Source organism: Massilia sp. IC2-476 (assembly GCF_020707295.1).
GTDB lineage: Bacteria > Pseudomonadota > Gammaproteobacteria > Burkholderiales > Burkholderiaceae_D > Telluria.
Map to the genome: position 1 here is coordinate 737,422 of NZ_JAJFER010000002.1, position 57,030 is coordinate 794,451.

Below are 57,030 nucleotides of genomic sequence, written 5' to 3' on the forward strand. Positions count from 1 at the left end.
ATGCCTTACCAGGATTACTTCATCTGGGGGGCGACGGCGGCCATGCTGCGCAACCTGTACCACTTCCTGCGGGCTTGAACTCGGTAGGGGTGATCTAGTCCAGTGGACTAGATCACGCTGTGCCGACCGCGCGTTCAGCCAGGCTGATAGCAGTCACAGTGCAAACCGGAGTTGGACGCGCGGTCGGCAAGCCGACCACCCGACCATTCCAGACTTCCCGATTTGATTCCGGCAGGCTTCTCCGCTATCGTAGCGGGCAGCACAGTATTGCCAGAACAAAAAAGGATTCCTGAATGACATTTTTCTCCATCCTCGTCGCGCTGATCATCGAGCAGCTCAAGCCGCTGCGCGCCGACAACCAGGTCTACGCTGGCATCAAGGGCTTCGCGATGCGCATCGAAGGCTGGTTCAACGCGGGCGAGCAGAAGAATGGCCGCATGGGCTGGATCCTGATGATGCTGGCGCTGATCCTGCCGACCTGGCTGGTGTACTGGGTCCTGATCCACTATAACTGGTTGCTGCTGGCCTTTGCCTGGAACGTCCTGATCGTCTACCTGACCCTGGGTTTCCGCCACTACAGCCACTATTTCACCTCGATCCAGCTGGCCCTGAACCAGGGCGACGAAGCCGGCGCGCGCCAGCTGCTGGCCGAATGGACCCGCAGCGATACGGTCGGCATGGACGCCACCGAGATCTGCCGCGTGGCCGTCGAAAAATCCCTGATCACCACCCACCGCAACGTATTCGGCGTATTCTTCTGGTTCCTGATGCCGCTCGGGCCTGCGGGCGCGGTGCTGTACCGCGTGTCCGAATACCTGGCGCGCGCCTGGAACGAACCCGACCACATGCGCAACGAGGCCTTCGGCCTGTTCGCCGCCAAGGCCTTCTACTGGATCGACTGGATTCCGGTGCGCCTGACGGCGGTGGCCTTTGCCGTGGTCGGCAACTTCGAGGACGCCATCTATGCCTGGCGTAATTTCGCCCGGCGCTGGGCCGACGAATCGAAGGGCATCATCCTGGCCGCGGGCGGCGGAGCGATGGGCGTGCGCCTGGGTACGCCCAACGAGAACGCGCCGCAGCTGCTGCCGGCGGACGCGGCCACGGTCGACCTGGGCGACAGCGAGGCCGAGGTGCTGCCGGGCGAGGAACCGAACCTGCGCGCGCTGCAGAGCACGGTGGGGCTGGTGTGGCGGGCGCTGATCCTGTGGATGATCCTGCTGCTCCTGCTGTCGAGCGTGGTGTGGCTTGGATGACGACGGCCCGGTCGAATTCGCGCGCCGGGTCTCGTCCGCCAGTCTTCTATAAGATATAATACTGAGCTGAGGTTGTTCATCCACGCAGTATTCTTGTTTCAGCAAGCAGCACTATGGCCGACTTACCCCAGACCACGGAGACGAAACTCAAGGACGAGTTTTTTATCCTGGGCATCACGAGCAACGGCAGGCAGTTCCGTCCCAGCGACTGGGCCGAGCGCCTGTGCGGGGTCATGTCGTGCTTCGCACCCGGCGTCGCCGGTCGTAACTCCCATCTGCAATTCTCCCCCTGGGTCCACCCGACCATGGTCAACGGCGTGAAAGCCGTGGTGGTCAGCCGCGAGCTGCAGAAGGTCGAGCCGCTGGCTTATCACTTCGTGCTGAACTTCGCCAAGGACAACGACCTGCAGGTGGCCGACGCCTGTTTCGTGCCGCCGCCGGACGCGAAGAAGCCGGCTGCATAAGACCTTTCGGATTCGGGAACTGGCGCTATGATGAAAGTCGTAGCGCCAGTTTTGTTTTGGGGTGGGGAGGACCACACCATGCACATCCGCGACATCTGTACCAGCGAAGCCGCCCACTGCACCCGTGACGAAACCGTGCAGGGCGCGGCCCTCATGATGCGCCGCCTGCACGTGGGCGACGTCATCGTCGTCGACCAGTTCGACGGCGCCAGGGTCCCGGTCGGCATCTTGACCGACCGCGACATCGTGGTCTCGGTCATCGCCCCCGGCCTCGACCCGGCCAGCCTGCAGGTTGGCGACATCATGACCGACGACCTGCTCACCGCGCGCGAGACCGACGATGTCTACGAGACCATCGAGCGCATGCGCCTGCGCGGCATCCGCCGCGTGCCCGTGATCGACAATAACGGCAGCCTGACCGGCATCGTCAGCGCCGACGACCTGCTCGAATTCCTGGCCGAAGAGATGGGAGAACTCTCCCGTATTAGCCCATATCAACAAGCGCACGAACGCCGCGCCCGCCAATAGCAGATCGCTCTGTTACCATCCTGCATTGTTCAAGAACATGCAGGACGGAATTGTCCTGCCAACATGACAGGACACCATGAACCGCATGACGATCAAGCGCGGCATCGCCGCGCCCCTGGTGGCGGGCAGCCTCTGCTTCGTGATGGCGGGCGCCGCCTGGGCCGCGCCGCAGCCGAAAAGCGCGCCCCTGCCCAAGGGCGTGAGCCTGGGCCCGTCGGCCGAGGGCATTACCGAATATCGCCTGGCCAACGGCCTGAAGGTGCTGCTGTTCCCGGACGCCTCGCGCCCGACCGTGACGGTGAACGTCACCTACCTGGTCGGCTCGCGCCACGAGAACTACGGCGAGACCGGCATGGCCCATTTGCTCGAGCACCTGCTGTTCAAGGGGACCAGAAAGAATCCGGACATCACCGGCCAGTTCGCGCGCCGCGGCATGGATTTCAACGGCACCACCTCGCTCGACCGCACCAACTACTACGAAGTGTTCCAGGCGTCCCCGGATAACCTGAACTGGGCGCTGCAGATGGAAGCGGACCGCATGGTGAACTCTCCGGTGGCGCAGAAGGACCTCGCTTCCGAGATGACCGTGGTGCGCAACGAGTTCGAGAGCGGCGAGAATTCGCCGGCCCAGGTGCTGTTCAAGCGCATGCAGAGCATCGCCTACGACTGGCACAGCTACGGCCGCTCGACCATCGGCAACCGCAGCGACATCGAGAACGTCAAGATCGCCAACCTGCAGGCCTTCTACCGCACTTATTACCAACCCGACAATGCGGTGCTGCTGGTGGCGGGCAAGTTCGAGCCGAATGCGACGCTTGCCACGATCAGCCGCCTGTTCGGCGCGATCCCGAAGCCGACCCGCACCCTGCCGCAGTTCTGGACCGTCGAGCCGACCCAGGACGGCGAGCGCAGCTTCGCCGTGCGGCGCCAGGGCGACATCCAGATCGTCGCGGCCGGCTACAAGATCCCGTCCGACCTGCAGGCCGATTCGGAATCCCTCGGCTTCGCCTCCGAGATCCTGGGCGACGCGCCCAACGGCCGCCTCCATAAGCTGCTGGTCGAAACCGGCAAGGCCAGCCAGGTCTTCAGCTTTGGCCAGACCGGCTACGCCCCCGGGCTGCAGTTCTACGGCGCCGTCGTGAAGAAGGGCGAGCCGATCGAGCCGGTGCGCGAAGCGCTGACCGAGGCGGTCGAGGGTCTGGCCAAGCAGCCGCCCACCGCCGAGGAGATGGAGCGCGTGCGCCGTTCCTGGCTCAACAGCCTGGAACGCAGCATCAACGACGCCCAGGGCTTCGGCGTCGCCCTGTCCGAGGCGATCGCGCTGGGCGACTGGCGCCTGTACTTCCTGGGCCGCGAGCGCATCAAGAACGTCAAGGCGGAGGAGGTGGCTGCCAGCGCCGGCCGCTACTTCGTGCGCAGTAACCGCGTCACCGGCAGCTTCCTGCCCGAGGACGCGCCGGTGCGCGCCGTGATCCCGGCCGCGCCGTCGGTCGAAACCGTCATGAAGGACTACAAGCCGTCCGCCTCCAGCCTGGTGTCGGAAGACTTCGACCCCAGCCAGGCCAACATCATGAAGCGCACCACGCTTACGACCGCAGGCGGCGTGAAGCTGGCGCTGCTCCCCAAGAAGAACCGGGGCGAGACCGTGACCGTGCGCCTGAGCCAGCACATGGGCGATGAGAAGAACCTGTTCGGCAAGAGCATGATCTCGGGGATGACCTCGGCGATGCTGATGCGCGGGACCAGCAAGTACAGCCGCGCCCAGCTGGCCGACGCATTCGACAAGCTCAAGATGACGGGCAGCCCGAACGGCTTCCAGACCACGCGCGAGAACCTGGTCGAGGCGCTCAAGCTGGCCGCCCACGTGCTGAGGGAACCGGCCTTCCCGGCGAGCGAATTCGAGCAGATGCGCAAGCAGATGCTGGTCGGCCTGGAAGCCAGCCGCGCCGAGCCGCAGGCGGTGGCGGCACGTGCGCTGTCGACCCACTTCAACCAGTATCCGCGCGGCGATATCCGCCATGCCAACACGCTGGAAGAGGACATCGAAGACGTGAAAGCGGTGCATTTGGAAGACCTGCCGGCCTTCCACCGCGAGTTCTACAATGCCAACCCGGCCGAGATGGCCATCGTCGGCGACTTCGATCCGAAGGAGGTCGTGCCGCTGGTCGACACGCTGTTCGGCAATTGGAAGGCGCCCGCCAACGTGGCGCCGGTGCTGCGCCGCCATGCCGAGGTCGCGCCCCTGGCGAAGACCCTGGACACGCCGGACAAGGAAAACGGCTTCTACATGGCGAACATGAACCTCGACCTCAACATCGAGGACGCGGACTATCCGGCGCTGATGCTCGCCAACTACATCTTCGGGGAGGGCGGCCTGAAGTCGCGCCTGATGGACCGCATCCGCCAGAAGGAAGGCCTGTCCTATGGCGGCGGCTCCGACCTGGCGGCGGGTGATCTCGACCGCGCCGGCGGCTTTTCGATCAGCGCCATCGCCGCGCCGCAGAATCTGCGCAAGCTGGACGCCGCCGTGCGCGACGAACTGGGGCGCGCGGTGAAGAGCGGCTTCACGGCGCAAGAGCTGGCGGACGCCAAGTCCGGCCTGATGCAGCAGCGCCAGCAGACCCGCGCCACCGACGCAGCCCTGGCCTCGGGCTGGACCGCCTACCTGTACCGCGGCCGTACGTTCGAGTGGTCGGCCGAGTTCGAGCGCAAGCTGATGGCAGTCACGCTGCCCCAACTGAATGCGGCCTTCCGCAAGGCGATCGATCCGGCCAAGCTGTCGGTCGTCATGGCGGGCGACCTGGGCAAGGCAGGAAAATAGCCGACTGCACCTAGAAGCAACAGTCTACGAACCGTTTGTGACAAGGGCCACGATGCTGCGTTAAAATGTTTCCCTTGGGAAGCATTAGTTGCGAAGCATCAGGAGCATCATGAAAGGCATATCAAAAGCGCAAGCCCCGAACGAGGCCCCGTTCGCCGGCAAGGTAGCCATTGTGACCGGCGCCGCCAGCGGCATCGGCCGCGCGACGGCGCTGGCATTCGGGCGCGCGGGCGCCCACGTGGTGGTGGCCGACACCGCCATCGACGGCGGCCATGCGACGGCGGCGATGATCGTCGAATCGGGCGGCAAGGCGCTGTTCGTGCGCAGCGACATCACCAAGTCGAACGAGGTCGAAGCGCTGGTCGAGAAGACCATCAACTACTACGGCCGCCTCGACATCGCGGTGAACAACGCCGCGATCGACGAAGAGTGCGCACCGCTGGCCGAGGGCGACGAAGAGCAGTTCGAACGCATCATGGGCGCCAACGTCAAGGGCGTGTGGCTGTGCATGAAGTACCAGCTGCGCCACATGCTCAAGCAGGGCAGCGGCGCGATCGTCAACGTGGCCTCGGTCTCGGGCCTGGTGGGGGCGCCGAACCGCGCCATCTACGCAGCCAGCAAGCACGCCGTGGTCGGCCTGACCCGCAGCGCCGCAGCCGAGTACGCGCGCGAAGGCATCCGCATCAACGCCCTGTGCCCGGCAGCCGTCAAGACGCCAATGCTGACGCGCGCGGTCGAGCGCGATCCGGCCAGCGAAAAGAAGCTCAAGGCTTCGCATCCGATGGGGCGCTTTGCCGAGACGGTGGAAGTGGCCAATGCGGCGCTGTGGCTGGCGTCGGAACAGGCGTCGTATGTGAATGGGCACGAGCTGGTCGTGGATGGCGGCTTTACCGCTGTCTGATCCTGCGTAGGGTGGGCGGCTTTGCCGCCCACGCGGTCAACGGACGCAGGAGCTTTCGCGACGATTCGAGCACCAACCATCACCGCGTGGGCGGGAGACCGTAATCTGGTCCACTGGACCAGATTACCCCTACGATGCGTTCAACTCCGCCACGAAGTCGTACATATCGCCCCTGAAGTAAGACCGGCAAAACTCCACCGCCCGCCCATCCCGGGCAAACCCCAGCCTTTCCACGCACAGCCCCGCATCGCCTTCGCGCGTCTGCAGCAGGCGCGCCTGTTCGCTATTCAACAGCAGCGCCGACAGCCGCTGCAGCGCCCGCACCGGGCGGTTGCCGGTCGAGCCCAGCGCCTCGTACATCGAATCGCCCACGGCATCGAGCGAGCCGAGGGCGAACGCGGCGATAGTGGCGTATTCGAGGCACATCGGCACCTCGTCGGCATAGCGGATGCGGTTGAAGCGGTACACCGGCGTGCCGGGCGACAGGCGCAGGCGCAGCGCTTCCTCAGGCGTGACCAAGCCTTCCGAACGCTTGAGCCACTCGTTGCGGGGAACGCGGCCGCGCGCCCGCATGTCTTCGGAAAACGAAGTGAGCTTGGCGAAGTTCTTTTCGATGCGGGTGTTGATGAAGTTTCCCGCGCCGGCGCGGCGCACCAGCAGGCCTTCCTCGACCAAAGCATCGATCGCCTTTCTCACCGTGATGCGCGAGATCCCGAGTTCCTGGGCCAGCTGGCGCTCCGCCGGCAGGGCCGAGGCCGAACCCCAGGCGCCTTCGTCGATGGCGCGCCGCAGCGCGTGCTGCAGCTGCTGGTAGAGGGGTAGCTTGCCGCCGCCGGCGGCCGATTGCATCAGTTCCGAGAGTGCGTTCATGCGCGCATTTTACGCGCTACTTCGGACGCGGGTCCCGCAGCCGGTGCTGCGACACGGCCACGCGGCCGGCGCGGATCTCGCGCACCGCTTCGGCCACCGCGCGCGCCACGTTGCGCACCTCTTCCTGCACCGCCGTGTCGCGGTCGAAGGTGGCGTGGCTGTCGGCATATGATTCGTAGTAGCCGATGTAGCGGTCGAGCTGGGCGAAGCTGCCGGCGTCGACGAAGTCCATCCACGCGAACCAGTCGGCCAGCGAGCGGCGCGTGCCCTCGATGCCGGCGACGTCGCCGTGCACCACCAGGCCGTAGGCACGGCCGGCCAGGTGCTTGGGATAGTCCCAGCCCTGCAGTTCGAGGGCCTTGGCCTGTTCCGCCTTCTTGCCGTGGGTGGAGGAGGGGTCGGGGTTGCCGCCGTCGGCGCACACCAGGCGGTCGATCATGAGCTTGAGCACGGCGGGCGCCTGGTACCAGTAGACCGGCGTGACGATGATGACGCCGTGCGCCAGCACCCAGCGCTCGTAGATCTCGTTCATCCAGTCGTTGACCTGGCGCTCGGCATGGTTCGGGTAGCAGCTGCACGGCCAGTGGCACAGCGGCATGGCGGTCGAGACGCAGCCCTTGCAGGGGTGGATGTGGCGATCGTAGTCGGAATTGAGCAGGCTGAGGTCGAGCACGTCGACCTCGAAACCTTCAGCGGCCAGGATCTCGCGCGCCAGCTCCGTCATGCGCCAGCTCTTCGAGACCTCGCCAGGGCAGGTGCCGTCGTTGCGCGCCGAGCCGTTGATCAGGAGGATGCGGTTGCGCGAGTCCGGGTCTTTCTGGTGGCGCTCGGCCGCCAGCAGTCGCTCGTGCGCTTCCTTCCATTCGACCGACAGGTCGTAGCCCGGGTCGGCAAAGCCAGGGCCGGCCTTGACGGTGCGCGGCGCCTTGCGGCCCTCGTGGTAGGCCTCCCAGGCGACCTGCTCGATGGCCTCGAGCTCGCGTTCGAGCGGCTCGTAGGCGGGGTCCTGGAAGGCCTTGCGAAAGCGGAGGCGGAATTCGTTGCGCCCCAGCTTGGCTGGAGCCTGTCCTTTGCGTACTTCAGGTACCTGTGTCATGCCGCCTCCGTGAATTGCCGAAATTATCGAGCCGCCACGGCAGTGCCGATGTTCGCACGCGCACATAAATCCGAGAAAGTCTGGACAAAGCAGGGACGAAAAAAAACCGGACCAGGGTCCGGTTTTTTCGAAGTGCGCCAGCTTACTGGGCAGCGACCGCGTTGCCGCCCTGCTGCTGCAGCAGCAGGACCCAGTACTTGGCCAGGTCGGCCGCGCCGCCCTTGCCGTTGATGCCCTGGAAGGTCTGGATCGCTTCGGCCTTCTTGCCGGCGCGGGCTTGTGCCATGCCGAGGCGCAGCTTGGCTTCGTCCGGGGCTTTCAGGCCGCCCTTGGCGATACCCTGCTGGATGAAGCCGATGCCCTTGTCGGCCTGGCCCATGGTGGCGTAGGCCCAGCCCAGGTTGACGAGGCCGGCGCCGGTCTTGGCTTTCTGGGCGTTCGCTTCGCCGGCGGCGATGGTCTTGACGTCGTCCGCGGCCTGCTTGGTCGCCTTGGTGCGCAGGGCGTTGTGGGTCTTGGCATCGCTGCCCTTGCCCAGCACGCCGGCGGCAAAGCCGGCATCCAGCACGTCCTTGGCTTCGGCCGGGAAGCCGTCGCGCAGGGCCACTTCGGCCAGGTAGGTGTAGTGCTCAGGCGGCACCGCTTCCTTCTTCACGGCGGCCATTTCCAGGCGCAGCATGGTGGTGCCGTAGGTCGGCTCGTCGAAGCCCGGCTTGCGGGTCACGCCGCGGCTCAGCAGGTCCAGCCAGAAGTCGTCGGTCGGGTAGTACTGCACCAGGTTCTCGAGCGCGAACAGGTAGGTGGCGCTGTCCTTGGCCTTGTTGGCTTCCTGGCCCAGCAGGCGCAGGTCGTTCTCGGACGGCTTCTGGCCCGCCTGCTTGGCAGTGTTGATGTTGTTCATCAACATGTCCTTGGCGCCGGCGAAGTTGCCGCTGTTGACCTGTGCACGCGACAGCGCGCCGCGCACCTTGGCCGGGTCGCCGCCTTCCTTCTCGAAGCGGGTGTACCACTCGATCGCCTTGGGGTAGTTCTTCGAGTTGTAGTTGGCGTCGCCCAGGGCCTGGTAGTAGTTGAGCTGGTCGGCCTTTTCCAGGCGGCCCGAGTTCAGCACCGCTTCCATGGTCGGGATCGCGATGGCGTTGTTCTCGGTCGCCAGCGCCCACGACAGCTTCATGCGGTTGATGACGTAGTCTTCGTACGGAGTACGGTTCGGCATGGCTTCGGCCTGGGTGATGCGGGTCTGCACCTCGGTGTAGTTCTTCGCATCCATCAGGGCCTTGATGGCAGCCGGGTCGAGCAACTTGAACATGTCGGGACGGACGGTGTCCTTCGCCGCTGCCTGTGCGGCAGCAGCCGCATCGCTCTTCTGCTGTGCGTGGGCGCTGGACACCAGTGCCGGGGCGGAAACGCCGATCGCGGCGAGCATCAGGCAGAGGCGGGCAAGACGGAATTGGGCCATGGATAATCCTTCTATCAAGTCGATAATGTGAGTAATAAACTCTGGGACATGCATACTCGTCAATATAGCGAGAATGCTATCCCGGACAAAGTGTGCATTGTCCCATAAAAGTGCCATTTTCAGGCCCGGCAATTGTGACGTACCGTGCGCTACTTTGCGCGCGCCGTTACATAGCGTTACCTGATGTATTCGGGAAAGAAAAAGGGGGCATCGCCCCCTTTGTGTTTCAGCGCGCGGCGCGCTCGCCGAAGCCCGGCACCGGACAGTGGCCGGGGGCCTCGATCTCGCCCGCCAGCCAGGCGACCACCGCATCCACGGCCGGCGCCGCGAAGCCATAGGTCAGCAGGGCAGGGGCGTCGAAGTCGAGCGCCTGGTAGGGGTTCCACAGCGCCACGTGCAGGTCCGGACGCCAGTTGGCACGGGCATGCGGGCCATAGCGGCGGCGCGAGGTCGAGGCCAGGATCGTGAAGCAGCCGTCCTGCGGCAGCGCCTTCCAGTCGAAGCTCTCGGCATCGGCAAAGGTCACCAGGTCGACTTCGTACAGGCGGCCCAGCGCGGCTGCCACACTTGCCGCCGGCACGCCGGCTTCGGACACGCCGTCGCTCACCACGTCGGCGCGCGCCACCAGGCGAAGCTTGCTGCCCCTGGCCGGACGCTGCGGCTGGCCGAGCGCGGTGAGGCCCGCGCGCCAGGCACGCGCCATCAGGGCGCGGTCGTCGGGCTCGGCCAGATACGCCACCGGCCCTGCCGGGTGCGCGTCCGCCAGCTTTGCCAGGCGCGCCAGGCGCGCTTCGACCTCAGGCAGCGGCAGCACGCCGTCGCGAATCGCCTGGGCGATCGCGTGCACGGTCTCGACCTGGGTCTCGCGCGTACCGATCGCCATCACCATGTCGGCGCCTGCCACCAGGGCGTTCACCGCCGCTTCGCCGGCGCCGTAACGGTGCGCGATCGCGTGCATGTCCATGCCGTCGGTGATGATCACGCCCTCGTAGCCGAAGCGCTCGCGCAGGATGCCGGTCAGGATGGGGCGCGACATCGTGGCCGGGAATTGCGGATCCAGCGCCGGATACACGATGTGGGCGGTCATCACGGCCGAGGCCTTGGGAGCCGCGATGCGGAAGGGCGCGAATTCGAAGCGCTCCAGTTCCTCGAGCGGCTTGTCCACGGTCGGCAGGTCGCGGTGCGAATCGACGTGGGTGTCGCCGTGGCCCGGGAAGTGCTTGACGCAGCAGGCCACGCCTTCGCTTTCCGAACCTTCCATCCAGGCCATCGCGATGCCGGCCGCGGTCTCGGGATCGGCGCCGAAGGAGCGCTCGGCGATCACCGGGTTGTGCGGGTTGTTGTTCAGATCCAGCACCGGCGCGAAGTTCCAGTTGAAGCCGAGTGCGCGCACCGCGCGCGCCACCGCGGCGCCGACCTCGCGCGCGAGTAGCGGGTCATTGGCGGCGCCCAGTGCCATGCCGCTCGGCGGCGCCGGCACCCAGGTCGAGCGCACCACGGCGCCGCCTTCCTGGTCGAGGGCAATCAGGGCCTGCGGCCCCATCGCCTCGCGCAGGGCGCCGGTCAGGCGCGTCAGCTGGCTTGCGTCCACCATGTTCTGGCGGAACAGGCAGGCGCCGCGCACCGTGTACTGGCGCAGGAAGGCGTCGGTCTCGGCATCGAGTTCGGTGCCGAACAGCCGCACCATGATCAGCTGGCCGGCGAGAGCGAGGTAATCTGTCATCGTTTAATTCGTCTTGGTGACTTTGCTCAGGTGGCGCGGCTTGTCCGGATCGAGCCCGCGCGCTTCCGACAGGCACGCCGCCATCATGTAGAAGGCCTGGACCGCGGCGATCGGGTCGAGGTCCGGGGTGGCGGCGGTCGGCAGCAGCAGGTCGCGGCTGGCGACGTCCTCGGGGGCAGCCAGTAGCACGCGCGCGCCGCGGCCGCGCATTTCCTCGGCCAGCGCCACCAGGCCTGCCTGGGCCGGACCACGGGTTGCGAAGATCAGCAGCGGATAACCTTCCTCGATCAGCGCCATCGGGCCGTGCTTGATCTCGGCGCCCGAGAAGGCTTCGGCTTGCAGGGCCGAGGTTTCCTTGAACTTCAGCGCCGACTCCAGCGCCACCGGGAAGCTGATGCCGCGGCCGACCACCATGATGTTGCGGGCCGGGGCCAGCACCTCGAGCGCCGGCGACCAATCCACTTGCGCGGCCGCGCGCAGGGCGTCGGGCAGGGCGGCAATGCCGTCCTTCAGTTCCGGATCGTTCTGCCATTCGGCCACCAGGCGCGCGCCGGCGACCATGCTGGCGATGAAGCTCTTGGTGGCGGCCACGCTCTGCTCCTTGCCGGCGTGCAGGGGCATGGTCCATTCGGCGGCCTGCGCCAGCGGCGAAGCCGCGTCGTTCACCAGTGCGACAGTCGTGGCGCCGCCGTCGCGGAAGTACTTGATCGGCTCCACCACGTCCGGGCTCTGGCCCGACTGCGAGATCGACACCGCCAGGGTGTCACGCGTCACCAGGGGCGATTTATACAGCGTGATCAGGGACATCGGCAGCGAGGTCACGAGGCGCCCCATGCGCGCCATGATCAGGTAGGCCAGGTAATTCGAGGCGTGGTCGGAGCTGCCGCGCGCGACCGTCACCGCGCTGTGGAAGTTGGTCGAACGCAGGGCGCGGCCCAGGTCCGCGTAGCGTTCGGCATCCTGCGCCAGTTGCTGCGCCACGCAGTCCCCTGCGGACAGGGCTTCCTGGTACATGAGGGACGTTGGGGTGGGGGCGGTCACTGCGCTTCTCCTTCGATATAAACGGTTTTGATGTTCAGCTCGCGGTCGAGGACCACGAAGTCGGCGTGGCAGCCCGGCGCCAGGCGGCCGCGCTGGGTTTCGCCGAGGTAGTCGGCGGCATTCAGGGACACGCGGCGGCTGGCCTCCGCGAGGGGCAGGCCGATCTTGACCAGGTTGCGCAGTGCCTGGTCCATGGTGAGCGTGCTGCCGGCCAGGGTGCCGTCCGCCAGGCGCACGCCGCCCATGCATTTATGGACGGTCTGGCGTCCCAGCATGTATTCGCCGTCCGGCATGCCGGCGGCGGCGGTCGAATCGGTCACGCAGAACAGCTTCGGGATGCAGCGCAGCGCGGTCTTGATCGCACCCGGATGCACGTGCAGCAGGTCGGGAATGATCTCGGCGTATTCGGCGTGCGCCAGCGCGGCGCCGACCATGCCGGGATCGCGGTGGTGCAGGCCGGGCATGGCGTTGAACAGGTGGGTGAAGCCCGCCGCACCATGGTCGAGCGCCTGTACGCCGACTTCGTAGGAGCCGTTGGTATGGCCGATCTGCACGCGGATGCCGGCGTCGGCGATCGCGCGCACCAGCTCCATGTGGCCGTCGATCTCCGGCGCCACCGTGATCAGGCGCATCGGGGCCATCGCATGGAAGCGCATCACCTCGTCGAGCGTGGCTTCGCGTGCGAACGGCGGCTGGGCGCCCAGCTTGCCCGAGTTGATATACGGGCCTTCGAGGTGCACGCCCAGGATCCGCGCTTCGCCCTTGCCGCGCGCCTTGCATGCGGCGCCGATGGCGCCCAGGGCCCGGTCGATGTCGTCGACCGGCGCGGTCATGGTGGTGGCCAGCAGGGAGGTGGTGCCGTGCCTGGCGTGCAGGGCGGCGATCACGTGCGGCGCGTCGCCCCCTTCCATCATGTCGCGGCCCGCACCGCCGTGCACGTGCACGTCGATGAAGCCGGGCAGGATGTAGTCGTCGCCATTGGCCGACGGGTCCACTTCGTGGCCCTCGACGGATTCGATGAAGGCGCCGTGGCGCAGTTCGCCGTGGATCCAGCCGCCCGGAGTAAGAATGTTGCCCTTCATTGTGCTGCTCCTTCACGCATTTGTTCCAACCTGCGGGCGATCATGCGCAGCGCGCCGGCGGCGGAATCGCCTTGTGCGGACACGCAGCGCGCCAGCGTATCGGCCGGCAGCCAGGCGCGCAGGGCTTCGCCCAGGCCGCCGCACAGGGCCAGCGGCAGGGTGTGGCTGCGGTCGAGCGCGTCCGCAATGCTGGCCACTTCGCGGCCCGCGTGTTCGAGGATGGCGCGCGCCACCGGATCGGTGTCGCCATGCGCAACCACGAAGCGCGCCAGGCCGGCGTAGGCGGTCTGGTTGGCGCGCCCTAACCAGACCTGTACCGCATCGCGCGAGCCGCCGCAGAATGCGATGACTTCGCGTGCAAAGGCGCGGCCTTCGACGCGGCCGTCCAGCACCTGTTCGATATGGTTCAGTGCGCGCAGGCCCATCCAGGCGCCGCTCGCTTCGTCTCCGGCCGGGAAGCCCCAGCCGCCGACTTCCACCTTGGTGCCGTCTGCCAGCATCGCTTCGCCGACGCTGCCGGTGCCGATCGCGACGATGGCGCCGGGCTTGCCGCCGTGGGCGCCCATCAGGGTGGTGAAGCCGTCGGTGTCGAGGGCGAGGGCGGCATAGCCGGGATTGGTAGCGACGAACTGGGCCGCCCATTCCTTGTTGTGCACGCCCGCGAGGCCAAGGCCGATGGCGCAGGACTGCATGGGAATGGTGTCGATGCCGAGCGAGGCGAAGGCTTCGGCGACGACGCCGTTGATGGTGGTCCAAGCATTGTCGATGCCGCGAGACAGGGCCGAGGGGCCGCCGCTTGCCTGCGCGATTTCAGTGCCGTCGGGACGAGCCAGGCGCACGCGGGTACCGGTGCCGCCGCCGTCGACGCCGATGAGATAGTCGGTCATGGTGTGAATGTTGAGCCGGGAGGTCAGCGCACTATAGGCAGGCGCCGAGACGGTGTCAACAGGTATTTAACTGGTATGCAAATTTCCTGTGCGCGGCGCGCTGAAAATGCCTCCAAAATTTGCGTAAGTCTTTGAATTTGCAAATATTTTTATTGGTATGAAAACTGGTATTGTCGAGCGAGGGAAAAATGGCTGGTATTGCTTCTGGCAGAGGTGGCCTCCTTCTCCTTGTCATTGACGCTCCAGCGCATGGCGAAGTTATATTAATCTGTTCCGTTACAAGAAGATCGATGGAGAACCGTTGAAGACAATTATCCCGGCAATGCTCGCCGCAGCGCTACTCGCGACCCCTTGCCAGGCCGCGGCACAAGCGGCCGCCGATGCGAATCCAGGCGCACGCTGGTTGCGCGCGGCTGACGCCTCCCTGGCCCGCCAGGAAATCTACCCGGCCGTCCTCGGCGACAGGATCATCGTGGCAGGCGGCGTGCTCTCGCAGCAGCCCGGCTTCACCGACCACGTCGAAGCCTACGACGTGACAGCCGGCCGCTGGACCACGCTCGCCCCTCTGCCCGAAGGCCGCCATCACATCGCCCTGGCCGAGGCCGGCGGCAAGATCTATGGCATCGGCGGCTTCTCCGGCGCGATCCCCGACTGGCGCGCCCATGCGACGGTGTTCGTCTACGACCCGCGGGCAAACCGCTGGACCGCCGGTCCATCCTTGCCGCAGCCGCGGGCCGAAGGCGTGGTCGCGACGGTCAAGGGAAAGATTTATTTCATCGGCGGCCGGGTGCCGACCAGCCCGGACGCGGTGCACATCAATGCCCACGCGGATACCGCGAGAAGCGAGGCGCTGGACCTCGGTTCCGGCCGCTGGGAGCGCATCGCAGACGCCCCCACCGCGCGCAACAGCGCGGCCGCGGCCGTCATCGACGGCAGGATCTACGTGGTCGGTGGCCGCCAGATGGTGGAGCAGGCCGATGGCAGGCGGCGCCCGGTCAACCTGGCGACGCTGGAGGTCTACGATCCCGCCACCAATCGCTGGGAAACGAAGGCGCCGATGCCCCAGGCGCAGGGCGGCCTGGCCGCTGTCGCTGTCGACGGCAAGCTGATTGCGTTCGGCGGCGAGCAGTTCGTGCCAAGCACCAAGGTATTCGCGGAAGTCTGGGCCTACGATCCGAAGGCGGACCGCTGGTCGCCGCTGCCCGACATGCCGCTGCCACGCCACGGCCATGGCGCAGTGGTCGTCGGCAAGCGCATCTATGCGATCGGCGGCGGCGAAAAGGTGGGCGTCGGCGCCAGCCGGGTGCTGCAGGTACTCGAGCTCCCGGCCAACTAGCTTCTTACGGCGCGTTGTGGCGGCTGCCGTTGCGGTCGACCAGCAGCAGCGCTGCCTGGCGCTCGCCGCGCGAGGCCTTGCGGCGCTCATTCTCGCCATGGACATTGACCGCCGCGCTGGCCGGGCCGGTGACGGCGATGTCGGCGCGGCCGGCCGTCAGGCGGCGGCCGTCGAGTCCGCCGGAACCGCTGAGCCGCGCCTTGACCAGCTCGACGCTGCCGCCGATGTGGGCGGCGCCCGGGCCGGTGATCTTGAGCAGCAGGCGCTTGCCTTCGATGCGCGCGTCCAGGCCGCCGGAGCCATGCAGCTCGGCGTCCAGGGTGTCGGACACCTTGGCCAGCTCGATGCCGCCCGGGCCGCTGGCCTTGACGGCCGCCCGCCTGACTGTCAGGCCGCCGGCCTCCAGGTCGCCCGAACCGCTGATGTCGGCCGTCAGTTCGCCGATGCTGCCGTCCAGTTTGGCGCTGCCGGGGCCGCCCAGGCGGACGATGGCGCTGGCCGCCTGCAGGCCGCTGGCCTGCAGCTCGCCCGATCCTTCTACGACCGCGTCGAACTTCTTTATATTGCCGAACACGCAGGCGCTGCCCGGGCCCTGCTGGACCGTGGTCGCCGCCTCGACAGCCAGGCCGCAGGCTTCGAAGTCGCCCGATCCGCTGGCTTCAAGGCGCAGCTCGCGCGCGCTGCCCGCCAGTTTCATGCCGCCGGGGCCGCTCATGCGCGCAGTCAGGCGCGCCAGGCGCAGGCCGTCGGCTTCGAGGTCTCCGGGACCGCTGAGGGTGGCCGCCAGCTCGTTGCCGACGCCGGACAGGCGCACGTCGCCCGGCCCCGACATGTCGAGGTCGACATTGGCCGACTTCACGCGGTGCAGGTCGACGTCGCCGCTGCCGCTGGCGCGCAGCGTCAGCTCGCGTACCGCGCCGGACGCCTGCAGGTCGCCCGGGCCGTCGACGCTGAGGCTGAAGCGGTCGCCGGAGAGCTGCAGCAGTTCGACGTCGCCGCTGCCGTTCATCCTGAGGCTCTTGAGCTGGCCGGCGGTGATGCTGATCGTGGGCGTCTCGCGCTTGCCCCAGCTGAAGTGAAAACCGTTGCGCTGCACGGGGCGCACCACCAGGGTGTCGCCACGCACGGAGGTCTCGATCTCGTCGAGCTCCTTGCGCTCGCCCCGCAGTTCGAGCGCCTGGCGGCCCTGGGCGCGCACCACCACCTTGTACGGGCCCGACAGCTCGATGGCGCTGAAGGGCTGGACGCTGCGCTGCTGCGCCACCGGGGCGGCCGGCGACTCGGCACGGCTGGCCTGGGCGGCGAGGAAACCGGCCGAGATGGCGGCGGCAAGGAGGACGGGCTTGAGGACGGTTTTCATGTTCTTGTCGTCGATCGAAACAGGGGAGCCTGAACATTAAGGCAAGCCGCTGGCGGCCGCATGCGGAAACCGACGGACGTGCGAAATCGGGGACCAGAATGCATACCGAACGGATGAGCCGTGCCGTCGGCCTCGTCGTTCCCAGCGGAAGCCTGTTGGCATGGGCCGCCGTTTTGGCATAGGCTTTTTCGTCCCGACATTGACTCGCATCGGCACCTGATGAGTTACAACGCCCCGCCGCAGGCTGTGGCCGAGATCGACGACCTGGTTGTGACACACGAACTGGCCACCCGGCCGGCTCGCGCGCCCGATCATGCCGCCGAAAACCGGGCCCTCGCCGCGCTGGCGCAGGACCTGGCGCAGAAGCCGGACCGGATGCCCGAACGGCTGGAGGAAGTGCTGCGCGCGCTGTGCGGCGTCGAGGCATGCGGCGTCGGCCTGCCGGCGGAAGCGGACGGCGGCGTCGACTGGCACGCGGCGGGGGCGGACGGTGTCGTGCTGATGCGCCGGCCGGCACGCGTCTTCCCCTTCCTGGAGGGCGCCGCGCCGCCGGCTGAACTGCTGCTGGCCGCCTGCAGGGGCGAGGATGGCGCTATCTGCGCTATCTGGGTCGCCAGCCGCGGCGACGAACGCCGCCTCGACGCCGAAGATGCGCGCCTGCTGCGCAGCCTGGCGCCGTTTGCCGCCGCCGCCCAGCGCCTGGCGTGTTCGCATGGCCATGCGGGCCAGGCGCGGCGCGAGATGGAACGCGACTTTGTCCGCCGCACCGACGAATTGCAGGCCACCCAGGCGCGCCTGGCCGACGAGGCGGCCCAGCGCTTGGCCGCCGAGCGCGAGCTGCGCGAAAGCCATGCGATCCTGGAGGCGGCCATGCACACCGAAGCGGTCGGCCTGGCCTTCTATGCGCTCGACGGCAGCATCATCGACTGCAATAGCGCGCTCGAACGGATGAGCGGCTACGGTCGCGAGGAACTGCGCAGCGCGGTGCGCTGGAGCGATCTGGCCACGCCCGAGTTCACCGACACCACGCTGCGCGCGCTATCCGAACTGCGCAGTGGCGGCCGCACGGCCCCGTACATCAAGCAGCTCGCACGCAAGGACGGCAGCCGCTGGTGGGCCATGGTGGCGCCGACCTGCCTGCCCGGCGAAGGCGATGAGCGCAAGTGCATCGCCTTTGTCATCGACATCACCGAAACGCGCCGCGCCGAAGTGGCGCTGCAGGCCAGCGAAGAGCGCTTCCAGGCCCTGATGAAAGGCCTGGCCCAGGCCACCTGGGAAACCGATGCCGACGGCGCGGTGCGCACCGACTCGCCCGGCTGGCGCCGGATGACGGGCCAGAGCGTGGAAGAATCGGCGGGCCTGGGCTGGGTCAACGCGGTGCATCCCGACGATCGCCATTTCGTCATGCGCCATTGGCACGAAGCCGTGGCCCAGGGCTCGCCCGTCAACGCCGAATTCCGGGTGCGCCAGGCCGGCGGCGGCTGGCGCTGGACCAATGCGCGCGCCGCGCCGCTGCGCAATCCGGACGGCAGCATTGCGCGCTGGATCGGCATGAACATCGACGTCGATGCGCGCCGCCAGGCCGAGGCCGCCCTGCGCGAAAGCGACGGCCGCTTCCGGGTGCTGGCCGAAGCCTCGCCGGCGCTGATCTTCCAGCTCGACGAGCAGGGCCAGGTGAGCTACGCCAACCGGCGCAGCCTGGAGGTGGTCGGCATGCGCGCCGGGACCGGGCCGGCCGACGGCTGGGGCGCGCTGCTGCATCCGGACGACGGCCCGCGCTACATCGAGCGCGTGCGGACGGCGATCGCGGAACGCGCCCCCTTCCAGCAGCGGGTGCGGGCGCGCGCCGCAGACGGCGGCTGGCACTGGTTCGAAAGCCATGGCGCGCCCCTGTTCGGGGCCGGCAACGCCTACCGCGGCCATGTCGGCATCTCGATCGACGTCACCGAAGCGGTGCAGGCGGAAGAGGCGCTGCGCAACGCCGACCGCCGCAAGGACGAGTTCCTGGCGACCCTCGCGCACGAGCTGCGCAACCCGCTGGCGCCGATCAGCAACGCGGTGCACCTGCTGCGCCGCCCGGACGGGCGCCGCACCGCCGACCGCATGGTCGAGATGGTGGGGCGCCAGGTGCGCCAGATGGTGCGCCTGGTGGACGACCTGATGGACGTCTCGCGCATCACCCAGGGCAAGCTGGAGCTGCGCCGCGAACCGCTGTCGCTGGCCGAGATCCTGTCGATGGCCGTCGAGACCAGCATGCCGGCGATCGAGGCCGGGCGCCATGAGCTGACGGTGTCGCTGCCGGAAGAGACCCTGGTGCTGGAAGCGGACAAGGTCAGGCTGACCCAGGTCTTCGGCAACATGCTCAACAACGCCGCCAAGTACACCGACCGCGGTGGCCATATCTGGGCGAGCGCATGGCGCGAGGACGACCAGGTAGTGGTCTCGGTGCGCGATAGCGGCATCGGGATCCCGGCGGCCAAGCTGCCGCACGTGTTCGAAATGTTCTCGCAGGCCCACCGCGACAGCGTGCGCGGCCAGGCCGGGTTGGGCATCGGCCTGACCATGGTGCGCAGCCTGGTCGAGCTGCACGGCGGCAGCGTCGAAGCGCGCAGCGAAGGGCCGGGCAAGGGCAGCGAATTCCTCGTGCGCCTGCCACTGGCGCCAGTGGCGGCGCCCGTGGCCCACGACGGCCTTGATGAGGGTGCGGCGCCGCTCGAGGGCCGGCGCGTGCTGGTGGTCGACGACAACGGCGACGCGGCCGAGTCACTGGCCCTGCTGTTGCAGGCCGCCGGGGCCGAGGTGCGCACCGCGCGCGATGGGCCGGCCGGGCTGGAGGCGGTGCGCCAGATGACGCCGCATGCGGTGCTGCTCGACCTCGGCATGCCGGGCATGGACGGCTTCGAGGTGGCGCGCCGCCTGCGCGCCGATCCGGCCAATGCCGCGCTGGTGCTGGTGGCCCTCACCGGCTGGGGCCAGGCCGAGGACCGGCGCCGCACCCAGGCCAGCGGCTTCGATCATCATCTCACCAAGCCGGTGGATGTCGACCTGCTGCTGGATATCCTGGGGCGTATCCGGGCGTAGGGTGGGCGGGTTCCCCGCCCACGCGGTGACAGTTTGCTGCAAGATCATCCGGCACGATATTGGAGCCAGTAACGATCACCGCGTGGGCAGGAGACCTGCCCACCCTACAATGCTGCGCATATAGTGGCTGAACGCGCGGTCGGCAGAGCCGACCACCCTACAGTGCTATAGTTATTCCTCACCTGAGGAGCCTGCATGTCTTCGCTTACCGTCCGCCAGCTCGACGTCGACCTGTCGCGCGGCTTCGGCCGCCGCTGGCTGGGCGGCGATGCCTATCGCACCCAGCTGTTCAATGCGCTATCGATGACCTTCCCGATCGGGGAGCAGATGTTCATCGACAGCCTGCGCGCCATCCCCCAGGAGCAGCTCACCGATCCGCTCCTGCGCGCCGAGGTCAAGGATTTCATTGGCCAGGAAGCGACCCACCGCCACATGCACGTGCAGTACAACGCCGAGCTAGAACGGCAGGGCCTCTCCTTTGTCACCGGCGAGCGCCTCGCGCGCCGGATACGCCGCGTGACCGGTTTCAGCGTGCGCAGCCGGGTGGCGATCACCTGCGCGCTGGAGCACTACACTGCCATGCTGGCCGACGGCGTGCTGCGTCATCCCGAATGGATCGCGGATGCCGAGCCCCAGCTGCGCCGCCTGTGGGAGTGGCATGCGGTGGAGGAGCTGGAGCACAAGGCGGTGGCGTTTGACGCCTACCGCGCCGCCGGCGGCGGCTACTGGCGCCGGGTGCTGTGGTTCCTGCACGTGAGCCTGGTGTTCTGGTTCGATAACTTCGTGCAGACCGCCCACAACCTGCGGCGCGACGGCGCGCTGTGGAAGCTGTCGACCTGGGCGAGCGCCGCGCGCATGTGGTTCGGGCGGCGCGGGCTGGCCTGGCACATGGCCGGGCCCGTGCTGCACTATTTCTCGCCACGCTTCCATCCTTGGCAACATGACAATCGCAGCCTGGTCCAGATGTGGCTCGACCGCAACAGCAGCGCCTACCGGGCAGTGCGCACGACCACGCCTTGACCGCTGCCGGGCCTGCCGCGTGGCGGGGGAGGGGTGGGCGGTGTCATAATGCGGGCATGGAAGGAGAACTCCCGTGATTCGCTATATGGGCACCCGCAAGAACGACGAAGGGGCGGCCGTCTACGTCTTCATTGTCAACGGCATGCACAAGGAAGTGCGTGAGCATGCGCTCAAGCAGCATCCTGGCTGCTTCGAGGCCCTGCCGGCGTCGGTAAAGGCCAAGATCGCGGCCAACCGCGCCTGGCTGTCCAAGCTGTAAGCCGCCGTGCGAGCCCCCCGACTGGCGCTTGCCGCCGCGCTATTTACTTCTTCCCTGGCCGCCCAGGCCATGCCCTCGACCTTCGGCCAGGTGGTCGGCAATGCCTTGCTGTGCCGCAGCGCCCTCGACAACCGGTACTTCCACGACTACCTGACGACGTCCTTCGGCCCGGCCTACAAGCGCGAGGGCGGCGCGTGGTGGTTCAAGGTCGAAGCGACCCTGTGGGGCGCCGAGGTAAAGGAAGTGATGGTCAGCGACGATACCAGCGAGCTGGTCTTTATCGCCGCGCTCACCGACAGCACGCCGCAGGAGCTGGAGGGGGCGATCAAGGCTGCCTCCGGCACCGCCTTCCGGGCGGTCGACGCATCGCCCTTTCCTTTGCGTGTGTCAAATCCGGGCAGCACGATCGCTTACATGAATGACAAAAGCAAGATATATTGCGCGAAGTTCAAATCGCTGCCGGTCCGCTAGACGCGCCTGCATCACAGCATGTACAACCACTATTTCCACCTGAAGGGCGCGCCGTTTTCGATCGCCCCTGACCCGCGCTACCTGTTCATGAGCGAGCGCCACCGCGAGGCGCTGGCGCACCTGCTGTATGGCATCGGCAGCGGCGGCGGTTTCGTCCTGCTGACCGGCGAGATCGGGGCCGGAAAGACCACGGTGTGCCGCTGCTTCATCGAGCAGATCCCCGAGAACTGCCGCCTGGCCTATATCTTCAATCCGCGCCTGAGCGTGGAGGAACTGCTGCTGAGCGTGTGCGACGAGTTCCGCATCGAACTGCCGCCGGCCGGTACGGCCATCGGCCTCAAGGGTTACGTCGATGCGATCAATCGCTACCTGCTGGAATCGCACGCCCAAGGCCTGAACAACGTGTTGGTGATCGACGAGGCGCAGAACCTGTCGGCCGAGGTGCTGGAGCAGCTGCGCCTGCTGACCAACCTCGAGACCAGCGAACGCAAACTCCTGCAGATCATCCTGATCGGCCAGCCCGAACTGCGCAGCATGCTGGCGCGCCCCGAACTGGAGCAACTAGCCCAACGCGTGATCGCGCGCTACCACCTCGGACCGCTCTCGGAAGCGGAAACCGGCGCCTATGTCGCACACCGGCTGGCGGTGGCGGGAGCGGGCGGCACGCCGTTTCCGCCCGCGCTCACGCCCCTGATCCATGCGCTGACCCACGGCGTGCCGCGCCGGATCAACCTGCTGTGCGACCGCGCGCTGCTCGGCGCCTATGTCGAGAACAGCCCGCAGGTGACGCGCGCGATCCTCAGGAAAGCGGCAAGCGAAGTCTTCGCCGGCGAACCGGCGCCGCGCCGCCTCCGGATGCCGCTGGCGGGCGGTGTGCTGGCGCTGGCGGCGGTCAGCGCCGCGGCCTGGCAGGCGCTGCCATCAAAGGCGCCGGTGTCCGCGCCGCCGGCACTGGCAAGCAAGCCGGCCAGGGCGGCGCCGGCTTCGTCCACCGTGCCGCCGGTGCAGGCCGAGGAAACCAATGCGCTGCGCGAGCTGGCTGCGCTGTGGGGCCAGCCGCTGGCAGGGGACAAGCCCTGCGAAGCGGCGCTGCGCCTCGACCTGCGCTGCCACCAGGGCCGCGGCGGCCTGTACGAACTGCGCCTGCTGGACCGTCCGGCCGTGGTCACCCTGCACGACGGCCCGCGCACCGGCTACGCCGTGCTGTCCGCCATGGATGCCGACAGCGTCACCCTGAGCGCCGGCGCCCGGCGCGAGCGGATCGACCTGGCCACCTTCGTCGCCCGTTTCGGCGGCGAGTTCACCACCTTCTGGCGCATGCCGCGCAATTTCCGCGAGGAGCTGGCCGAGGGCGCGCGTGGGCCGGACGTCGATTGGCTGGCCGGGCGCCTGGCCCAGCTGAACAAGGCCCCGGTCCCGAAGGCCGATCGCCCGCTCGACGCCGATACGCGCGAACTGCTGCGGCGCTTCCAGGCGGCCCAGAACCTGAAGGCGGACGGCCTGGCCGGCCCGCGCACCTACATGCGCCTGAACCAGCTGTCCGGCGTGCCGGAACCGCGCCTGCTGGCGCACGCGACGGGAAAATAACGAATGTCGTACATCCTCGAAGCCCTCAAGAAGGCCCAGGCCGAACGCCAGCTCGGCAACGCCCCGACCATCCACGCGCCCGCGCCGAGCTATACGGCGCCGGTGACGCGCAGCAGCCGCAATCCGCTGATCGTCGGCCTTGTGGCCGGCACGCTGGTGGTGGCGCTGGGCGCGCTGTTCCTGCTGCGCCAGCCCGCTTCGGCGCCGGCGCCGGCTGCCGTCGTCGCGCAGGCGGCTTCTGCTCCTGCTCCCGTCCAGGCGCCGGCGCCGCTTGCTGCTCCACCGGCGCCGGCGCCGGCGCCGATGCCGGTGCCGGCTTCCGCCGCGCCCGCCAAGCCCGTGGAGGCGGTGAAACCGAAGCCAGCGCCGCCTCCCGTCAAGCCGGCGCCGCGCCCGGAGCCGGTCGAAGCCGTGCCCGAGGCGCCATCGCGTCCCGTGCTGGTGGCGGCCGCTCCCGCGCCGGAAGACAACGTCGGCACGCTGCAGTCCCTGCCGGACGCGGTGCAGCGCGAGATCCCGAAAGTGAGCTTCGGCGGCTATATCTATTCGCCGAACCCGGCCGAGCGCCTGCTGCTGGTCGACAAGATGCTGCGCCGCGAAGGCGAAGAAGTCGCGCCCGGGCTTGTACTCGAGCGCCTGCTGCCGAAGGCGGCGATCATGAATTTCCGTGGCTACCGCTACCGTGTCGGGTACTGAGCGCGGCCCGGGTCCCGTATTGGGCGTAGTGGGCTGGTCCGGCAGCGGCAAGACCTCGCTGCTGGAACACTTGATCCTGCGGCTGGCGGGGCAGGGGTTGCGGGTAAACGTCGTCAAGCACAGCCACCACGACGTCGAACTGGAACCGCCGCGCAAGGACAGCGCGCGCCTGCGCATGGCCGGCGCGGCCGAGGTGATGCTGGCCTCACCCTACCGCGTCGCCATCCTGCGCGAGCTGCGCGACGCGCCCGAACCTTCGCTGGCCGAGCACCTGGCGCGGCTCGCGCCGGCCGACCTGACCCTGGTTGAAGGCTACAAATGGGAGCGCCTGCCCAAGCTGGAAGTGTTCCGGCCCAGCCTGGGGCGGCCGGCGCTGTATCCCGACGATGCGGACATCGTGGCCGTGGCGTCGGATGGTCCGCGGCCTGCCGGGGCGGGTGGGCTGGACTGGTTGGACCTGAACGATCCGGACGGGGTGCTGGCGTGGTTGCAACACTGGATGCGCTGAAGGCCTAAAGTTCTGCTCCGGGGCGCCGTTAATGGTGGATACGCCTCAATGGGAGAACGACATGGATGTGTCCAGTATTGCCAAGCTGTCCACCAGCATCGCCGAAACCGGCAACCGCCAGGAAGTGAGCCTCGCCGTTTTCAAGAAGGCGCAGCAGATCCAGGAAGCGACCGCCACCCAGCTGCTCGAAGCGCTGCCGGCGGTGCAGTCCTCGAATCTGCCGTCGCATTTAGGCAATAAAATCAATACGACGGCTTAGGTCGGCGCTTCGACTGTTCGTGCAAGATTGGGTCCCGGCCTGCGCCGGGACGACGTGCTTGCGCTGACAACTAGCGGCTGAGTCGTCGTCCCGACGAAGGTCGGGACCCAAGTTCCTTTGATCCGCCACTAACCCCAGCAACACCCCACCTTGCATCTTTCCCTCACCTGATAAATACTGGCGCCTTTCCCCTGCCAGGAGTACCCGCATGACCCATCGCCACGCCCTGATCGCCGCTGCCCTTGCCAGCGTCTGCGCCCATGCCGCCGCCCAGGACCAGATGGGCACGCCGAAGGCCGACCAGGAAACCTGCTACGGTGTCGCCAAGGCCGGCCAGAACGACTGCGGCACCGCCACCCACGGCTGCGCCGGCGTCGCCAAGGTCGACAACGATCCGAACGAGTGGAAGTTCGTGGCCAAGGGCACCTGCACCAAGCTGGGCGGTTCGCTGGAAGCCGGCAAGGCTGGCAAGGCCGACGCCGACAAGACCGAAGCCAAGAAGTAATCCATGCATGTCCCCGGCGCGGCAGGGGTGGGGCTGCGTGCCCCGCACTACCGTGCCTTCCTCGAACAGCGTCCGCCGGTCGGCTTCATCGAAGTCCATAGCGAGAACTACCTCGCGCGCGCCGGCTGGGACTGGCACGTGCTCGGCACCCTGCGCCGCGACTATCCCGTCAGCCTGCACGGCGTCGGCCTGGGCCTGGGTTCCGCCCGCGGCTTTTCCGAGGCCCACCTGGAGCGCGTCCGCGCCCTGGTCGAGGCCGTCGATCCCTTCCTCGTTTCCGAACACCTGAGCTGGGGCGCGCTGGCCGACCGCCAGCTCAACGACCTGTTGCCGCTCGCGCTGGACGAGGCCGCGCTGGCGCTGCTGTGCGAGCGCGTCGACCGGGTACAGACACGCCTCAAGCGCCGCTTGCTGGTCGAAAACGTCTCGACCTACGTGCGCTTTCGCGCCGACACCATGAGCGAGGCCGAATTCCTGGCCGAGCTGGCGCGGCGCACCGGCTGCGGCATCCTGCTCGACGTGAACAACCTCTACGTCAACCAGCACAACCATGGCGAGGATGCGCGCGCCGCCATCGCCGCGCTGCCCGTGGGCAGCGTCGGCGAGATCCACCTCGCCGGCCACCTGCACACGCCCCTGGCCCTGGTCGACCACCACGGCGCCGCGGTGGCCGAGCCGGTCTGGGAGCTGTACCGCGCCGCGCTGCAGCGCCTCGGCCGGGTGCCGGCGCTGGTCGAATGGGATGCCGATCTGCCTGAGCTCGCCGTCCTGGTGGCGCAGGCGGCGCAGGCCGACGCCATCGCGCGCGATGCGCCGCCTGCCGCCGCGGCGCCTGCGGTCCGGGCTACGCCGCAGCCGGCGCCCGTGGACGACCGGCTCGCCACGCTCCAGCAGCGCTTCGGCGAAGCGCTGTTCGACCGCTGTCACGAAGCCGACCTGGAGCCCTTGCTGAGCGAGGGCAGGGTGGACCGGCTGGCGCTGTATCGCGGCAATCTGAGCGCAGGCTGGGAACGCGCCCTGGGCGAGGCCTATCCGGTGTTGCGCCAGCTGGTGGGAGAGGAATTCTTTGCCGGCCTGGCGCGCGTCTATGGGAAGGCGCTACCTTCGCAAGACCCGGACCTGGCCGGTTTCGGCGCCCGTTTCGCGGAATTTCTGGCCGGCTTTGCCCCGGCCGCCGCGTATCCCTACCTGCCGGACGTGGCCAGGGTCGAGTGGGCGGTGCACCGGGCCTATCTGGCGCCGGATGTGGTATCGCCCGGCGTCGAGGCGCTGGCTGGGCTGGCGCTGGACGCCGTCGAGGCCGCCCGTTTCACCCTGCACCCGTCCGTGGCGCTTGTACACAGCCGCTGGGCGGTCGCGGCGCTGTGGCAGGCGCACCAGCCGGGCGGTCCGGCGCTGCCGGCGCGCATGGACCAGCGCTGCGCCGCCCTGGTGGTCCGGTGCGGCTGGCAGGTACAGGTGGTGGAACTGACTGGTGCGGAAGCGGCCGCCCTGGAGTGCTTGGCGGCGGGCGCCAGCTTCGGTGAGGCGATCGATGCCTTGCTGGGCGCTACAGGGGAAGAGCGGGCGCCGGACATCGGCGCCATGCTGCAAGGCTGGTTCAGGCTGGGCGTGGTGGCCGGGATTGCGGCCTAAAGCCGGAAAGGCCGCTGGAACTCAGTGGAAAGCGCGCAGGATGCGGTCTTCGCCGGTGCGGTCGCAGAAGCGTTCGTTGGCGGCGCGGGTGGCGGCCATCATGCGCTCCAACTGGGCGTCTTCGAAACGCGCGAGCTCCTCGTTGGCCGCTTCCAGCGCCAGCGCCAGCTTGGCGCGCGCGTTCTGGTACAGGGCGCTGGTGTAGTGATCGGTGTTTTTCAGCAGCTCTTCCGCGTTCTCGATGACGAGACGCAGGTCGCCAATGAGCTGTTCCTGAGACTGGGCGCGGTTTGGGGTTTCCATGGCTCCACCTATGGCCGGTTGATATAAGTCGTGTCCTGATGACTTAAAATATAAACAAGGAAGCCCCGCTCTGTTTGTTAGGGCGCAAACATAAGCCCGCCGTTTTTTGCTCCCTTTTACTGAACGCGGATCTGCAGGTCGCCCACGCTGACCGTCTGTCCACTGCGGATTTTCGCGCTCTTGCGCAGTTCCTGCTTGCCGTCGACCGACACCACGCCGCTGGCGACCATGTTCTTGCCGGCGCCGCCGCTGTCGACCAGGCCGACCAGTTTCAGCAGCTGGTTGACCTCGACGAATTCTGATGTCAAATCGAAAACTATTTTTTGCATTCTATCCTCGGGGTGGTGGGTTTACTCGACTTGGTCCGGCCGGGTCATATCGATCGGCACGATCCACTGGTCGAACTGGTCGTCGGTGACGAAACCGGACTGCAGCGCGGCCTGGCGCAGGGTCAGGCCCTCGTGCGACGCGGTCTTGGCGATCTGGGCGGCGCGATCATACCCGATATGCGGGGCCAGTGCGGTCACCAGCATCAGCGATTTTTCCATCAGCTCGGCGATGCGCGCGTGGTTCGGCTCGATGCCCTGGGCGCAATGTTCGTCGAAGGAACGCATGCCGTCCGCCAGCAGGCGGGCGCTCTGCAGGAAGTTGTGCGCGATCATGGGCTTGAACACGTTCAGCTCGAAGTTGCCCTGCGAACCGCCGACCGTGATCGCCACGTCGTTGCCGAACACCTGGCAGCACAGCATCGTCAGCGCTTCGGCCTGGGTCGGATTGACCTTGCCCGGCATGATCGAGCTGCCCGGCTCGTTTTCCGGAATCGTGATCTCGCCCAGGCCCGAGCGCGGACCGGAGGCCATCCAGCGGATGTCGTTGGCGATCTTCATCAGGGCCGTGGCCAGGGTCTTCATGGCGCCATGGGCGGCGACCATGGCGTCGTGTCCGGCCAGGGCCATGAACTTGTTGGGGGCGCTCTTGAAGCTGAGGCCCGTGCGCGAGGCGAGTTCGGCCGCGATGCGCGGGGCGAAATCCGGGTGCGCGTTCAGGCCGGTGCCGACCGCGGTGCCGCCGGCCGCCAGCGCCAGCAGGCCGGGCAGGGTAGCGCGGATCGCGCTTTCGGCGAATTCCAGCTGGGCGACGTAGCCCGAGAACTCCTGGCCCAGCGTCAAGGGCGTCGCATCCTGCAGGTGGGTGCGGCCGATCTTGACGATGTCTTCGAAGTCGCGCGACTTGCGCAGCAGGGTCGCCCGCAGCTGGGCGAGGGCCGGCAGCAGGTTCTGCGCCACCGCGCCTGCGGCCGCCACGTGCATGGCGGTGGGGAAGATGTCGTTCGAGGACTGGCCCATGTTGACGTGGTCGTTGGGGTGCAGCAGGCGCTTCTCGCCGCGCTCGCCTTTCAAGAGTTCGGAACCGCGGTTGGCCAGCACCTCGTTCATGTTCATGTTGCTCTGGGTGCCGGACCCGGTCTGCCACACGGCCAGCGGGAATTCATGCGGATGGCGGCCTTCGAGCACTTCGTCTGCGGCGCGGATGATGGCCTCGGCCTTGTCCGCCGGCAGCTTGCCGAGCGAGCGGTTGACTGCGGCGGCGGCGCGCTTGACCTGGGCCAGGGCGGCGACCAGTTCCGGCGCCATGCGCTCGGTCGAGATGTGGAAATGGTGGAGCGAACGCTGGGTCTGGGCGCCCCAGAGGTGGTCGGCCGGCACCTCGATCGGGCCGAAGCTGTCCTTTTCAATCCTGTTTTCCATAGGGTGTCCTGTCGAATGAGGGCTGTTATTAAAGAGTTTAGCCGATTGTCCGTTAACTACGCTCTGGCTTCATTTTCTTGCTCCTATGGCTAGCCGCCTTCCACTGTTACTTATTTGCGCCTTGCTGGCCGGCGCCGTCCAGGCGGCCGAACTCGGCGAAGCGCGTGTCAGCTCCTTCATCGGCCAGCCGCTGGTGGCCGACATCGAGCTGACCATGCTGGAAGACGCCGCCACCCCGGTCCAGGTGCGCCTGGCGCATCCGAACGTCTACCGCGGCGCCAACATCGGCATGCCGGCCGTGCTGTCGACCTTGCGCATGTCGGTGATGCGGCGCGACGGGCGCCAGTTCCTGCATGTGACCTCGCTGGGGACGGTGGACACCGAACACCTGCACCTCTACCTGGAACTGGCCGACGGCTCGCAGCGCAGCGTGCGCCTGGCCACCCTGTGGCTGACGCCGGATCCGAATCCGGCGCCGCCGCCGGTACCGGTCCCGGTCGCGCCGCCGGTCGTCGCCAAGGCGGAGCCCGCGCCAAAACCGGCGCCAAAGCCAGCGCCAAAGCCAGCGCCTGTGCCGAAACCAGCGCCTGCGCCCAAGCCGGTCGCTGTAGCGCCCAAGCCGGCTGAAGTCGTGCCAGCGAAGCCTGCAGCGGCACCGGAAGGCGCCAGCTGCACCCCCGTCGTGCGGAAAGATGTCGACGCCTGCGTCATGCTGGGGGCGAAGAACGCCATGCTGCGCGAGCAGCTGGGCCAGCTGGAAGACAAGGTGAAGGTGCTGCAGGTGGCGGCGGGCGCCTCACCGGCGTCCGTTGTGCCGCCGGTCAAGGTGCACAAGCTGAAGAAGAAAAAGCCTGAGCCTGCGCCTGAGCCGGACACGTCCTGGCTGCCGCTGGCCGGCGCCGGCGCCGCCGTGCTGGCCCTGCTGGCCGTCCTGGCAATCGTCCTGCGCCGCCGCAAGGCGAAGGGGCGCGCGGTCGAGCCCCGGGTCGGCCTGGTGGCGCGCCTGAAGGCCCGCTTCAAGCGCAAGCCTGCGCCCAAAACAACGGTCGAGCCGACCCTGGAAGAGGGCGCGCACGAGTCGTCTACACAAGTCTGATAATTGCGCTATACTGGTTTCGTGGTCGCGAGATCACAAACGGCACAGAGACCTGGCGCAGCCACCACCGATAGCGTGGCGCGGAAAGCAGGTGACGCTGAAGAAGCGCCTGTGTCCGGAAGCGGTTTGTCTGCCAACTGCGGCAGCAAACGCCGGATGCAACCGGCAAGAGGCGACGCCAGGAGATACCTGGAGGTCGCTCTCCCCAATTTCGTAGCCGAGCCTTCCGCTCGGGTACATCGACAAAAGCGCCCGCGGGCGCTTTTTTCTTTTCCGGCTCCTGTTTCGCGGCGCGCCTTGTCATGTGGCGTGCATATCCGGCCTGCCGCCAGTCGGCCGGACAGGCTACAATCCCTATGCGGGACAGACCCGGGCCTACTATGAAAAATTGGATCAATCGTTTATTGAGCGGCGAGCAGGCGCAGACGGCGACGCCGCAAGCCGGTGCTGCCCAGCCCGGCGTGCAGGAGGGCGGGGCGGACAGCGGCCGCACCGACGCCCTGTATTACCGCTGGCTGGCCGGTCCGGCCGTGTTCGACGCGCCGGCCGACACCGAACGCCAGGTCCTTGAGCAGATAAGCGCGCTGGCGCAGAACCCCGCCGTGGCGGCGGAACTGGTGCCGCGCGTGCCCGAACTGATCCCCCGGCTGCTGCGCAGCCTGCGTGACGAAAGCGTGTCCACCGGCGAACTGGCCAGCCAGTTGGCCGAGGACGTGGTGCTGGTCGCGGAAGTGCTGCGCGAAGCGAACAGCGCCTACTACCGGCCTGCCACCCCCATCAAGACGCTGGACGCGGCCATTATGCTGATGGGCCAGAACGGCCTGCGCATGCTGCTGGCGCGGGTCGCCTTCCGTCCCGTCATCAAGCTGCACGAAGCCGGCTTCGCACGCCGCGCCGCGCCGCTTATATGGAACCATTCCGAGAAATGCGCCGTCGCGGCCAGCCTGATGGCGTCGGCCGTGGCGGCCGATATCTTCGAAGCCTGCCTGGCCGGGCTGATACAGGACGTGGGGCTGGTGGTCGCCTTCCGCCTGGCCGACCGGATCTGCCAGAACGGCAAGGTGCCGCGCTCGGAGGAATTCGGCATCGAACTGCTGGCGCGCAGCCGCGCGTTGTCGGCGGTGATTGCGGCGCACTGGGATTTCCCGCCAGCCGTGGGCGATGCGATCGTGGAAGCGGGAGAGGGGATTGGCTCGAGCCTGTCGCAGGCGCTGGCCCAGGGCGACCAGATCGCCAAGCTGCGGCTGCTGATCGACGCCGGCCTGATCGACGAGGACGATGCGCTGGTCAGCCAGGGCTTGAATGGCTACCAGCGGCGTTGCCTCGGGAAGCTGAGCAATCTGGACTCGTAGGGTGGGCGGGGTAATTCTGGGCAGTGCCCGGAATTACAAACGCCCACGCGGAAATGGGTGTGGTTGATTACGTCGCGACAGTGCTGGCGAACGCTGACCGCGTGGGGTGCTCTGGTCCGGTGGACCAGAGCACGAGCCGCCCACCCTACGGCAAACAAAAAAGGCACCCGCAGGTGCCTTCGATGCTCGATCCGTCCGGATCAGTGTGCGCACATCGCGCGGTCCAGCTGCCCCATCCACGGCTCGGTCACGTCACGAATCGCGCGGTCATTGGCCATCAGCTGCTTGAGCAGGTCGATCTTACGCTGGCGCATGCTGCCTTCCAGTGCCGGCACGCCGCCGATTGCCGCGCCTGCAGCCACCGACGCCTGCACGTTCAGCTTGTCGAAACCGGTCCAGTCGCCAGCCTCGGCGGCGCCCTTCATCTGACCGCTCAGGCCAGCGAGGTTTTCGTACATCGAGAGGACGTCGTTCGAGGTCATGTTAGCACCAAGGCAATTCACGCCGGCCGGATTGCCGGGTATCTAAGGCATTTACGGTCTGGGTTTTGGGAACTTTAGGGTTTTTCGAAAATATTTTTAAAAATTTTTCGGCTGCCACGAATGTTGTCAGTCATACATGTTCAATCCCTCCGGCGTGGTCCAGAATGCCCCCGCCATTCCCCGGTTTGCGCAGTCTGGCCCCGTTTTTTGCAGTCTGTCGCAATTCGCGCGCAGCGCATGCCCGGCTTTCATAGAGTGCATGCTGGGTTCTTGCGCCATGGAGCGCAACAGCCGCGCCAATAAAAACAGATTCGAGAGAGAGACTTTTATGAGAGACATGCCAGTCGCGCGTAGCGTCGCCGCGGCAGCGTTCGCGCTGACCGCCGCCACGGCGCAGGCCGAGGCGCCGTTTTCCTTCGCAGCCACGCCGGGCAAGCTGCCGAAGGACGTGATTCCGCTGCAGTACGCGGCCCACATCATGCCCGACGTCGCCGGCAATACCTTCCGCGGCACCCAGACGGTGGAGATCGAAGTCCTGAGCCCGACCTCGACCATCATGCTGAATGCCGACAACCTGCAGATCGACGAGGCCAGCCTGGGCGGCAAGGGCATCGGCAAGCTGAAACTCGAGCCCATCCTCGACAAGGAGCAGCAGACGCTGCGTTTCAAGCTGCCACAACCGCTGGCGCCCGGTAAATACGAACTGGCGCTGGCTTTCCGCGGCCAGATCAACCGCGAGGGACGCGGCCTGTTCTACGTGAACTACAAGGCCGGCAGCCAGGAAAAGAAACTGATCGCCACCACCATGGCGCCGACCGACGCGCGCCGCATGCTCCCGACCTGGGACGAGCCGGCCTTCCGCGCCCGCTTCAGGCTGACGGTGGACGTCCCTGGCAACTTCAAGGCCTATTCCACTACCCCGATCGAGAAACGCGAAGAGCTCGTCGGCGGCATGCAGCGCATCAGCTTCGGCAATACGCCGAAGATGCCGAGCTACCTGGTGGTGCTGGTGGCGGGCGAACTGGAGCGCCTCGCCAGCAAGCAGGACGGCATCGACATCGGCATCGTCACCACCGAAGGCAAGCTGGGCTCGGCCACCTTCCCGCTGGCCGCCACCCGCGACCTGCTGCGCTACTACAATAATTACTTCGGCATCCCGTACCCGCTGCCGAAACTCGACCAGATCGCCATTCCCGGCGGCTTCAACGGCGCGATGGAAAACTGGGGCGCGGTGGTCTACAACGAGCCGACCCTGCTCTACGACCCGAAGAAGAGCCCGGAAAAGGTCAAGAAGTTCACCTTCAACATCAACGCGCACGAAGTGGCGCACCAGTGGTTCGGCAACCTCGTCACCATGGCCTGGTGGGACAACCTCTGGCTCAACGAAGGCTTTGCTTCGTGGATGGCGGCCAAGGCCACTCACCACTTCCATCCCGAATGGCGGCCCTACCTGGAAGCCATGGCCGAGCGCGAATACGTGATGAACCTGGACGCGCGCAAGACCACCCACCCGATCCAGACCCGCATCGATACCGAAGAGCAGGCCGCCGCCGCGTTTGACGCGATCACCTACATGAAGGGCCAGGCCTTCCTGCGCATGCTGGAAGCCTATCTGGGCGAAGAACCCTTCCGCAAGGGCATGCGCGCCTACATGGCGAAGCACCAGTACTCCAATACCACTTCCGCCGACCTGTGGGCGGCGCTGGAAAAAGCGTCCGGCAAGCCGGTCGAGAAGCTCGCTTCGGACTGGACCCTGCAGCCGGGCTTCCCCTTGATCAAGGTCGAGCAGGCCTGCGAAGAGGGCAAGCGCAAGGTCACGCTGTCGCAGGAACAGTACCGTCTCGACGAGCCGCCGAAGCAGCAGCGCCTGTGGAACGTGCCGCTGCAGGTCGGCACCGTCAACGGCAAGGCCTGGTACACGCTGCTGTCCGGCCCCAGCACCACGATCACCCAGGCCGGCTGCGAGGGCGCGCTGGTGGTCGATCCGTACAGCGTCGGCTACTTCCGCGTCCAGTATGACCCGGCCAGCTTCCGCGCCCTGGCCGAGCAGGCGCCGCGCCTGCCGGACAGCACCCGCCTGAAGCTGCTCACCGATACCTGGAGCTTCGCTTCAAACGGACGCATGGGGCTGGACGGCTACCTGAAACTGGTCCGCAGCTACGGCGATGAGCCGCGCATGGCGGTCTGGGATTCGATCCTGTCGAACCTGCGCACCCTGGACTCGCTGGCGCGCGGCGAGCCTGAGCAGGCCCTGATCCGCCGCTTCCTGCTGGAGTTCATGCGCCCGAAAATGGACAAGCTGGGCTGGGACGAAAAGCCGGGTGAAACGGCCGAGGACAGCCAGCTGCGCGGCACGCTGGCCACCGCCCTGGCACGCGCGGGCGACCCGCGCGCGATCGAGGAGGGCAAGGCCCGCTTCGCGCGCTATTTGCAGGACCCATCCTCGGTGCCGCCGTCAATGATCGACTTCGTCACCGGCACCGCCGGCCGCTACGCCGACGCCGCCACCTACGAGGCCCTGGCCGCACGCGCCGCCAACGCCCCGACCAGCGAGGAGCGCAACCGCTTCGGCCGCGCGCTGACGGGCGTGCAGGACCCGGCGCTGGCGGCGCGCACCCTGGGCCTGCTGCTGTCGCCGCAAACCCCGCCCGACCTGACTCCCTACATCCTGGGCGGCGTCGCCAATGAGCACCTCGACCAGACCTGGAACTTCGCAGTCGCCAACCGCGAAGCGCTGCTGAACAACATGGAAGCGCTTGGGCGCAACAGCATGTTCGCCGGTATCGTCGCCTCGTCCGCCAACCCGGCGCATGCCGAGATGATGGAAGCCTATATGCGCAAGAACTTCGGCCCCGATGGCGTTGTCGAAGCCGAGCGCGTCGGCAATGGCGTGCGCATCCGCGCCGACCAGAAGGCCCGCCTGCTGCCGCAGGTGCGGGCAGCCCTGCAATAAAACAAAACCGATTCACGAGACACACCACAGAGAAGGGAATCTATGAAAACCAGCTGGACTCCGATCAAGACCGCCGTCACCCTGGCGCTGTGCGGCGCCGCGTTCGCCTTTGCCCCGCTGCACGCGGCCGAACAAGCCGCCGCCGGCACTGCCCAGACCAAGCCGGCCGCCGCCACCATGCTGCCGGGCGACGACTTCTATGCCTGGGCCAATGGCGAGTGGATGGCCAAGACCGAGATCCCGGCCGACCGCGGCGCCTGGGGTTCGATGTATGCGCTGGCCGAGGAGACCAATGCCCGCATCGTCAAGCTGATCGAGGAAGCCGGCAGCAGCAAGTCCGCCAATGCCGAGGCGCGCAAGGTGGCCGACTTCTACAAGGCTTACATGAACGAAGCGGCGATCGAGTCCGCCGGCCTGAACGCGCTCAAGCCGCGCCTGGCGAAGATCGAAGCAATCAAGGACCGCGCGGCCCTGTCGCGCGTGCTGGGCGAGTTCCTGCGCGCCGACGTCGACCCGCTCAATGCCACCAACTTCAACACCCCGAACCTGTTCGGTGTGTGGATCAACCAGGGCCTGACCGAGCCGTCGCGCAACGTGCCCTACATCCTCCAGGGCGGCATCGGCCTGCCTGACCGCGCCTACTACCTCGACAACAGCCCGAAGATGGCCGAGCTGCGCACCAAGTACCAGCAGTACATCGGCGCGATGCTCAAACTGGCCGGCTACGACAACGCCGAAGCGCGCGCGGCCAAGATCTTCGCCCTCGAGTCGGAACTGGCCCAGAGCCACGCCAGCCGCGAGGAATCCGCCGACATCCAGAAGGCCAACAACCCGTGGACCATGAAGGACTTCACGGCCAAGGCGCCCGGCATGGACTGGAACGCCTTCATGCAGGGTGCGCGCCTGTCCGGCCAGGACCGCTTCATTGCCTACCACCCGGGCGCCATCAAGGGCGCGGCCCAGCAGGTGGCAAGCACCGACCTCGCTACCTGGAAGGACTACCTGGCCTTCCACAGCATGAACCAGTTCGCCAGCACCCTGCCCAAGGCCTACGGCGACCTGCGCTTCGAGTTCTACGGCAAGGGCCTGACCGGCTCGCCGCAGCAGTCGGCGCGCTGGAAGCGTGCGCTGTCGGCCACCAATACCGCGATGGATGAAGCAGTGGGCAAGATGTACGTCGCGAAGTACTTCCCGGCGCAGGACAAGGCGCGCATCCTCAAAATGGTCGGCGACATCAAGACCGCTTTCGAACGCCGCATCGACAAGCTCGAATGGATGGCGCCGTCGACCCGCGCCCAGGCCAAGGAAAAGGTCCGCACCATGTACGTGGGCGTGGGCTATCCGGATGAGTGGAAGTCGTATGGCGCCCTGCAGGTCTCGCCGCTTGATGCGCTCGGCAACGTGCTGCGTGCGCAAGAGTTCAATTACACCCAGCAGCTCGCCAAGCTCAAGCAGAAGCCGAAGAAGACCGACTGGGCCATGCCGCCGCAGCTGGTCAACGCCGTCAACCTGCCGCTGCAGAACGCGCTGAACTTCCCGGCCGCGATCCTGCAGCCGCCGTTCTACGATCCGAAGGCCTCGGACGCGCACAACTATGGCGCGATCGGCTCGGTGATCGGGCACGAGATCAGCCACAGCTTCGACGACATGGGCGCCCAGTTCGACGCCCAGGGCCGCCTGCGCGACTGGTGGACCAAGGAAGACCTGGCGCACTTCAAGACCGCGTCGCAGAAGCTGGTGGAGCAGTACAACGCCTACAAGCCCTTCGATGACCTGGCTGTCAACGGCCAGCTGACGCTGAGCGAGAATCTGTCCGACCTGGCCGGCCTGGCCGCGGCCTACGACGCCTTCAAGTCCTCGCCGAACGGCAAGGGCACCGGCGTGGAGGCGGACCGCCAGTTCTACACCGGCTTCGCACAGAGCTGGCGCACCAAGATGCGCGAAGCCTCGATGCGCCGCGCCGTCCTGACCGACGGCCACGCCCCGGGCCAGTACCGCACCTACACCGTGCGCAATTTGGACTCCTGGTACAAGGCCTTCGATGTGCAGCCGGGGCAGAAGCTGTATCTGGCGCCGGAGCAGCGGGTTCGCGTTTGGTAATGGGGGCAACGGGCTAGGAGCCGCCAGACAAACCCGATCCTGCCCGTCCCCTTGAGACCGTCATCCCGGCGCAGGCCGGGATCCAATTTCCCATGCTCCGTCGAACAGCACGCTTTAGCTGCGATGCACGCAAACTTGGGCCCCGGCCTCCGCCGGGGCGACGTGCTCACGCAGCGGACTAACGGTGCCGCACACACTGCACCAATTCCGCCGATAATGCCGTCATGACCCCCGACGATATTTCCCGCCGCACGCTCGCGCACTACGAGCAAACCGCCGACGCCTTCTTCGCCGGCACCATCGACCATGACGTCTGCCAGAACATCGACGCCCTGCTCGGCGCCATCGAAGCACCCACCCCGCACACCATCCTCGACCTCGGCTGCGGCCCCGGCCGCGACCTGAAGAATTTTACGCAGCTCGGCCACAAGGCCATCGGCCTGGATGGCAGCAGCCGCTTCGTCGACATGGCGCGTGCCTACAGCGGCTGCGAGGTCTGGCACCAGGACTTCCTGCACCTTCAACTCCCGCCCGAGACCTTCGACGGCGTCTTCGCCAATGCGTCGCTGTTCCACATCCCAAGCGCCGAACTGCCCGGCGTGCTGGACAAGCTTTTCAACACCCTGAAACCCGGCGGCGTCCTGTTCAGTTCCAACCCGCGCGGCGACAACCGCGAAGGCTGGAATGGCCCGCGCTACGGCAGCTACCACGATTACGACGCCTGGGAACGCTACCTGACCACGGCAGGTTTTACCCCGGTGCATCATTACTACCGCCCAGCCGGCCTGCCGCGCGAGCAGCAGCCCTGGCTCGCCAGCGTCTGGCGCAAGCCCGTGTGTTAATCAGCGAACAGAGTTGCAGCTCTATCAGGCCTATGGTGGGACCTCGTTCCACGAACAGACGAGGTGACTGAAATGAACGACGATCAAATCAAGGGCAAGGCCAAGGACATCGGCGGCAAGATCCAGGAGAAGGTGGGCGAAGCTGTCGGCAACCGCCAGGCCCAGCGCGAAGGCGTGTCGAACCAGGCTGAAGGCAAGGTGCAGGAAAAGGTCGGCGACGTGAAGGACATCTTCAAGGGCAACAACTAATTGCTCTCGCCACAGCAAAAAGCCGCGCAGTGCGCGGCTTTTTTATTGCTAGGCGGCTAGCCCGAACTGGATGTGTGCGCGGGTCTGTCCCCGAGGACATCCTCGATGTAGAGCATCTTGACCAGCACCGACAGCCCGGCCGCCAGCGGCGTGGCGAGGGCCACCCCGGCAAAGCCGAACAGCGTGCCGAAGATTAGCTGCATCACGATCACCAGCGCCGGCGGCATGTCCACCGCCTTGGCCTCGATCAGCGGCTGCAGCAGGTAGCCCTCGACCAGCTGGATGCCGACGAACAGCAGCACGGTGTACAGCGCCAGGTCGGGGCTGATCGACAGCGCCAGCAGTACCGCAGGGATGCCTGCCATGATCGGACCCAGGTAGGGGATGAAGTCGAGCAGGCCGGCAATAATGCCGAGGATCAGCGCGAGCGGCACGCCGAGCAGGCTCAGGCCGATCGACGTGGCGACACCGACGATCAGCATCGATGCCCCCTTGCCGAGCAGCCAGCTGGCCAGGGTGTTGCCCAATTCCTGCTGCACTTCACGCGCGCGGCTGCGGCGTGGTTTCGGAATCAGGCGGATCACGCCGGTCGTGTAGGTGTGGGGACTGGCGGCAAAATAAATCCCGACGAACAGGATGATGACCACGTTGCCAAGCGCGCCGATCACGCCGCCAAAGAAGAGTCCAGCATTCGGCACCATATTGCCCATCTGCTTGACGACCTGCTCAGGCGGCGGCAGTTCCGCCACGATGCGTTTCATCAGCGGATGCTGCTCGACGCTCGTCTTCAGACGCTCGACGGCAGCCGGCACTTCCTTGGCAAGCTTGGTGGATTGTTCGGAGATCTGCGGCGCCATGGCCCAGCTGCCGAGCCCGATGATGGCGAGCAGCGCGACCACGACAATGGTGAGCGCCAGCTTGCGGTTCATGTGCAGGCGCCGCGCCATGATCTCGCTCAGCTTGTAGAGCAGAATGGCGCACAGGATGCAGGCGAAGATCAGCAGCAGTGCATCGGCAGCCAGTACCACGGCGGCGGCGAGGGCGATAAAGAGGATGGCGATCCCGCTGATCATCGTGACCCGCTTGGCGACGCGGCGTTGCGAGGGCGGCGAGTCGGCGGCGTGTTCTTGAGCTTGTTCTTTCATGGCATCACCTTTGTGCGCTATTGTCGAGTTGACAAAATGTTAGCACTGTCGACGTCTTGACGTCGCGCAAATGCTGACATTTGTGCAATGTGCGGGCACGAACAGAAGAGCTCCGCCGACAGTCGTATTCTGTACCCATGCATGGCCATCCGGACATGTACTTCTAAGGAGAAGACCATGATTAACGAAAATCAAGTTAAAGGTAAACTGAAAGAAATCGGTGGCAAGATCCAAGAAGAATTCGGTGACGCGATCGACAGCCCGACCCAGGAAGCCAAAGGCAAGGCGACCAAAGTCGAAGGCAAGACCCAGAAGACGCTGGGCGATGCGCAGGAAAAAGTGGAAGAAAAGCTGGACGACGCCGCGCGCCGCTCGCACTGATTCGCTTTTTACGCTTCGAGAACAGCCGCCTGAGGGCGGCTGTTGTTGTTTACGGGCTGCGGTGCGAACTTAGATCCCGGCCTGCGCCGGGAGTCATGGGCGCCAGTGGCGCGCATGACGTTTTTAAAGCTGGTGGTACTGTCCGCTACGTTTCAATTCATCGTTAGCAGTAGCACGTCGTCCCGGCGGAGGCCGGGACCCAATTCCGTAGAGCAGCTACTACCAAAAGCAAACAGCCGCCCAAAGGCGGCTGTTTCCACTAAGCAGACAGTAAGCTTACTTCGCCGCCGTTCCAACCAAGTTCTTCTTGAAGAAGGCCTCGATCAGCCCATACACGTGACGCTGGTTGACCTTGCCCGAGATGCCGTGCTTGGCGCCCGGATAGGTCATCAGGTCGAACTGCACGTTGCGCTTCACCAGCTCGTCGATCAGGCGCGTGGTGTTGGTGAACAGCACGTTGTCGTCGGCCATGCCGTGGATCAGCAGCAGCGGCGACTTCAGGCCGTCCAGGTGCGCGAACACGCCGCTGCGCTTGTAGGCTTCCGGATCGGACTTCGGGGTGCCGCCCACGAACTGCTCGGTGTAGTGGGTGTCGTACAGGGCCCAGTCGGTCACCGGGGCCACCGACACGCCCATGGCGATCTTGTCCGAGGCTGCCGACAGCAGGCGCAGGGTCATGAAGCCGCCGTAGCTCCAGCCAAACACGCCAATGCGCTTCGGATCGACGAAGCTCTGCTGGGCCAGCCAGTCGATGCCGGTAACCTGGTCTTCCACTTCGACCTTGCCCAGGTTGTTGTAGAGGGCGTCGGTGAAGACGCGCTCGCGGCGGCTCGAGCCGCGGTTATCCAGGCGGAACACCACGAAGCCCTGCTGGGCCATGTACTGGTCAAAGTAGTTGCCCCAGGTGCGGGTCACGCGCTGCGAATGCGGGCCGCCGTAGGTGAACAGGAACACCGGGTAGCGCTTGCTCGCGTCGAAGTTGGCCGGCTTGATGATCGAATAATGCAGGGTCTGGCCATCCTTGGCCTTCATCGTGCCGAATTCGGTCGGCAGGTGGTCCGGCATGTACTTGGCGTACGGGTGGTTCGCGTTCAGCTCGTTCTTCTCGAGCCATTCCACCATGCTGCCGTCGGCGCGGCGGATCGACACTTGCGGCGGGGTCTTCGGGTTCGAGTAGGTGTCCACGAAGATCTTGCCATTGCGTGCGAACACGGCGTCGTGCCAGCCGTCGCCGGCGGTGACGCGCAGCGGCGCGCCGGCATTGCTGCCGTCGAGCTTGACCGCATAGGTCTGCTTGTCGATCACGGCATCCTTGTTCGACGAGACATAGACCTTGCCGTCGATCTCGTCGATCGCCAGGATGTTGTCCACGCCCCATTCACCCTTGGTCAGCGGGTGCATCAGCTTGCCGTCCAGGCTGTACAGATACAGGTGGTTGCGGCCGCTGCGCTCGGAGGCCCAGATGAAGGCTTTCTTGCTGCGCAGGAAGCGCAGGTCGTTGTGGATGCTGACCCAGGTCTTCGAGGTCTCGGTGAGCAGCGGGCGCTGGGCCAGCGTGTTCACGTCCACGGCCACCAGGTCGAGGCGCTTCTGGTCGCGGGTCTGGCGCTGGTAGACCAGGGTCTTGGCGTCGTCGCTGAAGTCGGCGCGCACCAGGTAGATGTCCTTCTCGGCGCCCAGGTCGACCTTGCGCTGCTGGCCGGTGGCCGGGTTGACGATCATCAGTTCGATCAGCACGTTCGGATCGCCCGCGGCCGGGTAGTGCTGGTCGATCACTTCGGTACGGTCGGCGAAGATCTCGAAGCGGCGCACGACCGGGACGGGTTTTTCATCATAGCGGCGGTAGGCGATCGCGGAATCGTCCGGCGCCCAGTAGTAGCCGGTGTGCTGATCCATCTCTTCCTGCGCGACGAATTCCGCCTCGCCGTTGTGGATGGTGCCCTTGCCATCGGTCGTCAGCTGGCGCTCGACGCCGGTCTGCAGGTCGATCACGACCAGATTCTGGTTACGCACGAAGGAAACGTAGCGGCCCTTCGGCGAAATCTTCGGGTCGATCACGTTGCCCGAGGCGACCTTGCGCGGCGCATCCGGCTTGGCGGCATCGACCAGGTAGAGGTCGCCACCGATCGGCACCAGCAGCTGCTTGCCGTCCGGCGACCAGAAATAGTTCAGGATGCCCGACAGGCCGGCGGTACGGGCGCGCTCGCGGCGCGCTTTTTCTTCCAGCGACAGTTCCTCGTTCGGCACCAGGCGCTTGGAATCGACCAGGCGCTGGGTGCTCTTGGTCTTCATGTTGTATTCCCACAGGTCCAGCTGGTACTGGTTGTCGGCACGGCCGCGCAGGAAGGTGACGCGCTCGCCGTCGGGCGACACGCGCAGGTTCTTGACGCTGGCGCCGGCCAGGGCTGGGTCGCCGTAGATACGGTCCAGCGTCAGGCGTTCGGCCGAAGCGGGAGCGGCCGCAAGGGCGGCCAGAAGAAGCAGGGTAGGGCGCATGAAATGTCTCTGGTATAAGTTAATTTGCTACAACTGCGGAACGATACCAGAGTCAGCACCCGAACGCTGTAATTACGTATGCATTTCCTTAGCCGGCGCTGCGATGCCGGCTGCACCTTCCCGAATGCGCTGGCGCGCCAGCTTCTCGAAGGACCAGGTCAGCAGCACCGCCGCCACCGTCAGGGCGATCACCAGGCCGATCCAGAAGCCGGTGGTCGACATCGGCGCGTCGGGCCGCCACGGGAACCAGTCGGGCGCCAGCCCCAGGATACAGCCGAGCGGCAGCGAGATGCCCCAGAAGGCGACCAGCTGGATGATCATCGGCGCACGCGTCACCTGGTAGCCGCGGATGGCCGAGGCGGTCGCCACCTGGGTGGCGTCGGACAGCTGGAACAGCGCCGCGAGCAGCAGCAGGTTGGCGCAGGCCGCCTGCACCGCCGGGTCGGAGGTGTACATGGCGGCGATCTGCCAGCGGAACAGGGCGATGAAGATCGCCGACAGCGCGCCGAAAGCGACCGAGGTGCCGACGCCCACCCAACCCACGAAGCGGGCGCGCACCGGGTTGCCTTCGCCCATGGCCTGCCCGACGCGGGTCATCATGCCGATCGAGAAGCTGAGCGGCACCATGAACACCAGCGAGGCGAAATTCAGCGCCACCTGGTGCGAAGAGACTGCCACCACGCCGAAGCGCGCCACCAGCAGGCCGATCAGGCCGAAGGCGCTGACCTCGGCAAAATAAGTGACGCCGATCGGCAGGCCGAGACGCAGCATCGAACCGATTTCTTTCCAATCCGGGCCTTCCCAGCCGGTGAAGGGATAGGTCATGCGGTAGGCCGGCGCATACTTGATCCAGACGATCATGGCGCCCAGCATCAGCCACATGCCCACCGCGGTCGACACCGCGCAGCCGACCGCACCCAGCTGCTGAAAGCCCCAGTTACCGTAGACCAGCAGCCAGTTCGAGATCACATTGAAGACCAGGCCGAAGATCGCGATCCACATGATCGGCTTGGTCTGGTTGATGCTGGTGGTGTAGCCGTACAGGGCGCGGTAGCAGGCAAAGGCCGGCATGCCGAGGCTGATCACGTGCAGGAACAGCGAGGCGCGGTCGGCCACGTGCTGCTCCAGCCCGACATGGTCGAACAGCAGGGTGCACAGGTTGGCGAACAGGCAGGCCACCAGGCCCACGATCAGGCCCTTCCACAGCGATTGCCGCACCGAATGCGGAATCTGGTCGTAGCGGGCGGCGCCGATCTCGTGCGCGACCACGGTATTGATCGCCATCATGGTGCCCATGACGGTGACCAGCACGATCGACCACACCGAGGTGCCGAGCGAGACGGCCGCCAGCTCTTCGGCGCTGACGTGGCCGGTCATCGCCACGTCGGCCACGCCCATGCCGACGGTCGCCAGCTGGCCCACCAGCATCGGCCAGGACAGGCGCCACAAGGTGGCGACCTCGGCGCGGACGGGTGAGGCGGAAGGGGAAGCGGCGGCGGTGGTCATGTTGTTTTGGTGGCGATGCTGTCAAGCCCTTCATTTTACTGACTTGGCAACAAGTTCGCGTCACGCCTTCGTACCCATGCATGCCGGATAGCTCCTGCTCATCAGTTCTTGATTGGCCACAAGGTCCTGCGCGCAAAACTGCACGACCTTTAATTCTTCGGAGAGGAGTGCGCCATGGAAGAACTGTTGCCGTACTACGAGCGTGAACTGGTCTACCTGAACACGGTCGGGCGCGAATTGGCGCACCAGTATCCGCGTCTGGCGAGCGAACTGGGCCTTGGCGCCGAAGGATTGGAAGACCCGCACATCCGGCGTCTGATCCAGGCCTGCGCGCTGCTCAACGCGCGCACGGCGCGCAAGCTCGACGACGACTATCCGGAATTCACCGAAGCCCTGCTGGGCAGCTTGTATCCCTACTTCCTGCAGGGCATCCCATCGTGTTCGATCGCCCGCATCGGCGGCGCGCCGGGGCCGCAAGCGAGCGGCCGGCCGGAACGGGTGGAGACGATCCCGCGCGGCACCGAGATGAGCGCGCTGCACCACAAGGGCACGGCTTGCCGCTTCCGCACCACCAGTCCCTTGACCCTGGCCCCGGTCGGCGTGGCCAAGGCGCGCTACGAACCGGTGGTGCATGCGCCGGCCCACGTGCGGCTACCGGCGCGCGCCACCGGGCAGGTAGCCATCACCATCGACAGCGCGGCGCCGGCGCGCCTGCTGCGCCAGCTCGGTATGCCGCGCCTGCGCCTGTATGTGGAAGCCGATCCGCTGCTGGCGGCAGCCCTGATCGACACCCTGTTCATGCATGTGGGAGCCAGCTACCTGGAGATCGGCGACGGCGGGCCGTGGCGCCAGCTCGAACGCATGCCCTTGTCGCTGGGCGGCTTTGGCGACGACGATGCGCTGGTGCCGCTGCGCCCGAGCGAACATGCGGCCTACCGGCTGCTGAGCGAATACTTTGCTTTCCCAGACAAGTTCCACTTCATCGACATCGACCTGGGCAAGCTGGCGCCCATGCTGCCGGCCGCGGCGCACCGCTTCACGCTGCACCTGATCGTGGGTGGCCTGCACGGCGACAGCGGCGCCGCGCGCCTGCTCGGCACCCTGCAGGCGTCGCACCTGCTCGCCGGCTGCGCGCCAGTGGTCAACCTGTTCCACCAGGCTGCGATGCCGGTCCGGATCACCCACCGCACCGCGATGTACGATGTGCTGCCGGGACGACACGAAGAAGACGTGGAGGTCTACAGCATCGATAGCGTGAATGTGCTGCGCACGGCGGAGGGCAGGGTGCAGTCGATCGCCTACCGGCCCTATTACGGCCTGCGTCACGGCGAAGGGGCGGAGCTGCGCGAGCGCTACTGGTTCGCCCGCCGCGACGACCGCGGCGTGCAGCGTCAGCGCACCAAGATCGGCTTCACCGATGCCGGCTTTTCGCTGGCCGCCGACGAGCAGTGCGTGGCCTCGATCGACCTGACCTGCACCAACGGCGCGCACGCCACCAGTACCGGCTTCGGCGCGCCCGGCGGCGACATGACTAGCGAGACCGCTGCTGGCGGCCTGCCGATCCACCTGCTGCGCCGTCCCACGCTGCCGCACCGCTTCCCTTCGTCCGGCGGCGCCCACTGGCGCCTGGTGGCCCAGCTGGCGCTGAACCACCGCTCGCTGGGCGATCTCGACGCCTTCCGCGAAGTGCTGACCCTGTACGACGTGTCGCGCTCGGCGGCGACCCAGCGCCAGATCGCCGGCATCACGGCGATGGAAACCCTGTCGTCCACGGCCTGGATGCGCACCCGCATCGGCGCCACGATGGTGCATGGCCTTGATGTGCGCATGACGGTCGACGAAGACGCCTTCGCCGGCAGCAGCGTCTACGTGTTCGCGGAAGTGGTGAACCGCTTCTTCGGCCTGTACGTGCACATCAACAGTTTCACGCGGCTGGTGGTGCGCTCGGCGCAGACCGACAGGGAGCTCCTGCGATGCGAGCCACGCAACGGCAACCTGACGCTGGTGTGATCGACCAGCTCCTGGCCGAGCCCTGGCGCTACGAACTGTTCCAGGCGGTGCGCCTGCTGTCGCGCTGGCTGCGCCGCTATGGCCTGTCGCCGGACACCGCGATCCGCTTCGAGAACAGCCTGTCGCTGGCCTTCCCGACCAGCGACATCGAAGCGCTACGCCTCGACGGCGACCCGGCCGACGATGGCGCCATGCGGCTGCGGATACGCACGGCGGTCATGGGCCTGCTGGGCGCGCACGGCGCGCTGCCCCTGCATTACACCGAGCGCATCGCATCTTGGGAACACGCGGCCCATGATGACGGCCCTCGCGCCTTTTACGATGCTTTTTCCTGCCGCCAGGTGGCGCTGTTCTACCGCGCCTGGCGCAAGTACCGCGTGCGCGGCGGCCCGGATGAGCATAACCGCGACCGCTTCCTGGCCATGCTGGCGGCGCTTGGCGGCGTCGCGGGCCAGGGCCAGCTGGATGCCGGCCTGCCTTTCGAGAGCCTCGCCTATTTCGCCGCACAGCTGCGCAGCCGGGTGGTGCCGGCGGAGCTGATCGCGGGTGTGCTGCGCGACTACCTGCAAGTGCCGGTCACGGTCGAGCAGTTCGCGGGACGCTGGGACCCGCTCACCACGTCCGACCGCAGCCGGCTGGGCGAGAACAACTGCGACGTCGGCTTCGGTGCCACCCTGGGCGAGCGGCTGCTGCGTCCGGAGCTCGGCATCCGCATCCGCGTCGGGCCGCTGTCCTCTAGCATGTTCGAACAGTTCCTGCCCGGCGCCGCCGGGGCGCGGGCGCTGGCGGCCTTGCTGGGGCGCTTCGCGATCGAAGTCCCGTACCGCGAGCTGCAGGTGGTCTTGCGTGGCGACGAGGTTGATGGCGCCAGCCTCGATGGCACGGTCCGGCTCGGGCTGGACGGCTTCCTGTCCACGCAGCCGGACAAGCGCGACCGCGAAGACGTCTGCTACTTGCTGGCTTAGTTCCTCTACCCGCGGGCATCATCCGCGCGACGCCTGCCGAAGCCGCGACCTACAATCGACCCGACGACTGAATGAACCAGACAGGAGGGCATATGGAAAATATTGTGAATGCAGGCGACCACTTGGACCTGGTGAGCGAGAAGGACCTGGTGGGCCGGCGCGTGGCGGTCCTGATGACCGATGGCGTCGAACAGGTCGAATACACGGGGCCGCGGACTTTCCTCGAAGGGAAGGGCGTGCGGGTGACCCTGATTTCGCCGAAGGCTGCGGGCGAGGACGTGCAGGGCATGAATCATGACCAGCCGGGGGACAAGTTCAAGGTAGAGCTAAGCCTGTCGCAGGCTCAGGTCAACGATTACGATGCGCTGCTGCTGCCGGGTGGTGAAGAGAATCCGAAGAAACTACGCCAGATTCCGGAGGCGATTGCCTTCATCAAGGCGTTTGACGATGCCGACAAGCCAATCGCGGCGATCTGCCATGGACCATGGCCGCTGATCGAGGCGGGGATTGCGGAGTCGAAGCACCTGACCAGTTATCCGGCGATCCAGGATGACCTGAAGGCGGCGGGCGCGGAGTGGACGGATGATGAGGTGGTGGTGGACGGCAAGCTCGTCACGAGCCGCAAGCCGGAGGATATTCCGGCGTTCAACGATGCGCTGATGAAGGAGTTGATGGTGATTCAGCAGGCGGGGACGGATCCGGGGCCCACTTCCTGATAATGAAGTAAAGAGAGCAGAGGAGGCAGAATTGCCTCCTCAAGCTAGTTCGACAGGCCAAATTTAATCACTGCAATTATCGTTTAGTTCGAAACCAATAAGCTTCTTTGCAAGTTGCTCCTGCAGAGTGAGCTCCCCTATGCGACGGCGCGGATTGCCACACATCCAGCAGCTACATATAGTCGCTGTATGGCCGAGCCTACCGATATGCCTAGCTTGTTCGTACGGCGCCAACTGTCGGATATACCCACCACCGAAAGCTGAGCGCTTTTTCTTAAGGCGTTTTAAATGATGCCGGCGCACGGCGCGCGAAAGATTGATTCGCATGACAATTCTCCACTTGGGGCGGAGGCCACCACGGCCTCTGCGTCAGGGTGAAGTGGATGTTGCAAGCGGCATTCGAGATTTTCATCATCTTGATTCAGGCGTAAGTGTGTTGTAGTGACGGTCAGTGCGTCATTCACATCGATTGCTTGCTTGATCATAGCGGCACTTATAGGGCAGCTCTGTGACAACGGTTACAAGCACGCGCAAATAAAAAAGCCGCTGACGAATCAGCGGCTTTTTGGAAGAGGTTGGTGGAGGCGGCGGGAATTGAACCCGCGTCCGCAAGCACTCTACAGACAGTTCTACATACTTAGCACTATCAATTAATTTAACCTGGACAACGGGGATGTGCACCCTTTGGACAGGCGAGTCACCTATTATTTAACAGTCGACCAAGTAACCCGGCCTACTGCGAGCCCCTGTAAATGAGTCCACGAACCTTGCGGTACACCCCAGGGGCGAGGTGGTGTGGACCTAGCAGCAATTAAGCTGCGAGTGCGTACGAGTTATCGTTTGCAGTTATTGATTTCTGGATGTATTTACGAGGTAACCAGTCCTCGGTATGCCCTGCGCTGCTTTGCAACCCACGTCGAAACCAGGTCGCCCCCAACGAGAGAACCCCCATTGTACTCCAATCTGTCGGTACGTGCAGTCTCCCTGCTTAGAACCAGCTTAAGCTCAAACAGGTCTAAAAGATATGCTCCAAGCATGACGAAACTGCAATATGATTTCCTGGCTACGCCGTCTGCATCACGTCTTTTTGACAAGGAATGGGAATGGTTTGTATCGTCTGCGGTAACACTCAAACGGCCGGGCTCGCATCGTGGCATGCGACCTGTCCGGCATGTCACTACGAGAGCGCGGCGCTGTCCGTCGCCATCAACAAGCACACCGGCCCTGAGGTCAACGAAGCCGAGCGCGAAGCCGGCCTGAAGGCCCTGCGGCTCGAGAATTTCCGCGCCATCGTCCAGTACGCCAAGCGGCATGTCCGGCCCGGGGCGCGCAGCCTGCTCGATGTCGGCAGCGCCCATGGCTGGTTCCTGGAAACGGCGCGCGAGGATTTCGATGTGCTCGGCGTCGAGCCGGATGCCGTGGTCGGTTCGCGCGCCGCCGCGCGTGGCCTGCCGGTGCGGGCCGGCTTCTTCCCCGACGTGCTGAAAGATGGCGAGCGCTTCGATGTGATCGTCTTCAACGACGTCATCGAACATATCCCGGACATCCGCAGCGCCCTCGACGCCTGCCAGCAGCGCCTGAATCCCGATGGCATCCTGATCCTCAACCTGCCGAACAGCCGCGGCTTCTTCTACCGCCTGTCGAAAGTCATCGCCCGCCTGGGCTGGCGCACGCCTTTCGAGCGGCTGTGGCAGAAAGACCTGCCGTCGCCGCACGTGCATTATTTCAGCAGCGACAACCTGGCCCGGCTGGTGGCAGGGCGGGGCTTCGAGATGGTCGACAGCGCCGAGTTGCCGGCCCTGCGCGCCAAGGGGCTGCGCGAGCGGCTGAGCTGTGCGGGCAACGTGCCGCTGTTGTCGCTGTGGGCGCAGTACATCGCGATCATGTGCGCGATTCCCGTGCTGCGGATTTTCCCGAGCGACATCATCGTCTGCATCTTCCGAAAAAAAACCGCAGGTTGACAGCGCCTGCGGTTTTTTCGGGAAGGAGGAAGGCTTAGCGGTTGCGGTTGGCGATCTCGTTGCCGATCATGCCGCCGCCGATGATGCCGGCCACGGTGGCCAGCTTCTTGCCGTTGCCGCCGCCGATCTGGTTGCCGATCAGGCCGCCGATGACGGCGCCGGTGCCGATGCCGACGTAGTTCGGCTGGGCCTGCGCCGGGGCAGGTGCGTGCTGCGGGTAGTAGCGCGGCTCGCTCGCCTTTGCGTGCACCACGCGGGTCTTTTCAACCACCTTGACCACCGGCTTCTCGCGGATCACTTCCTTGATCACGACCGGCGCCGGCTGCGGCGCGGGCTGGGCGTAGGCGATCGGCTGGGCGGCAGCCACCGGCATCATCTGCGGTGCGGAGCCGGCGGCGAGCTGAGTCGCCAGCTGCGGCGTCACCGGGGTGGCCGACAGCGGAGCAGCGACCGGAACCTGGCCCTGCAGGGCAGCGGCCGGCACCATCACGACCTGGCCTTGCGCATTCGTCATCGGGACCATGCCCGGCTGTTGCGTTGCGTACGGCGAGGCGGCTGCCAGCGGCATGGCCGGGACGTCGGAGGAGCTCTTCGAGCTCGGCAGCAGGCCGGTGATCGCGGCGGCGCCGGTGAGGCTGACGATGACAACCGACGCAGCGGCTGCGGCCATCAGGGGATGAATGCGGTTAAAGCGTGCGGTGGTTTCCATGTTCTAGCTCCGTATGAGACGTTGTGTTGTCGTATGGGAGTAGATTACCGGCGAGCCTTTTCCAGAACTAGCCCTGAGGCTGTATCAGTCGTAATGAGATGTAAGCGGAGGGGAGAGGCAGGCCGCAGGTTGCGGCCCGCTCGAGGGAGGAGATTCAGGCAGCGGACGCGGTTGCGCGGGCGGCTTCAACCACCTGGCGCAGGGTCTGCAGCAGGTCGGTCGGGGTGTCGAGCAGGTACTCGGCGCCCCAAGTCGACGGTTCGATGGCGCCGCAGTAGCCCCAGTTGCAGGCGACCGTCACCATGCCGGCGGCGTGGCCGGCCTCGATGTCGCGCTTGTCGTCGCCGACGTACCAGCACTGTTCCGGCGCCACGCCGAGGCGGCGTGCGCCTTCTAGCAGCGGGGCAGGGTGGGGTTTCGGGAAACCCGTGGTGTCGCCCGAAATGACGCAGCCGGCGTGCGACAGGCCGATCTGCGGGATCAGCGGATCGGTAAAGCGCGCTGGCTTGTTGGTGACGATGCCCCAGGCCATGCCGGCCTGCTCGATCCCGTGCAGCAGTTCCGTGATGCCGCCGAACAGCGAGCTGTGCACCGCCATGGTTTCTTGGTAACGGTCGAACCACTGCATGCGCAGCTCTTCGTAACCCTCGTCGCCCGGTCCCAGGCCGAAGGCCGCGCCGATCATGCCGCGTGCGCCGGCGGATGCGGTCGGGCGCAGCACCGAATACGGGGTCGGCGGCAGGCCGCGCTCGGTACGCAGCCAGTTGACGGCGGCCGCGAGGTCGGGCGCGGTGTCGGCCAGCGTGCCATCGAGGTCGAACAGAACGGCACGCGGTGCCGGCAGGACAGTCGGAAGAGTCATGGGAAAGGTAAGTTAAAGCGGCTTGCTGCACGCCACCATGTAGTTCACATCGGTGTCGTTGTTGAGCGAGTAAATCTTGGTCAGCGGATTGTAAGTCAGGCCTTTCAGGCCGTCGACCTGCAATCCAGCGAGACGCGCAAATTGCGACAGTTCGGCCGGCGTGATGAATTTGCCATAGTCATGGGTCCCGCGCGGCAGCATGCGCAGGATGTATTCGGCACCGATGACGGCGAACAGGTAGGACTTCGGATTACGGTTGAGCGTCGAGAAGAACACGTGGCCGCCCGGCTTCACCAGGTCGGCCGCGGCCTGCACGATCGAGGCCGGATCCGGCACGTGCTCGAGCATCTCCATGCAGGTGACCACGTCGAACTGGCCCGGTTCCGCAGCCGCCATTTCTTCAGCTGCGATGTGCTTGTAGCGCACTTCCACGCCGGATTCCAGGCTGTGCAGGTCCGCCACCTTCAGCGCCTTCTTCGATAGGTCGATGCCGGTCACCTTGGCGCCCTTGCGCGCCATGGCTTCGGACAGCACGCCGCCGCCGCAGCCGATGTCGATCACGTTCTTGCCCAGCAGCGGGGCGCGGGCGTTGATCCACTCGAGGCGTAGTGGGTTGATTTCGTGCAGGGGGCGGAATTCGGACGTCGGGTCCCACCAGCGGTGGGCCAGCTCGCTGAATTTCTGGATCTCTAATGGGTCTGCATTCGTATTCATACTCGGGATCATACTGGAAATGGTGAAGCTCACGGCATGCCGCACGGAAAATATGCAAGCACTTGTCGCCGTAAGCGTACGGGGAAACGAAAAAAAACCCCGCCGTAGCGGGGTTCATTAAGCAATCAGCAAGGATTACTTGTTGACGGTACGGGTACCGACGACTTCGATTTCCACGCGGCGGTTCTTTGCGCGGCCTGCCGAGCTCTTGTTGTCGGCTTCCGGCTGCTTCTCGCCCTTGCCTTCGGTGTAGATGCGGTTTTCTTCCACGCCCTTGCCCTTCAGGTAAGTCTTGACGGCTTCAGCGCGGCGGATCGACAGCTTCTGGTTGTAGGCATCGGTACCGATCGAGTCGGTGTGGCCGACGGCGATGATGACTTCCAGGTTCATGTCGCCCAGCTTCGAGACCAGTTCGTCGAGCGAGGCCTTGCCGGCCGGCTTCAGGACAGCTTTGTCGAAATCGAAGAAGGCGTCAGCCGAGTACGACACTTTTTCCGAGGTCGGCACCGGGGCCGGAGCAGGAGCCGGGGCTGGAGCCGGTTCGGCGACTGGCGGCGGCGGAGGCGGCGGCGGAGCAACGCACTTGCCGTTTTCCAGCTTCTCAGGCGGGACGCACAGCGGCGCGTCGCAGCCCGGGACCGCGTCGGCCGGGGTCCAGTAGCCGGTGCGCCAGCACAGGCCGAAAGGATTGCGGGCGATCACGCCGCGGCTGTCCTGCACGTAGGCGCTGTACGGTGTGCGCGCCTTGATGTCGGTGGTCAGCGGTGCATACGGTGCATCGCTCTGGGCAAAAGCGTTGCCCGCGATCGCAGCCGAAGCAGCGAGCATGAGGGTTGCCAGTTTATTCATGTTCTTTTTTCCTTTCGGGTAAATGCCTTGCGAAACTCAACGTGGGCGTTATGGTCAAGATACTAACACGTCCAGGGAAGGGCTTAGTTTCGCATTGTGAAACAAACAATTAATTTCCTGTCCATTTTGCCACATGCACCAAAAACGCACGACTGCACCTAAATCAAACTTCATGCATATTCTCGATGCGTTGTTTTGTTGCAACATTTGGGCAAGCGGACGGGGCTGACATCGACAACGCTGGAAGGGTCTGGCCCCCTGAACGGTTTTGTGCTGGTGCTAACTAGGGCATGGTAGAATCATCCGTTGCAGTCAATAACCATTAGCCTGAAAGCAGTCGACCCGCCCAATGGATCAATTCGCAAAAGAAACAGTTCCCATTTCCCTAGAAGAAGAAATGCGCAAGAGCTACCTCGATTACGCGATGAGCGTGATCGTGGGACGTGCTCTGCCGGACGTGCGCGACGGCCTCAAGCCGGTGCACCGTCGCGTGCTGTACTCCATGCACGAGAGTAACTACGCGCACAACCGTCCGTACGTGAAGTGCGCGCGCGTGGTCGGCGACACCATGGGTAAGTACCACCCGCACGGCGATGCGTCGATCTACGACACGCTGGTCCGCATGGCGCAGGACTTCTCGCTGCGCTATACCCTGGTCGATGGCCAGGGCAACTTCGGCTCGATCGACGGCGACTCCGCCGCGGCGATGCGTTACACCGAGTGCCGCCTGGACAAGATCGCCAGCGAGCTGCTGGCCGACATCGACAAGGACACGGTCGACTACCAGCCGAACTATGACGGCAAGGAAAAGGAACCGACCGTCCTGCCGACCAAGATCCCGAACCTGCTGATCAACGGTTCCTCGGGCATCGCGGTGGGCATGGCCACCAACATCCCGCCGCACAACCTGTCGGAAGTCATCAACGGCGCCCAGCACCTGCTGAAGAACCCGGAGTGCAGCATCGACGAACTGATCGAGCTGATCCCGGCGCCGGACTTCCCGACCGCCGGCATCATCTACGGCGTCTCGGGCGTGCGCGACGGTTATCGCACCGGCCGCGGCCGCGTGGTGATGCGCGCCAAGACCCACTTCGAGGAATACGGCAAGGACGGCGGCCGCGTCGCGATCATCATCGACGAGCTGCCCTACCAGGTAAACAAGAAGTCGCTGCTCGAGCGTATCGCCGAGAACGTGCGCGACAAGAAGCTGGAAGGCATCAGCGACATCCGCGACGAGTCCGACAAGTCGGGCATGCGCGTGGTCATCGAACTGAAGCGCGGCGAAGTGCCGGAAGTGGTGCTGAACAACCTGTACAAGCAGACCCAGCTCCAGGACACCTTCGGCATGAACATGGTGGCGCTGGTCAACGGCCAGCCGAAGCTGCTGAACCTCAAGCAGATGCTCGAGTGCTTCCTGTCGCACCGCCGCGAAGTGGTCACCCGCCGCACCGTGTTCGAGCTGCGCAAGGCGCGCGAGCGCGGCCACATGCTGGAAGGCCTGGCCGTTGCACTGGCCAACATCGACGACTTCATCGCAATCATCAAGGCCGCGCCGACGCCGCCGATCGCAAAGACCGAACTGATGCAGCGCGCCTGGGATTCGTCCCTGGTGCGCGAAATGCTCAACCGCACCGAGACCGGCGCGGCCGGCGGCATCGAAGCCTTCCGTCCGGAGCACCTGCCTAAGCACTACGGCATGCAGCAGGACGGCCTGTACAAGCTGTCGGACGAGCAGGCCCAGGAAATCCTGCAGATGCGCCTGCAGCGCCTGACCGGCCTGGAGCAGGACAAGATCGTCAACGAGTACAAGGAAGTGATGGCCCACATCGCCGACCTGCTCGACATCCTGGCCCGCCCGGAGCGCGTCACGACCATCATCAGCGACGAGATGGCGCAGATCAAGGCCGACTACACCGAGAACGGCAAGGATGCACGCCGCTCGGCCATCGAGCACAACGCCAGCGACCTGGAAACCGAAGACCTGATCACCCCGCAGGACATGGTGGTCACGCTGTCGCACTCGGGCTACATGAAGTCGCAGCCGATCTCCGAATACCGCGCCCAGAAGCGCGGCGGCCGCGGCAAGCAGGCGGCGGCAACGAAGGACGAAGACTGGATCGACCAGCTGTTCATCGCCAACACCCACGACTACATCCTGTGCTTCTCGAACCGCGGCCGGATGTACTGGCTGAAGGTGTGGGAAGTGCCGCAGGGCTCGCGCAACTCGCGCGGCAAGCCGATCGTCAACATGTTCCCGCTGCAGGACGGCGAGAAGATCACCGTGATCCTGCCGCTGTCGGGCGAGAACCGGACCTTCCCGGAAGACCACTACGTGTTCATGGCGACCTCGCTCGGCACCGTCAAGAAGACGCCGCTGAAGGACTTCAGCAACCCGCGCAAGGCCGGCATCATCGCGGTCGACCTCGACGAGGGCGACGTGCTGGTGGGCGCCGCGCTGACCGATGGCCAGCACGACGTGATGCTGTTCTCGGACGGCGGCAAGGCGGTGCGCTTCGACGAGAACGACGTGCGTCCGATGGGCCGTACCGCGCGCGGCGTGCGCGGCATGAACCTGGAAGAGGGGCAGAACGTCATCGCCCTGCTGGTGGCCGAAAACGAGCAGCAGTCGGTGCTCACGGCAACCGAGAACGGCTTCGGCAAGCGTACCCCGATCACGGAATACACCCGCCACGGCCGCGGCACCAAGGGCATGATCGCGATCCAGCAGTCCGAACGCAACGGTAAAGTCGTGGCCGCGACCCTGGTCGACGCCAACGACGAGATCATGCTGATCACCACCGGCGGCGTCCTGATCCGCACCCGCGTGGCCGAGATCCGCGAGATGGGCCGTGCGACCCAGGGCGTGACCCTGATCGCAGTGGAAGACGGCACCAAGCTGTCCGGCCTGCAGCGCATCGTCGAGACCGACCTCGAAGAGGTCGAGCTCGAACAGGCGCCGGAGTAATAGCACCCCACGGGCCGCTTTGATGCGGCCCGTTTTTTTCACATAATCAGGGCCTTGGGCCCAGCATAATTACATGAAAAAATTTGTACTCGCCCTGACCGCAGCCGCCGCCTTCGCGGCCTTCCCGTCCTTTGCATCGGCTGCCGACGCACAATCCACCGCGGCCGTGAAAACCATGTTCGACGCCATGGAGATGCGCAAGAACATGACCGCCATGTATGCCGAGATGCAGAAGGCCATGCCGGCCATGATGCGCCAGCAGGTGCTGGCCATGATCCAGGCCGACCCGCAGCTGAACGCCGAGCAGAAGAAGGAAGCGATCGCCAAGGCCGAGCAGATGCTGCCGGGCGTGGCGCAGGCCGTCAACAAGGTCTTCAACGACCCGGCCCTGATCGATGAAATGCTCAACGAGATGGTGCCGCTGTACGCCAACAACTACACGGTCGACGAGATCAAGCAGCTGACCACCTTCTACAAGAGCCCGGTGGGCCGCAAGATGATGACCCTCACGCCCAAGCTGTCGGCTGAAGGCATGGCCATCGGCCAGCGCATCATGACGCCGCGCCTCGGCAAACTGATGCAGGATGTGATGCAGGAAGTGCAGAAAAAGTAAGCGAGAAAGGACCGCATGACGCAGGTATTCAACTTCTCGGCCGGCCCGGCCGTCCTCCCGAAGGAAGTGCTGCAGCAGGCAGCGAGCGAGATGCTCGACTGGCACGGCAGCGGCATGTCGGTCATGGAGATGAGCCACCGCGGTCCGGAATTCATCTCGATCTATCAGCAAGCCGAGGCCGACCTGCGCGAGCTGCTGGCCGTCCCGGCCAACTACAAGATCCTGTTCATGCAGGGCGGGGGACTCGGCCAGAACGCCATCATCCCGCTCAACATGGTCGGCTGCTGCCCGCAGCCGGCGACCATCGACTTTGTGCACACCGGCTCCTGGTCGGGCAAGTCGATCAAGGAAGCCAGGCGCTACGCCCACGTCAACATTGCAGCGTCGAGCGAGGCGAACGGCTTCACCGGCGTGCCGCCGCAGGACAGCTGGAACCTGACCCCGCACGCGGCCTACCTGCACATCTGCACCAACGAGACCATCGACGGCGTCGAGTACAACTTCGTGCCCGAATCGAAGCCCAAGGTGCCGATCGTGGCCGACATGTCCTCGCACATCCTGTCGCGCGAAATCGACGTGTCGAAGTACGGCGTGATCTTCGCCGGCGCCCAGAAGAATATCGGGCCGGCCGGCCTGACCCTGGTGATCGTGCGCGACGACCTGCTGGAGGACGCGCTGCCGATCTGCCCCTCGGCCTTCCACTGGAAGACCGTGGCCGAGCACGAATCCATGTTCAACACCCCGCCGACCTACGCGATCTACATCGCCGGGCTGGTGTTCGCCCATCTCAAGAAGCTGGGCGGGGTGGCGGCCATGGAGAAAATCAATATTGAAAAAGCGCGCCTGCTGTATGAGGCGCTGGATGCCGACGACTTCTACCAGAACCGCGTCGCGCCCGAATACCGTTCGCGCATGAACGTACCGTTCTTCCTGCGCGACGAATCCCTGAACGACAAATTCCTGGCCGGCGCGAAGGCGCGCGGGCTGCTGCAACTGAAGGGCCACAAGTCCGTCGGCGGCATGCGGGCATCGATCTACAACGCGATGCCGCTCGAGGGTGTGCAAGCCCTCGTCGATTATTTGAACGAATTCGCGGGCCGGTAACCATGCGTTGGCCGGCGTGTGCGGTGACGCATGGGCCGGTTGACCGCGTGGGCGGGGACCCGCCCAC

Annotated in this window: 50 protein-coding genes and 1 other RNA gene (1 of these 51 only partly in view); 31 read left to right on the forward strand and 20 right to left on the reverse strand. The window is 65.9% G+C overall.

The features are described 5' to 3' along the window. The 6 genes from LK539_RS08175 to LK539_RS08200 all read left to right on the forward strand — a co-directional run. On the forward strand, positions 1-78 hold the end of the coding sequence (locus LK539_RS08175; RefSeq protein ID WP_227800572.1) for a CoA pyrophosphatase. 561 nt of this gene lie to the left of the window's left edge; 78 of the gene's 639 nt are visible here — the last part of the coding sequence; its start codon lies beyond the left edge, outside the window; it ends in the stop codon at positions 76-78. Positions 79-293: 215 nt separating this feature from the next. Then, the gene (locus tag LK539_RS08180) at positions 294-1,253 is read left to right on the forward strand and encodes a CobD/CbiB family protein (protein WP_227800407.1); all 960 of its coding nucleotides are present in this window, start codon (positions 294-296) and stop codon (positions 1,251-1,253) included. Between the two features lie 113 nt (positions 1,254-1,366). Beyond that, the gene (locus LK539_RS08185) at positions 1,367-1,717 is read left to right on the forward strand and encodes a DUF3579 domain-containing protein (RefSeq protein WP_227800408.1); all 351 of its coding nucleotides are present in this window, start codon (positions 1,367-1,369) and stop codon (positions 1,715-1,717) included. Between the two features lie 78 nt (positions 1,718-1,795). Further along, positions 1,796-2,245, forward strand: a complete 450-nt coding sequence (locus LK539_RS08190; protein WP_227800409.1) for a CBS domain-containing protein — start codon at positions 1,796-1,798, stop codon at positions 2,243-2,245. Positions 2,246-2,321: 76 nt separating this feature from the next. After that, complete coding sequence (locus LK539_RS08195; protein WP_373889522.1) at positions 2,322-5,066, forward strand: M16 family metallopeptidase; 2,745 nt, start codon at positions 2,322-2,324, stop codon at positions 5,064-5,066. A gap of 109 nt (positions 5,067-5,175) precedes the next feature. After that, positions 5,176-5,967: an SDR family oxidoreductase gene (locus tag LK539_RS08200; RefSeq protein WP_227800410.1), complete on the forward strand. Its 792-nt coding sequence runs from the start codon at positions 5,176-5,178 to the stop codon at positions 5,965-5,967. Positions 5,968-6,096: 129 nt separating this feature from the next. Here LK539_RS08200 and LK539_RS08205 read toward each other — a convergent pair whose 3' ends face one another. From LK539_RS08205 to LK539_RS08235, 7 genes are all read right to left on the reverse strand, one after another. Continuing rightward, on the reverse strand, positions 6,097-6,837 hold the full coding sequence (locus tag LK539_RS08205; protein WP_227800411.1) for a GntR family transcriptional regulator: 741 nt from the start codon (positions 6,835-6,837) through the stop codon (positions 6,097-6,099). Positions 6,838-6,853: 16 nt separating this feature from the next. Continuing rightward, positions 6,854-7,933, reverse strand: coding sequence for a flavodoxin family protein (locus tag LK539_RS08210; protein WP_227800412.1), 1,080 nt, complete (start codon positions 7,931-7,933; stop codon positions 6,854-6,856). 142 nt (positions 7,934-8,075) lie between these two features. Beyond that, complete coding sequence (locus LK539_RS08215; RefSeq protein WP_227800413.1) at positions 8,076-9,392, reverse strand: hypothetical protein; 1,317 nt, start codon at positions 9,390-9,392, stop codon at positions 8,076-8,078. A gap of 226 nt (positions 9,393-9,618) precedes the next feature. After that, on the reverse strand, positions 9,619-11,115 hold the full coding sequence (nagZ, locus tag LK539_RS08220; RefSeq protein ID WP_227800414.1) for a beta-N-acetylhexosaminidase: 1,497 nt from the start codon (positions 11,113-11,115) through the stop codon (positions 9,619-9,621). Between the two features lie 3 nt (positions 11,116-11,118). Continuing rightward, positions 11,119-12,129 carry an SIS domain-containing protein gene (locus LK539_RS08225; protein WP_227800574.1) on the reverse strand — a complete coding sequence of 337 codons (1,011 nt, stop codon included), beginning with the start codon at positions 12,127-12,129 and terminating at the stop codon, positions 11,119-11,121. Positions 12,130-12,152: 23 nt separating this feature from the next. Continuing rightward, positions 12,153-13,238 carry an N-acetylglucosamine-6-phosphate deacetylase gene (gene nagA, locus LK539_RS08230; protein ID WP_227800415.1) on the reverse strand — a complete coding sequence of 362 codons (1,086 nt, stop codon included), beginning with the start codon at positions 13,236-13,238 and terminating at the stop codon, positions 12,153-12,155. Then, positions 13,235-14,125, reverse strand: coding sequence for a BadF/BadG/BcrA/BcrD ATPase family protein (locus tag LK539_RS08235; protein WP_227800416.1), 891 nt, complete (start codon positions 14,123-14,125; stop codon positions 13,235-13,237). Before LK539_RS08235 ends, nagA begins: the two co-directional genes overlap by 4 nt. Positions 14,126-14,426: 301 nt before the next feature. Here LK539_RS08235 and LK539_RS08240 point away from each other — a divergent pair, with 301 nt between their 5' ends. Then, complete coding sequence (locus LK539_RS08240; protein WP_227800417.1) at positions 14,427-15,461, forward strand: kelch repeat-containing protein; 1,035 nt, start codon at positions 14,427-14,429, stop codon at positions 15,459-15,461. A gap of 4 nt (positions 15,462-15,465) precedes the next feature. On the opposite strand, the gene LK539_RS08245 is transcribed toward LK539_RS08240, so the two are convergent. After that, positions 15,466-16,821: a GIN domain-containing protein gene (locus LK539_RS08245; RefSeq protein WP_227800418.1), complete on the reverse strand. Its 1,356-nt coding sequence runs from the start codon at positions 16,819-16,821 to the stop codon at positions 15,466-15,468. A gap of 219 nt (positions 16,822-17,040) precedes the next feature. On the opposite strand from LK539_RS08245, the gene LK539_RS08250 reads away from it, so the two are divergent. The 10 genes from LK539_RS08250 (at position 17,041) to LK539_RS08295 (ending at position 26,842) form a co-directional block, all read left to right on the forward strand. Further along, entirely contained in the window at positions 17,041-19,902 is a 2,862-nt protein-coding gene (locus LK539_RS08250; RefSeq protein WP_227800419.1) for a PAS domain S-box protein, read from the forward strand. Positions 19,903-20,097: 195 nt separating this feature from the next. Then, positions 20,098-20,922: a metal-dependent hydrolase gene (locus tag LK539_RS08255; RefSeq protein WP_227800420.1), complete on the forward strand. Its 825-nt coding sequence runs from the start codon at positions 20,098-20,100 to the stop codon at positions 20,920-20,922. A gap of 73 nt (positions 20,923-20,995) precedes the next feature. Beyond that, complete coding sequence (locus LK539_RS08260; protein ID WP_227800421.1) at positions 20,996-21,181, forward strand: hypothetical protein; 186 nt, start codon at positions 20,996-20,998, stop codon at positions 21,179-21,181. Positions 21,182-21,187: 6 nt separating this feature from the next. Beyond that, positions 21,188-21,652, forward strand: a complete 465-nt coding sequence (locus LK539_RS08265) for a hypothetical protein (protein WP_227800422.1) — start codon at positions 21,188-21,190, stop codon at positions 21,650-21,652. An 18-nt stretch (positions 21,653-21,670) separates the two neighbouring features. After that, complete coding sequence (locus LK539_RS08270) at positions 21,671-23,239, forward strand: ExeA family protein (protein ID WP_227800423.1); 1,569 nt, start codon at positions 21,671-21,673, stop codon at positions 23,237-23,239. Positions 23,240-23,242: 3 nt separating this feature from the next. Then, a complete protein-coding gene (locus LK539_RS08275; protein ID WP_227800424.1) occupies positions 23,243-23,935 on the forward strand; it encodes a general secretion pathway protein GspB in 693 nt (230 codons plus the stop codon). Continuing rightward, positions 23,907-24,443 carry a molybdopterin-guanine dinucleotide biosynthesis protein B gene (gene mobB, locus LK539_RS08280; RefSeq protein WP_373889523.1) on the forward strand — a complete coding sequence of 179 codons (537 nt, stop codon included), beginning with the start codon at positions 23,907-23,909 and terminating at the stop codon, positions 24,441-24,443. The genes LK539_RS08275 and mobB overlap by 29 nt, the downstream gene beginning before the upstream one ends. A 61-nt stretch (positions 24,444-24,504) precedes the next feature. Next, positions 24,505-24,702 (forward strand): YjfB family protein, encoded by a 198-nt coding sequence (locus LK539_RS08285; RefSeq protein WP_227800425.1) that lies wholly within the window; start codon positions 24,505-24,507, stop codon positions 24,700-24,702. A gap of 208 nt (positions 24,703-24,910) precedes the next feature. Continuing rightward, on the forward strand, positions 24,911-25,207 hold the full coding sequence (locus LK539_RS08290; RefSeq protein WP_227800426.1) for a DUF2282 domain-containing protein: 297 nt from the start codon (positions 24,911-24,913) through the stop codon (positions 25,205-25,207). A 3-nt stretch (positions 25,208-25,210) separates the two neighbouring features. Continuing rightward, positions 25,211-26,842 carry a DUF692 family multinuclear iron-containing protein gene (locus LK539_RS08295; protein ID WP_227800427.1) on the forward strand — a complete coding sequence of 544 codons (1,632 nt, stop codon included), beginning with the start codon at positions 25,211-25,213 and terminating at the stop codon, positions 26,840-26,842. Positions 26,843-26,863: 21 nt separating this feature from the next. Here LK539_RS08295 and LK539_RS08300 read toward each other — a convergent pair whose 3' ends face one another. The 3 genes from LK539_RS08300 to fumC form a co-directional block, all read right to left on the reverse strand. Further along, entirely contained in the window at positions 26,864-27,145 is a 282-nt protein-coding gene (locus LK539_RS08300; protein ID WP_227800428.1) for a DUF883 family protein, read from the reverse strand. Between the two features lie 116 nt (positions 27,146-27,261). Continuing rightward, positions 27,262-27,474: an RNA-binding S4 domain-containing protein gene (locus LK539_RS08305; protein ID WP_227800429.1), complete on the reverse strand. Its 213-nt coding sequence runs from the start codon at positions 27,472-27,474 to the stop codon at positions 27,262-27,264. Positions 27,475-27,495: 21 nt separating this feature from the next. Then, positions 27,496-28,893 carry a class II fumarate hydratase gene (fumC, locus tag LK539_RS08310; protein ID WP_227800430.1) on the reverse strand — a complete coding sequence of 466 codons (1,398 nt, stop codon included), beginning with the start codon at positions 28,891-28,893 and terminating at the stop codon, positions 27,496-27,498. 85 nt (positions 28,894-28,978) lie between these two features. Here fumC and LK539_RS08315 point away from each other — a divergent pair, with 85 nt between their 5' ends. Both LK539_RS08315 and LK539_RS08320 read left to right on the forward strand, forming a co-directional pair. Beyond that, positions 28,979-29,989, forward strand: a complete 1,011-nt coding sequence (locus LK539_RS08315) for a FimV family protein (RefSeq protein ID WP_227800431.1) — start codon at positions 28,979-28,981, stop codon at positions 29,987-29,989. 380 nt (positions 29,990-30,369) lie between these two features. Continuing rightward, positions 30,370-31,341 (forward strand): HDOD domain-containing protein, encoded by a 972-nt coding sequence (locus LK539_RS08320; protein WP_227800432.1) that lies wholly within the window; start codon positions 30,370-30,372, stop codon positions 31,339-31,341. 200 nt (positions 31,342-31,541) lie between these two features. Here LK539_RS08320 and LK539_RS08325 read toward each other — a convergent pair whose 3' ends face one another. Further along, complete coding sequence (locus tag LK539_RS08325) at positions 31,542-31,823, reverse strand: flagellar protein FliT (protein WP_227800433.1); 282 nt, start codon at positions 31,821-31,823, stop codon at positions 31,542-31,544. A 337-nt stretch (positions 31,824-32,160) separates the two neighbouring features. Between LK539_RS08325 and LK539_RS08330 the strand changes: the two genes are divergently transcribed. The 4 genes from LK539_RS08330 (at position 32,161) to LK539_RS08345 (ending at position 37,967) form a co-directional block, all read left to right on the forward strand. Further along, positions 32,161-34,776, forward strand: a complete 2,616-nt coding sequence (locus tag LK539_RS08330) for a M1 family metallopeptidase (RefSeq protein WP_227800434.1) — start codon at positions 32,161-32,163, stop codon at positions 34,774-34,776. A 42-nt stretch (positions 34,777-34,818) separates the two neighbouring features. Then, on the forward strand, positions 34,819-36,876 hold the full coding sequence (locus LK539_RS08335) for a M13 family metallopeptidase (RefSeq protein ID WP_227800435.1): 2,058 nt from the start codon (positions 34,819-34,821) through the stop codon (positions 36,874-36,876). A gap of 224 nt (positions 36,877-37,100) precedes the next feature. Continuing rightward, the gene (locus LK539_RS08340) at positions 37,101-37,718 is read left to right on the forward strand and encodes a class I SAM-dependent methyltransferase (RefSeq protein WP_227800436.1); all 618 of its coding nucleotides are present in this window, start codon (positions 37,101-37,103) and stop codon (positions 37,716-37,718) included. A 72-nt stretch (positions 37,719-37,790) separates the two neighbouring features. Next, complete coding sequence (locus LK539_RS08345; protein ID WP_227800437.1) at positions 37,791-37,967, forward strand: CsbD family protein; 177 nt, start codon at positions 37,791-37,793, stop codon at positions 37,965-37,967. A gap of 56 nt (positions 37,968-38,023) precedes the next feature. Here LK539_RS08345 and LK539_RS08350 read toward each other — a convergent pair whose 3' ends face one another. Then, a complete protein-coding gene (locus LK539_RS08350; RefSeq protein ID WP_227800438.1) occupies positions 38,024-39,112 on the reverse strand; it encodes an AI-2E family transporter in 1,089 nt (362 codons plus the stop codon). Positions 39,113-39,289: 177 nt separating this feature from the next. On the opposite strand from LK539_RS08350, the gene LK539_RS08355 reads away from it, so the two are divergent. Further along, on the forward strand, positions 39,290-39,493 hold the full coding sequence (locus LK539_RS08355) for a CsbD family protein (RefSeq protein ID WP_229520612.1): 204 nt from the start codon (positions 39,290-39,292) through the stop codon (positions 39,491-39,493). Between the two features lie 276 nt (positions 39,494-39,769). On the opposite strand, the gene LK539_RS08360 is transcribed toward LK539_RS08355, so the two are convergent. Both LK539_RS08360 and LK539_RS08365 read right to left on the reverse strand, forming a co-directional pair. Next, entirely contained in the window at positions 39,770-41,989 is a 2,220-nt protein-coding gene (locus LK539_RS08360) for a S9 family peptidase (protein ID WP_227800439.1), read from the reverse strand. A 72-nt stretch (positions 41,990-42,061) separates the two neighbouring features. Next, positions 42,062-43,495, reverse strand: coding sequence for an MATE family efflux transporter (locus LK539_RS08365; protein ID WP_227800440.1), 1,434 nt, complete (start codon positions 43,493-43,495; stop codon positions 42,062-42,064). A 174-nt stretch (positions 43,496-43,669) separates the two neighbouring features. Here LK539_RS08365 and tssF point away from each other — a divergent pair, with 174 nt between their 5' ends. The 3 genes from tssF (at position 43,670) to LK539_RS08380 (ending at position 47,186) form a co-directional block, all read left to right on the forward strand. Further along, the gene (gene tssF, locus LK539_RS08370) at positions 43,670-45,505 is read left to right on the forward strand and encodes a type VI secretion system baseplate subunit TssF (protein ID WP_227800441.1); all 1,836 of its coding nucleotides are present in this window, start codon (positions 43,670-43,672) and stop codon (positions 45,503-45,505) included. Next, complete coding sequence (gene tssG / locus LK539_RS08375; RefSeq protein WP_227800442.1) at positions 45,502-46,470, forward strand: type VI secretion system baseplate subunit TssG; 969 nt, start codon at positions 45,502-45,504, stop codon at positions 46,468-46,470. Before tssF ends, tssG begins: the two co-directional genes overlap by 4 nt. 92 nt (positions 46,471-46,562) lie before the next feature. Beyond that, on the forward strand, positions 46,563-47,186 hold the full coding sequence (locus tag LK539_RS08380; protein ID WP_227800443.1) for a type 1 glutamine amidotransferase domain-containing protein: 624 nt from the start codon (positions 46,563-46,565) through the stop codon (positions 47,184-47,186). A 576-nt stretch (positions 47,187-47,762) separates the two neighbouring features. On the opposite strand, the gene ssrA is transcribed toward LK539_RS08380, so the two are convergent. Continuing rightward, positions 47,763-48,121, reverse strand: a transfer-messenger RNA (tmRNA) gene (gene ssrA, locus LK539_RS08385). Between the two features lie 168 nt (positions 48,122-48,289). Here ssrA and LK539_RS08390 point away from each other — a divergent pair. After that, complete coding sequence (locus tag LK539_RS08390) at positions 48,290-49,147, forward strand: bifunctional 2-polyprenyl-6-hydroxyphenol methylase/3-demethylubiquinol 3-O-methyltransferase UbiG (protein ID WP_227800444.1); 858 nt, start codon at positions 48,290-48,292, stop codon at positions 49,145-49,147. A gap of 34 nt (positions 49,148-49,181) precedes the next feature. On the opposite strand, the gene LK539_RS08395 is transcribed toward LK539_RS08390, so the two are convergent. The 4 genes from LK539_RS08395 to ompA all read right to left on the reverse strand — a co-directional run bounded on the left by LK539_RS08395 (position 49,182) and on the right by ompA (position 52,281). Continuing rightward, positions 49,182-49,856 (reverse strand): glycine zipper 2TM domain-containing protein, encoded by a 675-nt coding sequence (locus LK539_RS08395; protein WP_227800579.1) that lies wholly within the window; start codon positions 49,854-49,856, stop codon positions 49,182-49,184. Positions 49,857-50,010: 154 nt separating this feature from the next. Then, positions 50,011-50,718 carry an HAD family hydrolase gene (locus tag LK539_RS08400; RefSeq protein ID WP_227800445.1) on the reverse strand — a complete coding sequence of 236 codons (708 nt, stop codon included), beginning with the start codon at positions 50,716-50,718 and terminating at the stop codon, positions 50,011-50,013. Between the two features lie 12 nt (positions 50,719-50,730). Then, entirely contained in the window at positions 50,731-51,432 is a 702-nt protein-coding gene (ubiG, locus tag LK539_RS08405; RefSeq protein ID WP_227800446.1) for a bifunctional 2-polyprenyl-6-hydroxyphenol methylase/3-demethylubiquinol 3-O-methyltransferase UbiG, read from the reverse strand. A gap of 135 nt (positions 51,433-51,567) precedes the next feature. Further along, positions 51,568-52,281, reverse strand: a complete 714-nt coding sequence (ompA, locus tag LK539_RS08410) for an outer membrane protein OmpA (protein ID WP_227800447.1) — start codon at positions 52,279-52,281, stop codon at positions 51,568-51,570. A 349-nt stretch (positions 52,282-52,630) separates the two neighbouring features. Here ompA and gyrA point away from each other — a divergent pair, with 349 nt between their 5' ends. From gyrA to serC, 3 genes are all read left to right on the forward strand, one after another. Next, on the forward strand, positions 52,631-55,246 hold the full coding sequence (gyrA, locus tag LK539_RS08415; protein ID WP_227800448.1) for a DNA gyrase subunit A: 2,616 nt from the start codon (positions 52,631-52,633) through the stop codon (positions 55,244-55,246). A 73-nt stretch (positions 55,247-55,319) separates the two neighbouring features. Continuing rightward, a complete protein-coding gene (locus tag LK539_RS08420; protein WP_227800449.1) occupies positions 55,320-55,859 on the forward strand; it encodes a DUF2059 domain-containing protein in 540 nt (179 codons plus the stop codon). A gap of 15 nt (positions 55,860-55,874) precedes the next feature. Beyond that, entirely contained in the window at positions 55,875-56,963 is a 1,089-nt protein-coding gene (gene serC / locus LK539_RS08425) for a 3-phosphoserine/phosphohydroxythreonine transaminase (protein WP_227800450.1), read from the forward strand. Positions 56,964-57,030: the final 67 nt, after the last annotated feature.

Excerpts from the sequence above, each read along its gene's own strand:
- LK539_RS08180 (WP_227800407.1), top strand. The coding sequence starts at position 294 with ATGACATTTTTCTCCATCCTCGTCGCGCTGATCATCGAGCAGCTCAAG.
- LK539_RS08185 (WP_227800408.1), top strand. The coding sequence starts at position 1,367 with ATGGCCGACTTACCCCAGACCACGGAGACGAAACTCAAGGACGAGTTT.
- LK539_RS08190 (WP_227800409.1), top strand. The coding sequence starts at position 1,796 with ATGCACATCCGCGACATCTGTACCAGCGAAGCCGCCCACTGCACCCGT.
- LK539_RS08195 (WP_373889522.1), top strand. The coding sequence starts at position 2,322 with ATGAACCGCATGACGATCAAGCGCGGCATCGCCGCGCCCCTGGTGGCG.
- LK539_RS08200 (WP_227800410.1), top strand. The coding sequence starts at position 5,176 with ATGAAAGGCATATCAAAAGCGCAAGCCCCGAACGAGGCCCCGTTCGCC.
- LK539_RS08205 (WP_227800411.1), bottom strand. The coding sequence starts at position 6,837 with ATGAACGCACTCTCGGAACTGATGCAATCGGCCGCCGGCGGCGGCAAG.
- LK539_RS08210 (WP_227800412.1), bottom strand. The coding sequence starts at position 7,933 with ATGACACAGGTACCTGAAGTACGCAAAGGACAGGCTCCAGCCAAGCTG.
- LK539_RS08215 (WP_227800413.1), bottom strand. The coding sequence starts at position 9,392 with ATGGCCCAATTCCGTCTTGCCCGCCTCTGCCTGATGCTCGCCGCGATC.
- nagZ (WP_227800414.1), bottom strand. The coding sequence starts at position 11,115 with ATGACAGATTACCTCGCTCTCGCCGGCCAGCTGATCATGGTGCGGCTG.
- LK539_RS08225 (WP_227800574.1), bottom strand. The coding sequence starts at position 12,129 with ATGTACCAGGAAGCCCTGTCCGCAGGGGACTGCGTGGCGCAGCAACTG.
- nagA (WP_227800415.1), bottom strand. The coding sequence starts at position 13,238 with ATGAAGGGCAACATTCTTACTCCGGGCGGCTGGATCCACGGCGAACTG.
- LK539_RS08235 (WP_227800416.1), bottom strand. The coding sequence starts at position 14,125 with ATGACCGACTATCTCATCGGCGTCGACGGCGGCGGCACCGGTACCCGC.
- LK539_RS08245 (WP_227800418.1), bottom strand. The coding sequence starts at position 16,821 with ATGAAAACCGTCCTCAAGCCCGTCCTCCTTGCCGCCGCCATCTCGGCC.
- LK539_RS08250 (WP_227800419.1), top strand. The coding sequence starts at position 17,041 with ATGAGTTACAACGCCCCGCCGCAGGCTGTGGCCGAGATCGACGACCTG.
- LK539_RS08255 (WP_227800420.1), top strand. The coding sequence starts at position 20,098 with ATGTCTTCGCTTACCGTCCGCCAGCTCGACGTCGACCTGTCGCGCGGC.
- LK539_RS08270 (WP_227800423.1), top strand. The coding sequence starts at position 21,671 with ATGTACAACCACTATTTCCACCTGAAGGGCGCGCCGTTTTCGATCGCC.
- LK539_RS08275 (WP_227800424.1), top strand. The coding sequence starts at position 23,243 with ATGTCGTACATCCTCGAAGCCCTCAAGAAGGCCCAGGCCGAACGCCAG.
- LK539_RS08285 (WP_227800425.1), top strand. The coding sequence starts at position 24,505 with ATGGATGTGTCCAGTATTGCCAAGCTGTCCACCAGCATCGCCGAAACC.
- LK539_RS08290 (WP_227800426.1), top strand. The coding sequence starts at position 24,911 with ATGACCCATCGCCACGCCCTGATCGCCGCTGCCCTTGCCAGCGTCTGC.
- LK539_RS08295 (WP_227800427.1), top strand. The coding sequence starts at position 25,211 with ATGCATGTCCCCGGCGCGGCAGGGGTGGGGCTGCGTGCCCCGCACTAC.
- LK539_RS08300 (WP_227800428.1), bottom strand. The coding sequence starts at position 27,145 with ATGGAAACCCCAAACCGCGCCCAGTCTCAGGAACAGCTCATTGGCGAC.
- LK539_RS08305 (WP_227800429.1), bottom strand. The coding sequence starts at position 27,474 with ATGCAAAAAATAGTTTTCGATTTGACATCAGAATTCGTCGAGGTCAAC.
- fumC (WP_227800430.1), bottom strand. The coding sequence starts at position 28,893 with ATGGAAAACAGGATTGAAAAGGACAGCTTCGGCCCGATCGAGGTGCCG.
- LK539_RS08315 (WP_227800431.1), top strand. The coding sequence starts at position 28,979 with ATGGCTAGCCGCCTTCCACTGTTACTTATTTGCGCCTTGCTGGCCGGC.
- LK539_RS08320 (WP_227800432.1), top strand. The coding sequence starts at position 30,370 with ATGAAAAATTGGATCAATCGTTTATTGAGCGGCGAGCAGGCGCAGACG.
- LK539_RS08325 (WP_227800433.1), bottom strand. The coding sequence starts at position 31,823 with ATGACCTCGAACGACGTCCTCTCGATGTACGAAAACCTCGCTGGCCTG.
- LK539_RS08330 (WP_227800434.1), top strand. The coding sequence starts at position 32,161 with ATGCCAGTCGCGCGTAGCGTCGCCGCGGCAGCGTTCGCGCTGACCGCC.
- LK539_RS08335 (WP_227800435.1), top strand. The coding sequence starts at position 34,819 with ATGAAAACCAGCTGGACTCCGATCAAGACCGCCGTCACCCTGGCGCTG.
- LK539_RS08340 (WP_227800436.1), top strand. The coding sequence starts at position 37,101 with ATGACCCCCGACGATATTTCCCGCCGCACGCTCGCGCACTACGAGCAA.
- LK539_RS08345 (WP_227800437.1), top strand. The coding sequence starts at position 37,791 with ATGAACGACGATCAAATCAAGGGCAAGGCCAAGGACATCGGCGGCAAG.
- LK539_RS08350 (WP_227800438.1), bottom strand. The coding sequence starts at position 39,112 with ATGAAAGAACAAGCTCAAGAACACGCCGCCGACTCGCCGCCCTCGCAA.
- LK539_RS08355 (WP_229520612.1), top strand. The coding sequence starts at position 39,290 with ATGATTAACGAAAATCAAGTTAAAGGTAAACTGAAAGAAATCGGTGGC.
- LK539_RS08360 (WP_227800439.1), bottom strand. The coding sequence starts at position 41,989 with ATGCGCCCTACCCTGCTTCTTCTGGCCGCCCTTGCGGCCGCTCCCGCT.
- LK539_RS08365 (WP_227800440.1), bottom strand. The coding sequence starts at position 43,495 with ATGACCACCGCCGCCGCTTCCCCTTCCGCCTCACCCGTCCGCGCCGAG.
- tssF (WP_227800441.1), top strand. The coding sequence starts at position 43,670 with ATGGAAGAACTGTTGCCGTACTACGAGCGTGAACTGGTCTACCTGAAC.
- LK539_RS08380 (WP_227800443.1), top strand. The coding sequence starts at position 46,563 with ATGGAAAATATTGTGAATGCAGGCGACCACTTGGACCTGGTGAGCGAG.
- LK539_RS08390 (WP_227800444.1), top strand. The coding sequence starts at position 48,290 with ATGGTTTGTATCGTCTGCGGTAACACTCAAACGGCCGGGCTCGCATCG.
- LK539_RS08395 (WP_227800579.1), bottom strand. The coding sequence starts at position 49,856 with ATGGAAACCACCGCACGCTTTAACCGCATTCATCCCCTGATGGCCGCA.
- LK539_RS08400 (WP_227800445.1), bottom strand. The coding sequence starts at position 50,718 with ATGACTCTTCCGACTGTCCTGCCGGCACCGCGTGCCGTTCTGTTCGAC.
- ubiG (WP_227800446.1), bottom strand. The coding sequence starts at position 51,432 with ATGAATACGAATGCAGACCCATTAGAGATCCAGAAATTCAGCGAGCTG.
- ompA (WP_227800447.1), bottom strand. The coding sequence starts at position 52,281 with ATGAATAAACTGGCAACCCTCATGCTCGCTGCTTCGGCTGCGATCGCG.
- gyrA (WP_227800448.1), top strand. The coding sequence starts at position 52,631 with ATGGATCAATTCGCAAAAGAAACAGTTCCCATTTCCCTAGAAGAAGAA.
- LK539_RS08420 (WP_227800449.1), top strand. The coding sequence starts at position 55,320 with ATGAAAAAATTTGTACTCGCCCTGACCGCAGCCGCCGCCTTCGCGGCC.
- serC (WP_227800450.1), top strand. The coding sequence starts at position 55,875 with ATGACGCAGGTATTCAACTTCTCGGCCGGCCCGGCCGTCCTCCCGAAG.